We start from the raw sequence: 55940 nt of genomic DNA, 5'->3' as shown, positions 1-55940 counted from the left end.
GGCGCGGGTGTCGTGGTGCTGGAGTCCGCCGAGCACGCCGCCGCGCGCGGTGCCCGGGTGTACTGCGAGGTGCTGGGCCAGGGCCTGTCGGCCGACTCGCACCACATCGCGCAGCCGGAGCCGACGGGCCGCGGTGTCGCGGCTGCGGTGCAGAACCTGCTCGACAACACGGGCCTGAAGCCGGCCGAGGTGGTCCACCTCAACGCGCACGCCACGTCCACCCCGCAGGGCGACATCGCCGAGATCAAGGCGCTGCGCAAGGTGCTGGGGGACGACCTCGACCACGTGGCGATCTCCGCCACCAAGTCGATGACCGGTCACCTGCTGGGCGGCGCGGGCGGTATCGAGACCGTCGCGACCGTGCTGGCGCTGCACCACCGGATCGCCCCGCCGACCATCAACGTGGACGAGCTGGACGAGGACATCGACGCGGACATCGTGGTCGGCGAGCCGCGCAAGCTGCCGGCCGACGGCCAGATCGCCGCGATCAACAACTCCTTCGGCTTCGGCGGCCACAACGTCACCCTGGCGTTCCGTACCGTCTGAACCGTGTGAGACGTACGAGAAGGCCCCCGCCCGGGGAACCGGGCGGGGGCCTTCTGCGTGCTCAGACCACCTGGTGGAGCCAGCGCACGGGGGCGCCCTCGCCCGCGTACCGGAAGGGCTCCAGCTCGTCGTCCCAGGGCTTGCCGAGCAGCTTGGCGATCTCCCCCTCCAGTTCGGTCTCGCCGCGTGCGGACCGGGCGAGGGCGGCACGCAGCCGGTCCTCGGGGATCAGGATGTCGCCGTGCATTCCGGTGACGGCGTGGAAGATCCCCAGCTCCGGGGTGGAGCTGTAGCGTTCGCCCTCGGCGGTGGGGCAGGGTTCGGCGGTGACCTCGAAGCGCAGCAGGTGCCAGCCGCGCAGGGCGGAGGCGAGCTTCGAGGCGGTGCCGGGCTCGGCCTGCCAGGAGAACTCGGCTCTCCAGGTGCCCGGGGAGGCGGGCTGCCTGATCCAGTCGAGGTTCACCCGTACTCCGAGCACGCCCGCGACCGCCCATTCCACATGCGGGCAGAGCGCGCGCGGGGCGGAATGCACGTACAGAACTCCACGTGTCGTCACCGGGACCTCCAGTGTGGGACGAGGTCGGGAAGAAACTCCTGAAAACGGACAGTATGTGACGTGATGTAATTTACCGGAAACGATCAGATATTGCGTTACGGGCCCCGCGGCCGAAACGCCACGGGAAAAAGCTACCGTGCGCTGGGGGTCCCGGTGTGACGTACGGTCGGACCTGGGCCAGGGAAACACGGAGCTTTCACTCGGCGGGGCGTCCAGGGATGCACCGGCGAGGATGAGGGAGGGGAGCACGCGATGCGCACCACCACCGAGCGCCGGCGTGCGCGGAGGGCCTTCGCGGGTGCGGCGGCGGCAGCAGTTGTCCTGGTGGGGGCGGTGACCGGCTGTCAGAGCGGGGGCAGCGCGGCCGGCGGGGAACAGGGCGCGCAGAGCGCCGCGCGCCCCTCCCCCTCCCCCACCCCGCGCTGGAACACCTCGCCGGCGTCCATCGCCGCTGTGGGTGACTCCATCACCCGTGGTTTCGATGCCTGTTCGGTCCTCGCGGACTGCCCGGAGGCCTCCTGGGCCACCGGGGACGACCCGGAGGTGCACTCCCTCGCCAGCCGGCTGCTGGGCACCACCGAGGCCCCGTCGCGCAGCTGGAACCTCGCCGCCACCGGCTCCCGGATGGCGGACCTGCCCGCGCAGCTGTCGGCGGCGGCCGGGCACCGGCCGGACCTGGTCACGGTGATGGTCGGGTCGAACGACGCCTGCCGTCCGACGGCTTCGGCGATGACGCCGGTGGCGGAGTTCCGGGCCGATTTCGAGAAGGGGCTGGCGGAACTGCGCAAGACCGCTCCGAAGGCCCAGGTGTATGTCTCCAGCGTGCCGGATCTGCTGCGGCTGTGGGAGACCGGCAAGGACAGCCCGCTGGGCCGGCAGATCTGGAAGCTGGGGATCTGCCCGTCGATGCTGGCGGACGCGGAGTCGGTGAAGCCGGCCGCGGTGGCCCGACGCGAGCAGGTGCGGGCGCGGGTGGTGGCGTACAACGAGATCCTGCGCGAGGTGTGCGCCAAGGACACGCTGTGCCGTTGGGACGGGGGCGCGGTGTTCCAGTACCCCTTCTCGGTGGAGCAGTTGAGCCGGTGGGACTGGTTCCATCCCGGCAAGAACGGGCAGGCCCGGCTCGCGGAGCTGGCGCACCGGCAGGTGACGGCGGTCGAGCCGCCGATCTAGGAACCGGGGGGGACCGGGAGAGGTTGTCAGGTGCCGCTCCCGGTCCGGTTCACGGGTGATTTCCGGCCATCCCGGGATCACAGCTCGAGGGTGGCCCTCAGCCGGGTGTCGGCGTAGGAGTGGCTCGCCCGGACCTCGTAGCGCCCGCCGATCCGCTGCCAGCCGGCGGCCTCCTCGTCCCAGATCTCGAAGGCCCGGGCGGGCAGCGCGATCTCGGCCTCGACGCTTTCGCCGGGGGCCGCCTGGACGCCCGCGAACGCGGCCAGCCAGGCGGCCGGGCGGCCGTGGGTGTCCCCGTCCGGGGCCAGGTAGACCTGGACCACCTCGCGGCCGGGGCGGCTGCCGGTGTTGGTGAGGCGGACCCGGGCGGTGCTGCCGGTGACCTCCAGGGATTCGTACGCCCAGTCGGTGTAGCCGAGTCCGTGGCCGAAGGCGTAGGCGGGCTCGATGCCGTGGCGCTCGTAGGCCCGGTAGCCGATGAACAGGCCTTCGCGGTACTCCAGCCGGCCCTCCGTCGGGACCACCTCGGTCACCGGCGCGTCGGCGAGCACGGCCGGCCAGGTGGTGGGCAGCCGCCCGCCCGGCTCGGCGGCCCCGAGCAGTACGTCGGCCAGCGCGGCCCCGCCCTCCTGGCCGGGGAACCAGGTCAGCAGCACTGCGGCGACCTCCTCGCGCCAGGGCAGTTCCACCGGGGCGCCGGCGTTCACGACCACCACGGTGTTCGGGTTGACCGCGGCCACGGCCCGGACCAGGTCGTCCTGACGGCCCGGCAGGGCCAGGTCCTTGCGGTCGAAGCCCTCGGACTCCACGCGCTCGGTGGTGGCGACGACCACGACGGCGGTGTCCGCGGCCCGGGCGGCGGCCACGGCCTCGGCGATCAGCTCGTCGGCATCCCGCCGCGGCCCGAGGTGGAGCAGCGAGAACATGATCGCCTTGAGGGGCAGTGCGCTGGTGTCGGGCACCCGGAAGAGCAGGGAGACCTCGGTGGGCTCGGCCGCGGTGAGGTGGACCCGGCCCCGCTCGCTGGGGGCGCCGAAGAAGGCCTCGAAGGGGTCGGCCTCATTGCCCATCTGCTGGACGCCGTCCCACAGCACCGTGCCGCCGACGGAGAGGATGAAGGCGCCCAGTCCGCGGGTGCCGAAGGCGTGCTCGCCGGTCTCGCGCGGGGTGAAGGTGCCGGTGACCTCGATGGTCGCCATGGTCTCGTACGTGGCACCGGCCGGCAGGTCCTCCCCGATCCACTGCACCTGGCCGGAGGGCAGGCTGCCCTCGCCGAGCACGGCGCCGGAGGCGTCCCGGCAGACGGCGCGCAGGACGAAGCCCCGGTCGGCGGGGGTGAGTTCATCGCTGGGGTCGGCACCCACGGCGTAGTCGAGGGTGCCGGGCGGGAGGGCGGCGGTGAGGCCCTCGAGCGGGGAGACCACCCGCTCGGGGAAGACGGTGGCGGATCCGCCACCGAGTACGCGGGCATCGCGGGCGGCGGCGCCGATGAGGGCGACCGTACGGCCCGGCCTGGCGTCCAGCGGCAGGGCGCCGCCCTCGTTGCGGACCAGGACCATGCCGCGGGCGGCGATCTCCCGGGCCAGCGCCTGCCCGTCCACGGCCGGCGGGGTGCCGGTGACCACGGCGGGGGCGCCGTCCAGCAGGCCGACCCGGGCGGCCAGCCGCAGCACATTGCGGACGGCCTCGTCCACGGCGCTCTCCGGGACCGTGCCGGACCGGACGGATTCGGCGAGGGCGGGCCCGTACACGGTCTGCGGGCCGGGCATGGCCACGTCCAGCCCGCCGAGGATGCCGCGGGTGGTGGACCGGGCGGCCATCCAGTCGGAGACGTTGAAGCCGTCGAAGCCCCATGTGCCGCGCAGCACTTCGCCCACCAGGTGGCGGTGCTCGGTCATGGTGGTGCCGTTGACCTGGTTATAGGCCGTCATGATGCCCCAGGGGTGGGCGTTCCTGACGATCGCTTCGAAGGGTGCCAGGTAGAGCTCGTGCAGCGGACGCGGGGCGATGACGCTGTCGACGGTGAACCGCTCGGTCTCGGCGTCGTTGCCGACGAAATGCTTGACGGTGGTGCCCACCCCGCCTTCCTGGACGCCCCGGACATAGCCGGTGCCGGTCTCGCCGGTGAGGTGCGGATCCTCGGAGTAGCACTCGAAGTGGCGGCCACCGAGCGGCGACCGCTGCAGGTTGACGGTGGGGGCGAGCAGGACGTGGACGCCCTTGCGGCGGGCCTCCTGGGCGAGCAGCCGACCGGCCCGGCGGGCCGTCTCGGGGTCCCAGGCGGCGGCGAGCGCGGTCGGGGAGGGCAGGGCGACCGAGGGGTCGTCGGCGGTCCAGCGGACCCCGCGGACCCCGATCGGGCCGTCGGACATCACGAGGGACGCCAGGCCGATCTCGGGGACGGTCGGCAGGGTCCACATGTCCTGGCCGGCCAGCAGCCGGGCCTTGGTGTCGAGGTCGAGCTTGCCGAGCGCGGCTTCCACGGCGTCGTTGCGGATCTGATCGGCATCGGTCACGGCCGAGCCTCCTCATCGGGTGCTGTGCGGGGTGGCCCCATCGTGGACCGATTGCCTGGCGATCGGTAGGCTTTGTCATCCAGTCGTGATATTCGCGGTCTACGGATGCCGTACGGTCCTTCTGACGAGGACGAGAGGACGCGAGGACGCGAATGCCGAGGGCCAGGAGCGAGGAGCGGCGGGGCGAGATCGTGCGCGCCGCCCTCGAAGTGATCGCGGAACGCGGCTACCGGGGTGCCTCCCTGAACACGGTCGCGGAGCGGGTGGGCCTCACCCAGCAGGGCCTGCTGCACTACTTCCCGACCAAGGAGGCCCTGCTCGTCGCGGTGCTGGAGGAACGCGACCGGTGGGACACCGGCGGCGGCTCCCGCACCGCGGCCGGGCAGTGGCGGCTGGACCTGCTGGCCTCGCTGGTCGACTACAACGCGATGCGGCCGGGCATCGTGCAGACCTTCTCGGCCCTGCTGGGCGAGAGCGTGACGGAGGGTCACCCGGCCCGGGAGTTCTTCACAGACCGCTACGCCCAGGTCCGCGCCGAGATGGCGGCGGTGCTGCGCGCCGAGTTCGGCGACCGGCTGCCCTCCGGCCTCACGCCGGAGGCGGCGGCCCCGCTGCTGACGGCGGTCATGGACGGACTCCAGTACCAGTGGCTGCTGGATCCGGCCGCGGTGGACATGCCGGCCGCCTTCCGGGCCTTCGTCACCCTGTTGCAGGGCTCCGCCCCCGCCTGACCAGGTGCATCCGGGCGGGCCGGCCGTGTCGGTCGTGGGCCGGGCGGGGCCCGTGCGGCACGGTGGGCGCGGTGGGCGGCCGTGCGGACCGGGCGGCCCCCGGAGCGCGCGTGAGGGGTTGGCATGACCGACGACGGCACCTCCCGGACGAGCCGCCGGACACTCCTGCTGGCCGCCGGGTCGGCCGGGCTCGCCGGCCTGGCCGGGCTGGCGACGGCCTGTGCCGGCCCGGCCGGATCCGGCGAAGCGGCCCGGCAGCCCGCGGGTCCGGCGGGGCGCGCCTCGGCCGGCGGCACCCCGGGCTGCGTCCTGACCCCGGAGTCGGGCGAGGGACCGTACTACGTCGCCAAGGAGCGGATCCGCTCGGACATCACGGAGGGGCAGGCCGGGATGCCGCTGCGGCTGGAGCTGACGGTGGTCGGGATGGGCTCGGGCTGCCGGCCGATGCCGGGGGTCGAGATCGACGTCTGGCAGGCCGACTCCAGGGGTCTGTACTCCGAGGGCAAGGCCGCCTACCTCCGCGGCACCCAGGTCACCGACAGCGCCGGCCGCTGCGTGTTCCGGACGATCGTCCCGGGCTGGTACGCGGGGCTGGCCCCGCACATCCACTTCAAGGTCCGCCCCGATGCCCGCAGCCACACGACCTCGGTGTTCTACCTCCCCGAGGACATGCTGCTGAAGGTGTACGCGGCCCAGCCGTACGCCCGCCGCAAGGCCCCGGCCCAGCCCAACGGCCGGGACTCCCGCTACCGGGCGAACGGCCGCGCCATGACCCTGTCCCCGGTCACGGACGGCGCCGGCTACCGCGCCGCGTTCACGGTGGGCATCGCCTGAGCGGCGCGTCATCATGGGCCCATGAAGATCGCCGTGGCCCAACTGTCCTGTGTCCCCGCCGACATACCCGCCAACACCGCCCGCGCCGTCGAGCTGGCCCGGCAGGCCGGCGCGGCGGGCGCCGAGCTGGTCGTCTTCCCGGAGCTCACCCTCACCGGCTACGAACTGCCCGCCCTGGCCGCCGATCCAGGGCTGTGGGTGCACCCGGACGATCCCCGGCTCGACCCGGTCCGCGCCACCGGGGTGGCCGTGGTGGTCAACGCCGCGCTGCGCACCGACGGCCCGCGGCCGGCCATCGGCACGCTGGTGTACGACACTTCGGGCGCGCTGGTCACCACGTACGCCAAGCAGCACCTGTTCGGGCAGGAGCAGGAGGTGTTCGCGGCCGGCGACCGGGACGGCCGCTTCGAACTCGGCGGGCTCCGCTTCGGCCTGGCCGTCTGCTACGACAACCACTTCCCGGAGCTGTGCCGCCGGGGCGCGGCGGACGGCTGCCAGGTGCACCTGGCGAGCTCCCTGTACGGCACCGGCGACGGGGTCGGCGAGCGGGCCGCCGTCTACCCGGGCATCGCCCGGGACCACGGCCTGTACGTGGCCCTCGCCAACCACGTCGGCCCGGCCGGCCCCTGGACGGGCTGCGGTCGCTCGGCGGTCTGGGCGCCGGGCGGCGCGCTGCTCGCCGAGGCGGACGACCGTACCGAGTCCGTGGCCGTCGCCGAGATCCCCGGAGGCTAGGCCGTCGCTTCCGGGACGAGGTGCTTGCCGCCCCAGGCTCCGAGGGGGGCCAGCGCCTCGTTCAGTTCTGCGCCGAGCGGGGTGAGCGAGTACTCCACCCGCGGCGGGACCTCGTCGTGGGCCTCGCGGTGGAGGATGCCGTCCGTCTCCAGTTCGCGCAGCTGCGCCGCGAGGACCTTCTCGGTGACCCCCGGGATCATCCGGCGGAGCTCCCCGAAGCGCCGGGGCCGCTCATCCAGCGCCCACAGGATGAGCACCTTCCACTTGCCGCTGATGATCTCCATGGCCGCGTCGATGCCGCAGTGCCTGGCCCCCGGCCGGTGCGCCGTCATCGCCCTACCCCCTTCCGACCTGCACGCTCACCCCAGGGTAAGCACCCACTTCGAAGTGCGTACTTGAGCACCCTGCGGTCCGGATCAAGGCTAAGGGGCATGACCGACACCACGGGGAAGACCCGCATCTCGCTGCTCGGGCTCGGTGCCATGGGCACCGCGCTCGCCCGGACCTGGCTCGCCGCCGGGCACCAGCTGACCGTATGGAACCGCACGGCCGCCAAGGCCGCCGCACTGGCCGGCGAGGGGGCCGCGGTCGCGGCGAGCCCCGCCGAGGCGGTGGCGGCGGGCGACCTCATCGTGCTGTGCCTGCTGGACGACGCCTCGGTCGGACAGGCCCTGGACGGGGTCGACCTGGCCGGCCGGGACCTGGTGAACCTGACCACCGGCACGCCCGCCGAGGGGCGGGCGCGGGCCGCCTGGGCCGAGGCCCGCGGGGCCCGGTTCGTGGACGGCGGCATCATGGCCGTACCGCCGATGATCGGCGTTCCGGAGGCCGGCGGGTACGTGTTCTACAGCGGGTCCCGCGAGGCCTTCGAGGCGCACCGGGCCGCCCTGGAGGTGCCGGCCGGCGCCCGCTTCGTGGGCACCGACCCGGGCTTTGCGGCCCTGTACGACGTGGCCCTGCTGAGCGCGATGAGCGGCCTGTTCGCCGGGATGACACACGCATACGCGCTGGTCCGCGACGAGAAGGTCGACATGGCGGGCTTCTCGGCGCTGCTCACCGAGTGGCTGGCGGCGATGGCGCCCTTCTACGTCGCCTCCGACGGGGCGGCCTCCGAGGACGCCAACCTGGAGATGCAGGCCGCAGGAAACCGGACCCTGCTGCGCACGGCCGCCGAGCAGGGGGTCCCCTCCGAGCTGCTCGACCCCTACTTCCGGCTCATGGAGAGGCAGGTGGCGGCCGGCGAGCCGGATGCCGTGGCGCTGCTGCGCCGCCCGGACGGGGCCTAGTAGCCGGCCGGGGGCGGGCCGAAGCCCGGGGAGGTCTCCGGGCCCTGGGCCGACGGCCAGGTCTGGGCGGGGGCGGTCCCCTGCGCGGGGGCCTCGGGCCAGGCCTGGGCGGGAGTGTGCCCCGCGGCAGCCTCGGGCTCGGCGGCGGGGCCGGTCTCCGGCTCCTCCGGCAGCAGGTCCCGGGCCAGCAGGGTGGCGCCCGCCACCGCGCCCGGCATCAGGAAGACCGCGACCAGCGGGACCAGGAAGGCCAGCACCAGCGGGACCCCGAAGCCGAGGGCCAGCCCGCGGCGGCCACGCAGCAGGGCGAGCCTGCGGTTCAGGTCGACGTCCCGGCGCTGGAGGGCCACGGCGGTGAGTTCGAGGGTGAGGAAGAAGCCGGAGACGCAGAAGCCGACGACCGGGATCACGGTCTGGCCGAGGAGCGGAACGAAGCCGAGGGCGAAGAGCAGGATGCCGTAGAGCACCACCCGGCCGAGCACCCGCAGGCTGTCCCGGAGCGAGATCCACAGCTCCTGGGCCAGGGAGCGGCCGGACTCCGGGACGGTACCGCCCTCGCTGCGCTCGACCTGCCCGGAGAGGGATTCGTAGAAGGGCTCGCCGATCAGCAGGGTCACGGCGGTGAAGGTGATCACCGCGAGGAACAGGCCGAGGCTGAAGAGCAGGGCGGTCAGGAATCCGCGGAAGAGGCCGCCCCACGGGGAGGACCAGTCGTCCGCGAACGGGGTGGCCCAGCCGACCATGTCGTCGGCGCCGAAGCCGAGTCCGGTCAGTGCCGCCGCGTACAGGACGAAGGCCACCAGCCCGGGCAGCAGCCCGAATCCGAACCACCGGCCGTGCCGGAACACCCACTTCTGTCCGGCCAGCAGATAGCCGAACCCCCCACCGAAATCACGCATGGCTGCAGCTTACGGCGAAGGCCGCACCCCCGGTCGGGGGGTGCGGCCTTCGGTCAAGCGGGTCAAGCGGGTCACGCGGGCAGGCGTCAGGCGACGGCGAGCTCGACGGTGATGTTGCCGCGGGTGGCCTTGGAGTACGGGCACACCTGGTGGGCCTTCTCGACGAGGTCCTTCGCGCGCTCCTGGTCCACGGTCGGGATGGAGGCGACGATCTTGACGATGATGCCGAAGCCGTCGTCGTTCTTGCCGATGCCGACCTCGGCGGTCACGGTGGCGCCGGTGATGTCGGCGTTCTCGTTGCGGGCGACGACACCGAGCGCACCCTGGAAGCAGGCGCTGTAGCCGGCGGCGAACAGCTGCTCCGGGTTGGTGCCGGCGCCGCTGCCGCCCATCTCCTTCGGCGGGTTCACGACGACCTCGAGCTGACCGTCGTTGGAGGCGACCCGGCCGTCACGGCCGTTCTCGGCGGTGGCGACAGCGGTGTAGAGCACGTCGGACTGCTGGATGGACATGTAAGGAAATCCTCCTGATGTGCGCCGCGACTCGCGCCCACGGGTCGTGGCGGTGTGGGGAGAGCCTAACCGGTGAAAGAAACGATCATCTTTCCGGTGTTCTCGCCGCGCAGCATTCCGAGGAAGGCGTCGACCCCGTTCTCGATGCCCTCGACGACCGTCTCGTCGTACCGCAGCTCGCCGGAGCGCAGCCAGCCGGCCACGTCCTTGACGAACTGGTCCTTCAGTCCCCAGTGGTCGTTGACCAGGATGCCCTGGAGCCGCAGCCGCTTGCCGATGATCGCCATCATGTTGCGCGGGCCGGGGGCCGGCTCGGTGTCGTTGTACCCGGCGATGGCACCGCAGAGGGTGGCGCGGCCGTGCAGCTTGAGGGAGCCGATGGCCGCCTCCAGGTGGTCGCCGCCGACGTTGTCGAAGTAGACGTCGATGCCGTCCGGCGCCGCTTCCTTCAGCTGCTCGGCCACGGGCGCGGCCTTGTAGTTGAAGGCGGCATCAAAACCGTACTTCTCGGTGAGCAGCTTCACCTTCTCGTCCGAGCCGGCCGAGCCGATGACCCGCGAGGCACCCTTGATCTTCGCGAATTGGCCGACGAGGCTGCCGACCGCGCCCGCCGCGCCGGACACGAACACCGCGTCGCCCTCCTTGAAAGAGGCCGTCTCGAACAGGCCGGCGTAGGCGGTCATGCCCGGCATGCCGAGGACGCCGAGGTACGCCGAGAGCGGCGCGAGGGAGCCGTCCACCTTGGTGGCCTGCCCCGCCTCCACGTCGGCGTACTCGCGCCAGCCCAGGCCGTGCAGCACATGGTCGCCCACCTCGAAGCCCTCGGCGGCGGAGGCGATGACCTCGCCGACCGCGCCGCCGTCCATCGGGCGGTCCAGCCCGAAGGGCGGGATGTACGACTTCACGTCGTTCATCCGGCCGCGCATGTAGGGGTCGACGGACATGTGCAGGTTGCGCACCAGGATGTGGCCGGGCGCGGGGGCGGTGACCGGTACCTCGCGCAGGGCGAAGTCGGCGGCGGTCGGCCAGCCCTGCGGGCGGGCGACCAGGTGCCACTCGCGGCTGACGGCAGGAAGAGCGGAAAGGTCGGACATGCGAGGCTCCCGATCGAAGGAATTACTTCAGGTGGTGAAACAACCATGCTCCTGGATATTTCATGTTGTCAAGTAAATGGGTAGGCTGGTCCCATGCCCCAGAGCCGCATCGACCCCGTCACCCTCGAAGTCGTGGACCTCATCGCCGCCGTCGTCGCCCGGTACCACGAGGAGTACGAGCACGCGGCTGCCCGCTACCAGCTCACCGGCGCCCAGGCCAAGCTCCTCGGCCTGCTGTCCCTGGAGCCGCTGCCGATGCGGCGCCTCGCGGAGAAGCTCAGGTGCGAGCCGTCGAACGTGACCGGCATCGTGGACCGGCTGGAGAGCCGGGGCCTGGTCGAGCGCAGGCCGGACCCGGCCGACCGCCGGGTGAAGCTGGCCGCCCCCACCGAGGAGGGCCTGGCCACCGCCGAGCAGCTGCGCGAGTCGCTCGACTTCGCGCGGGAGCCCCTCGCCGGGCTGTCCACGGCCGAGCGGGCGGTACTGCGGGACCTGCTGCGGCGCATGCTGGGCTGAGCCGGAGCTCAGCCCAGGCTCACCAGCAGACCCAGAGGAAGCAGGTCTCTTCCGGCTCGGGTTCGGGCTCCGGCTCGGGTTCCGGCTGGGGCGGGGGCTTGGGCGTGTTCGTCTTGGTGCCGCCCGGCTTGGGCTTGCCGGGCTTGGTGGAGGTGGTCGGCGAAGCCCCGGTGCTCTTCGATCCGCTCGGCTCGGGCGTCTCGGAGGCGTTCGGCTCGTCGGACGGCTCCGGCAGCTCCGGCCCCGGTACCCCGGACTGGGCCGCACCCGTCGGGCCCGGGTCACCGTCGTCCGCCGCCTTCGCGGACGCCGTACCGGCCTTGGCGGGCTTGGCCGAGGCCTTCGGGGCCTTACCCAGCGAGGGCGCCACGGTAGGCGCCGCCACCGAGCCCTCGGGCGCCGGCTGGTCCGGCTTCTTCATGTCCTCCTGCAGGAGGACCGTGGAGGCCCGGTCCTGACTCTCGCCGTCGGCCGTGATCCGGGTCAGCACCAGCGAGCCGCCGGCGGCGATCGCCATGCCCAGCCCGATGGTGAGCAGGGTCCGGCGGCGACGGCGGTGCACGGCCCGGCGGCGCGCCTGGCCGCGGGCCCGGCCGGTGCCCTGGTAGGGGCCGCCGAGGACGATCTCGAGCTCGCCGGGCGGCGGCTCGTCCGCATCCTGCGGGGCGTGCGGCACCTGCGGGGCGGCCGGCGCTCCCGGGGCGTACGCGTCCTGCGGGGCGTACGGCGCGTGCGGGGCGGCGTACGGACTCGGCGCCGGGCCTGCCGCGTACGGGCCCGCTGCATACGGGTCCGTCGGCGCGGGCATGGGCATGGTCCTGGGCGCGGCGGCGGACGGCGCGGCGGTCAGGTATTCGGCCGGAGTCCCGCAGCCGGCGCACGCCAGTGCGCCGTTGAGGTACCTGCGACAGGCGTGGCAGTAGTCCATGGCGCCCGCAGGCTATGCCGTCTACCGCAACATCCGTATCCCGAGAACGTAAGGATCCTGTGTGAGATTCGACGCCACCGCCTTCCAGCTGGTCCTGCTGCGCCGGATGGCGGACTTCCAGCCGGACCTCGCCGAGCAGGCCCGGCTCCGGCTCGGGGCCACCCTCGCCGAGCAGCGCGCGGCCAACAAGCACTGGCAGGCCATGGTGCGTTCGCCGCGCTCGCGCGGCGCCCTGGCCCGCTACCGCTCGGTCCTCGGTCCGCCCGAGTCCGTCTCCGCCCGCACCGTCGGGGACCTGGAGTGCGAGGCGCTGCTGTGGCCGGTGCCGCTCTGGCCCGACCTGCGCTTCGAGGTGCTGGCGGGGCCGGACGGGGCGGTGTGGAACGAGTGGCTGGTCCGGGCCCCGGGCGCGCCGGGGCCCGAACTGCGGAGCCCGGAGGACCTGCGGCCGTGGTCGGCGACGGTGGACGAGGTGGCGCGGGCCTTCGCCCCGGTCCGCCCGCTGGAGGGGACCGCGCCGACCCGGTGGCGGCTGGCCTTCACCGCGGCCGGGCGGCCCTGCGTGGCCGAGTTCACCCACGGCCTGCTCCAGCGGGTCTCGGTCGGGCCGGCAGTGCCGGACGGAGGCTAGGAGGTCAGGACGCGAGGAAGGCGCGGACTCCGGCCGAGGTCGGCTCGTCCCCGAGCAGGTCGTTGTGGGCCAGGCAGCCGACGCCGGTGTTCAGGGCGCCGGTCAGCGGGACGCTGCCGTCCGGGTTGATGACCTCGTCGCAGTTCGACCAGAAGGTCGCGTACTTCACCGCGCCCGGGGTCTCGTCCCCGGCGGCGAGGTTCTTCTGGACGTAGGAGTTCGGGGTCATGTCCCGGCAGGCCTGGTCCCACAGGGCGCAGGCCCAGGCGGTCGAGGTGCCGTGGTTGGGGCCGGCCAGCGAGACCCAGTGGCCGACGGTCGCGGTGCCGCCGCCGAACTTCACGTACCAGCGGCTGACCAGCGACCCGAAGGAGTGGGCGACCAGGTCGACCCTGGCCGCGCCGGTCTGCCGGCGCACCTCCTCGACGTACGAGGCAAGCCGGCCGGAGAGGACCTCGTTGACCGACTGGTGGGTGTCGTAGCCCCAGGAGAACAGCTCCGCGTCGGTGTAGCCGGCGGCGCGCAGGTCCTCGCGGAGCGCGCCCCAGACGCCGGGGTCCGCGTTGTAACCGTGGACGAAGACCACCGGATTGCGGGCGGGCGCACTGTCGGCCGTATGGACGGCGGCCTGGGCGGCGGGCGGCGCGAGCAGGGCCAGGCAGAGCGTCAGGAGTGCCGGAAGTTTCTGGCGGGCCGTCACCATCGGGTCCCCCTTACCTTGTTACGCGCGAGTAGCGCGGTTGGTGGGGGCATGCTGCTGCCTGTCGGTACAGAAAACCACCCCTGTGCAGCACCCCGACCGGAGCAACCCAACAGGCCGTCCGCCCGTTTTGCCGTGAAAGATGACAGATGTGACCGGCAGTCCGCCGGCCTTCTTGCGTCAGCGCACTCGGGAGGATCTGCCGTGACCGTCAGTCTTGAGCAGCTGCGCCGCTGCCACGTCGGCGTCGACCTGGGGGCAGCCCGCACCCGTGTGTACGTCAAGGGCGCCGGCCTGGTGGTGGACGAGCCCAGCGTCGCCGCGGTCAACACGCGCACCGGCGCACTCATCGCCGTCGGCTCCTTCGCCGAGCGGATGACCGGCCGCACCCCCGACTACATCCGGGTGGTCCGTCCCGTCTCGGGCGGCACCGTTGTCGACATCGAGATGGCCCAGCGGATGCTGCGCCACCTGCTGGGTGAGAAGCTCCGGCGCGCCCTGCGCCGCAAGCCCCGGCTGCGCGCCGCGGCCTGCACCCCGCACGACGCCGATCCGCTGGCCCAGCGTGCCGCCGTGGAGACCCTGGTCGGGCTCGGCGCCCGGCGGGTCGAACTCGTCGACACCCTGATCGCGGCGGCCGTCGGCTGCGGCCTGCCCGTGGAGCAGCCGACCGCAACGATGATCATGGTGTGCGGGGCAGCCGCCACCCAGGTGGCGGTGCTCTCCCTCGGCTCCATCGTGACCGCGGAACGGGTCCCGATCGGCGGCGAGGCCATCGACCACGCGGTGGTCCAGCACCTGCGGCACGCCCACGAGCTGATGCTGCCCAGCCAGGCCGTCCGGCCGCTCCAACTGGCCCTGCACGGCAACGGCATCACCGACGAGGGGCCCGCCTCCACCCTGATCCACGGCCGGGACGTGGCCACCGGCCTGGCCCGCTCGGTGCACGTGGACACGGCGGCGGTCCGCGACGCCATCCACACCCCGCTGACCGCGGTCCTGGACATCATCGGCAAGGTGCTGCGCGACTGCCCGCCGGACCTGGTCGCCGACCTGACGGACCGGGGGATCATGATGGTGGGCGGCAGCGCCCTGCTGCCGGGGCTGGACCAGATGCTGCGCGACGCGACCGGTATGCCGGTGGCCATCGCGGAACGGCCCGATGTGTGCGCCGTCCTGGGTCTCGGCGCCATGATGGAAGGAAAGATCGCGCCGATGGTCCTCAACCCGCTCGCCGAATGACCGGATGACCGAGGAAGGCGCTGCCGCCGGCGGCGGCCAGGAGGAGGCGGCCGTTGCCCGGCCGGCGGGGCCGCCTCGCCTGCCGGCGCTGCTGGAGGCCGTGCTCAGTGTCGGTTCGGAGCTCGAACTGCACAGCACCCTCCAGCACGTCGTCGACTCCGCGGCCGAGCTGTGCGCGGCCCGGTACGGCGCGCTGGGGGTGCTGGACCCCGAGCGCGGCCGGCTGACCGCACTGTTCACGGCCGGCCTGACCGAGGAGGAACGGGCCGGGCTGCCGCACCTGCCGGACGGCCGCTCCGGCCTCGGGGTTCCGATCCGGGTCCACACCGAGGTGTTCGGCAACCTCCACCTGGCCGGCAAGCAGGGCGGCGGGCCGTTCACCGACGAGGACGCGGCGCTGCTGCGGGTCCTCGCCTCCCAGGCCGGCATAGCCATCGGCAACGCCCGGCTGTACGAGACCGCCCGCCGCCGGGAGCGCTGGATCGAGGGCGCGGAGGCCGTCACCACCGCCCTGCTGACCGGGCGTCCGGCTGCGGACGCGCTGATGTGCCTGGCGGAGCGGGCCCGGCTGCTGGCCGACGCGGCGGCCGGGGTGGTGCTCCAGCCGACCCCGGAGGGCGGCATGGAAATCGTGGCCGCCTCCACCCACGGCGACCCCGGGGACCTGGTCGGCACCGCCATCGCCCCCGGAAGCCCGGTGCTGGAACAGCTGCTGGGCGGCGAACCCGTCTTCATCGAGGACTCGGCGACCGACCCCCGGATGACCACACCTGTGCGGAAGCGATTCGGCCCCAGCATGATGCTCCCGCTGCAGAGCGGCGGACAGCTGATCGGCACCCTGGCGCTGCCACGGGCCCGCGGGGGCCGCCCGTACGACGCGGTGGACCGGCTGCTGGCCTCGCAGTTCGCCTCCCAGGCCGCGCTGGCCCTGGTCCTGGCGGACGCCCAGCACGACCGGGAGCAGCTGGCGGTCTACGAGGACCGCGACCGGATCGCCCGGGACCTGCACGACCTGGTGGTACAGCGGCTGTTCGCGACCGAGATGATGCTGGAGAGCACCCGGCGCCGGGCCTCGGCCGCACCGGCCGGGGACACGGACACGGACGCGGTCGGCGATGAGCTGGGCCGTGCGGTGGACGAGCTGGACTCCACGATCCAGGACGTGCGTACGGCCATCTTCGCGCTCCAGCAGCCGCCGGCCGACGCGCCCGCCACGTTCCGGGGGCGGGTTTTGCGGGAGACCGGCGGGGCGGGGGTGCTGCTGGGCTTCCAGCCCTCGGTGCGGTTCGCGGGGGCGGTGGACGCGCTGGTCGCGGACCCGGTGGCCGGGGAGCTGCTGGCGGCCCTGCGGAGCGCGCTGGCCGCGGCGCACCGGCGGGCCGGGGTCACCTCGGTGGAGGTGGAGGTGGACGCGGATTCCTCGGCCGTCCGGCTGACGGTCACGGACGACGGCCGGACCGAGGCGGGCGCCCGGGGCACCACCCTGACCTGGCGTTCCGCGCTCTAGCCTGCGCGGTCGGCTCAGCTCAGGGTCCGGTCGGGGCGGTTGGCAGCCCGCAGGGCGATACGGGTGCTGGACTGGGCAACCCCGGCCTCCGTCTTGAGGCGGCGGAGCAGCACGTCGAGGGCGGCGGGGTCGGCGGCACGGGCGCGGACGAGGTAGTCGTGCGCGCCGGTGACGTGCACCGCCTCGGTGATGCCGGGCAGCCGGGTGATGGCCTGCTCGAACGCGTCGTTGGTGGTGTCGAGCCGCAGCGTGACGTCGATGAAGACCACCAGACCGCCGCGGGTGTCGGCGGCGGGGTCGATCAGGACGGTGAACCCGCGGATCACCCCGTCCCGGCGCATCCGGCGCACCCGGTCGGCGGCGGCGTTGGCGCTGAGCCCGACGCGGACGCCGAGGTCGCGGTACGAGATCCGCGCATCCTGCTGCAGGATGCCGAGGATTTCCCTGTCCAGGCGGTCCATACCGCGATTCTCGCAGCCTGGGCCGATATCCGCCCGCGCGTTTCCGCGCCGCCCGCGCAGGCTGCCGGGCATGACCGAGCTGAGCGTATGGATGGGCCCCTCGCTGGCGGGGGCGGCTGCGGGCCTGGGCGTGGCGGTGCCGATGGGTGCGATGAGCGTGCTGCTGCTCCAGGAGGCGATCCGGTCCCGCCGGGCGGCGGTCGCGGGCGCGACCGGCATCGCGGTGGTGGACTTCGGCTATGCGGCGCTGGCGGTCGCCGTGGGCCCGTGGGTGGCCTCGCACGTGGCCCCGATCGAGGCGTGGGTCCGCCTGGCAGCAGCAACGATCCTCCTGACCATAGCCACCCAAGGCCTCCGCCCCCGCCCCACCCCGCCCGCCCCCGGCCCGGAGCCCGGGTCAACGCCCCCGAACCCACGGCGAGGCCGAGCCAAAGGCGCGAGGGGGAGGGCGGGGCAGGGGGCCCCAGCCCCCACCGCGCCCGGGACGCCCGGCGGCCCCCACGCCCCCGGGCCAGAGCCCCGCCCAGCGGCGGCCGACGGCACAGCCGGGGTGCAGCCCCGCACGGCGGGAACCGGCGCAGCCGGGGCGGGGCCCGCGACAGCGGCCGACGGCGTGGCCGGGGCGGAGCTCCGCATGGCGGGAAGCGGCGACGCCCCGAGCCGGCGCCGAGACCGCGCCGAAGGCGCCGAATCCGGGCGCGCAGCGCCCACCAGCCCCGGCGGGCCCCAAGCCCCCGGGGCGGAGCCCCGCCCGACGGCGGCCGACGGCACAGCCGGGGCACAGCCCCGCACCGCGGGAACCGGCGCAGCCGGGGCGGGGCCCGCGACAGCGGCCGACGGCGTAGCCGGAGCACGCGCTACCCCCGGGGCGGAGCTTCGTGCCGCAGGGGCATGGCGGGTGTTTGGGCGGTATGTGGCGCTGACCGCCGTTAATCCCACCACCGCGCTCTACTTCGCCGCCCTCACCACCGCCCAGGGCAGCGAACTGCACGGCGGCGCAGCCGCCACCGCCTTCGTCGGCGGGGTACTGCTCGCCTCCCTCGCCTGGCAGCAGTTCCTCGCCGCGCTCGGCTCGTTCGCCGGGTCCCGGATCTCCCCCGCCGTACGGAACTGGAGCTTCCGTCTCGGCTACGGCCTGGTCGCCGCCTACGCCCTGAAAGTGGCCCTCCCGCTCCCCTGGTCCGCCTAGGGTGGCCCCGTGACCGTGACCCGCCCGTCCGCCCGCGCAGCCCTCGCCTCCGTCGCCGACCCCGGCAGCTTCACCGAACTCCCCGTCCCCGAGGCCCGGTCCGCCCCCGACGGGCCCATCGGCTGGGCCGGTTACGACGGTTCCCGGGCCCGCGCCGCCGCCCGTACCGGCGAGCAGGAGTCCGTGGTCGTCGGCACCGCCCGCATCGGCGGTCGCGAAACCGTCGTGATCTCCTTCGAGTTCGGCTTCCTCGGCGGGTCCCTGGGCCGTCGCACCGGCGACCGCCTGGAGGCCGCCTACGGCCATGCCCGCGCCCACCGCCTCCCCCTGGTCTCCCTCATCGCCACCGGCGGCTCCCGTATGCAGGAGGGCATGCTCGCCCTCACCCAGCTGCAGCGGGTGGCCCGCCAGTCGGTGCTCACCCGGGCCGCCCGGCTGCCCCAGATCGCCGTGCTGCGCGATCCGACCACCGGCGGCGGCTGGGCCACCCTCGGCGCGGGCGCGGACGTGGTGCTCGCGCTCCCCGGTGCGCAGGTGGGCTTCGCCGGGTCCCGGGTGCGGCCGGCCGATGCCGATCCGGCCGCCTACACCGCCGAGGGCCAGTACGCGGCCGGGCACGTGGACGCCGTCGTCCCCGCGCCGGAGCTCCGCGACACCCTCGCCGGCTGGCTGCGCCTGCTCACCGCCCCGCACCCCGGCCCGGCCGAGCCCCCCGCCGCCCTGGCCCCAGCCGCCCCAGCCGCCGCGGCACCGGACGGGAGCGGCTGGGACGCCGTACTCCGGGCCCGGCACCCCGACCGGCCGCGCGCCCCCGCCTACCTGGACGCGTACTTCGAGTTCCGGCTCCCGGTATCCGGCGACCGGACCGGCGGCACCGACCCCGGCATGCTGTGCGGGTTCGGCCTCCGCGAGGGCCGGGCCATCGGGTACGCCGCCCAGTGCGGCACCGCCACCCGCCCGGCCGGCTACCGGACGGCGGCCCGGCTGATCCGGCTCGCCGACCGGCTCGGCATCCCGGTGCTGACCCTGGTCGACACGCCCGGCGCGGCCAATGACGCCGCCGCCGAGCAGGCCGGCGCGGGTGCGGCCATCGCGGACACCTTCGCGGCGGTGGCCGCGGCGACCGTCCCGGTCACCACCCTGCTCATCGGCGAGGGCGGCTCGGGCGGCGCACTCGCCCTCGCCGCCCCCGGCAGCACCTGGGTCACCCCGGACAGCTACTTCTCCGTCATCGCCCCGGAGTTGGCGGCTGCCATCCTGAAGCGGCCCGCCGACCAGGCCCCGGCCACGGCCGACCAGTTGCGGCTGCGCCCCCGGGACCTGGTGGAACTGGGGGTCGCCCGCGGCATCGTCGGACCGGCCGACTTCCGTTCACACTCGGCCTGATCGGGCGAACCGCGCCGGGGTGGTCCCGACATGCCGCCCGAAGTGCCGGGCGAGATGGGCCTGATCGTGGAATCCCACCGCCACCGCCACCTCCGCCGGCGGCATCCCGGCGAGCAGCAGCCGCCGCGCCGCCGCCACCCGCCGCCCGGTCAGATAGGCGTGCGGCGGCAGCCCGAAGGCCCGGCCGAACGACCGGATCAGGTGGGTGGGGTGGGCCTCCCCCAGCGCCTCGGCCGCCTCCGCCAGGGTGATCCCCTCGACGGTCCGGGCGTCCAGCAGTTCCCGCAGCCGTACGGCGAGCCCGGCGCCCGCGGGCCGCGGCCCGGCCGGGTCCCGCCCGCTCAGCCGGTCGCGCAGCCGTTCCCGTACGAAGGCCAGCCGCGACTCCGCCTCGAACAGCTCCCGCCCGCCCAGCGCCCGGTGCAGTCCGTGGATCCGGTCCCGCAGCGCCGCGTCGTGCAGCAGCGGGGTGTCCACCGCGGCCCCGGTCAGCCCGGCCGGCAGCACCGAGGTGTCCAGGTACAGCACCCGTTTGCGGAACCCCGACTCGGTGACGGTGCGGCCGTCGTGCACCACCCCCGGCGGCAGCAGCACCACGGTCTCCGGCACCCCGGTGCCGTGCCGCTCGCGGTCGAGCGCGAAATCGACCCGGCCGCTGTCCAGGATCATCAGCGCCCAGGTGTCGTGCACATGGGCCGGATAGGCGTGAGCGGTGAACCGGGCGTGGAACACCTCGGTGATTCCCGGCACTTCGGGCTGCCACGCCGAGACGGTCATGTCAGCAACGTACAAGACGGCCGCCGGCGGCCCGGGCAGGCTGTGGCCATGACAACGAACGGCAAGATCGACATCGCGGAGAAGCTGGCCGGTTTCCACGAGCACTGGGCACCGCGCCGCATCGCCCGGGTCAACGACTACGAGGTCAAGGCCGCCAAACTGCAGGGCGAGTTCGTGTGGCACACGCACGAGGACACCGACGAGCTGTTCCTGGTGGTCAGCGGGGAGCTGACGATCCGGCTGCGGGACGGGGACGTGGTGCTCGGGCCCGGCGAGCTGTACGTCGTACCGCGCGGGGTCGAGCACTGCCCGGCGGCCTCGGCGGAGGTGTCGATCCTGCTGTTCGAGCCGGCCGGCACCGTCAACACCGGATCGGCGGGCGGCGACCGCACCCAGGAACCGGTCGACGCCTGACCCGGCCCCGGACCGGCCCCACCACAGACAGGGCCTACGCCACCGGCGACCGCGCGTCGTAGCGGGCGAAGCCGCGCCAGCGGGCCGCCAGCAGGGCCACGACCACCACACAGGCCAGCCCGCCCCCGGTGATCGCGAGCGCCGGCGAGGTGAGGTCGGCGACCGTGCCGGCCAGGAAGTCCCCGAGCCGGGGCCCGCCCGCGACCACCACGATGAAGACGCCCTGCAGCCGCCCCCGCATGTCGTCGGGGGTGGCGGCCTGCAGCATGGTGGTGCGGAACACCATCGAGATGGAGTCCATCCAGCCCGCCACGGCCAGGAAGAACAGCCCGAGCCACAGGTTCCGGGTGATCCCGAACACCGCGACGGCCAGCCCCCAGGCCGCCACCGTCAGCAGGATCGCCAGCCCGTGCCGGCGGATCCGGCCCTGCCATCCCGAGAACACGCTGCCGAGCAGCGCGCCGACCGCGGTGGCGGCGCCCAGCAGGCCGACGGTCATGGCATCGCCGCCGTACCAGACCAGCGCGATGGCCGGGAACAGCGCCTTCGGCTGCGCCAGCACCATGGCGGCCATGTCGGTGAAGAAGGTCATCCGGATGTTCGGCCGGGTGGCGAGGAAGCGCAGCCCGTCCAGCACCGAGGCCCGGCCCCGCTTGCCGTCCGTCCGCTCCGGCAGCATCGAGGGCAGCCGCCACATCGCGTAGAAGGCCCCGGTGAACGCGACGGCGTCGATCAGATACGCGGCCTGGTAGCCCCAGAGGCCGACGACCAGCCCGCCCGCCATCGGGCCGAGCATGAAGCCGGAGGTGGTGGTCACCGAGTTCAGCGCGTTGGCGGCGGGCAGCTGCTCGGGCGGCAGCAGCCGGGGGATCATGGCGGACCGGGCGGGCGAGTTCAGCGCACCGCACACCGACTGCAGGGCGACCACGGTGTAGAGCAGCCACACCCGGTGGTAGTCGAGCAGCGCGGCACCGGCCAGCACCACCGAGAGCGCGCCCAGCCCGCCGGAGCTGGCGAGGCCCAGCTTGCGCCGGTCGACGGAGTCGGCGATGGCTCCGCCGTACAGGCCGAAGACGATCAGCGGGACCAGTGAGCACAGTCCGACGAGGCCGACCGAGAGGCTGGACCGGGTGATGTCGTACACCTGGAGCTGGACCGCGAAGACGGTCATCGCCGCGCCCATCCAGGAGATGGTGTTGCCGATCCACAGCCGCCGGTAGTCGGGCGAGGTACGCAGCGGGGTGAGGTCGGCGAAGATCCGCCGCCGGGCGGGCGCCGGGTCCCCAGTGCCGGTGCCGGTGCCGGGACCGTCCGGGTCGTGGTCCCGTGGGGCCTGGTCTTCCGGCTGGGTCGAGGAGGGCGTCTGCGTCACACGGGATGCTAACCAGGCACCGGATCCGGAGGCCGGGCATTTTTTTGCGCCGCCCGCCCGCCCCGGCCCGGCACCGCCCACCCCGGACCCACGCCGCCCGGCCGGCCCCGCACCCAGCGGCACCAGTCACCCCACCGGACTCCTGGGTCGCGGAGCCCGCCCCTCCGGGCCGCTAACCCGCCATAGTCCCTGGAGATTTGACTGAATCGGCGTGCGCTCCCTGCCTGGCGTTCAGCTCATGATGAAAAGACTCGTATGTCCAGGGAGGCGCAGTGATCGAACCTGGCAAAGGAACCGCGAGCAACACTCTTCGCACCATCGGGCGGGTCGGCGGCCGGGCCGGCGCCGTTCCGCTCACGGTCGGGGTGGAGGAGGAGTTCCTCCTCGTCGATGCCCGGACCTTCAAGGTGGTCCCGGCCGCCCCGCTCGTCCTCGCCACCGCCGGCGGGGAACCGCACGAGCTGCACGCCGAGGGCACCCGGTACCAGGTGGAGATCTCCTCCCCCATCGCCGACTCGGCCGCCACCCTCCGCGAGGAGCTCGGCGCCCTGCGACGCTCCCTCGCCAAGGCGGCCCGGATGCACGGCTGCCGGCTGCTCGCCAGCCCCTCTCCGGTAGTGGCCCTGGACGGGCCCCTGCACCTGACCGACGACGAACCGCGCCAGCGGGAACAGCACCGCCGCTTCGGCGCCCTCACCGACACCCTGGTCGGCTGCGGTCGGCACATCCACATCGGCACCCTCGACGTGGACACCGCCGTGGCCGTGGCCAACCGGGTCCGCCCCTGGCTGCCGACGCTGATCGCGCTGGCCGCCAACTCCCCGTACTGGCAGGGCCGCGACACCGGCCACGCCAGCTGGCGGGCGATGGCCTGGTCCGCCTGGCCCTCGGCGGGTCTGCCCCCGCACTTCACCTCCACCGCCCACTACCGGCGCTCGGTGCAGACCCTGCTCGGCTCCGGGGCGGCCCTCGACACCAAAATGGTCTACTGGGACCTCCGCCCGTCCGGGAACTGGCCCACGCTCGAAATCCGGGCGCCCGACATGTCCCCGGACCTCGAGACCGCGGTGCTCCAGGCCGAACTGGCCCGCGCCCTGGTCGCCACCGCACTGCGCGAGATCGCCGGGCACCACCCCGCCCCGGAGGTCCGTGACGACGTACTACGACTGGCCCGCTGGCGGGCCGCCCACGACGGCCTGGAGGGCTTCGGCCTGGACCCCTACACGGGCGCCGAACTCCCCGCCGCGGACCTCGCGGAGGCCCTGCTCGACCACATCGCCCCGGAACTGGCAGCGGCGGGCGACCTGGACCACGCCGCCACCACCCTGACCGCCCTGCTGCGCGACGGCTCCGGCGCCCACCGCCAGCGCGCGGCCTTCGCCCGCAGAGGAGACCTGACGGACGTCCTCCGTCACCTGGCGGACACCACCGAGGCCTTCTGAGCCCACCCCGCCGCAGAAGCCCCAGAAGCCCGAAAACGCCAAAGCCGCAGGTGAGATCACCTCTTCACCTGCGGCTCGCAGGGGGGCGGAGGGCCGGTCAGCCCGTCAAGGACCGCCACATCGTCAGCGGCCGGTCCTCGACCGTGACCTGGTCCTGGTGGCCGTGGCCGTCGCGGATCACGATGATCCGGTACTTGTCCTGGTGGAACACCCAGAACAGACTCATGCCGTTGATCCGCTGCATGTCCGGTACCGCGAGGAATTCATCGACCCGCGTGATCCCGGCCAGCGATCGCCACAGGTCGAGGCCGCGGTCGCCGCGTTCGAGGGTGTCCCGGTGCATCCTGCCGTCGGCGACCGAGACGAGGCGGTAGACCTGACGGTCCATCAAGGTGTGGAACACCCAGTACCAGCTCTTGCCGTCGACCCGCTGCAGGTCGGGGACCGGCAGGAAGGCGTCCACCCTCTCGATGCCGTTGAACGAGACCCAGGCGGAGAGCGAGCGGTCCGGGATGTCGATCGCGGCGGTCTGCTCGGAAGGACGTCCGGACTCGGCGCCGTCGGCGATCGAGATCTTCCGGTAGACCTGCCGGCCTTCGACGGTGTGGAACAGCCAGAACCGGCTGCGGCCGTTGACCAGCTGCTCGTCCGGGACGGGCAGGATCGCGTCGACCTTCTTCACCCCGGCGAAGCACGGCCAGGTGCTCAGCGGCCGGTCGGGGCGTTCGCGGACGTCCGTGTGCTCGTCCCCGTCGGCGATCGAGACGGTCCGGCAGACGGCCTCACCGTCGCCGCCCGTCCCGTACGCCCAGTACCAGCTCTTGCCGTTGATCCGCTGCATGTCGGGGATGGGCAGGAAGGCGTCGGTCGGCCGGACGTCGACGGGCGGCTTGTCCGTGAGCCGGCCGTCACCGAGCAGCCGCAGCAGGGTCAGCGAGGGGACGAAGGCGTAGACGGACCCCTCGGTCACGACGAACTGGCTCATGCTCAGCTGAGTGGTCTTGCCGGGGCTCTCGAAGCTGAGCTTTCCGGCGGCGCCGACCATTCCGTCGGGGCCGGGCTTGTTGGGCCGGTTGGGCGGAAAGTCCGGGCTGTCGATCCACGCCTTCTGGATGAACTCGAACTGCTGTACGAGATCCGACTGGTAGCAGACGAAGAGCAGGCCGCGCTTCTCGTCGGGTCCGCCGGGCCCCTCCGAGGCGGGGTCGAAGGGCGCGCCGTACGGGGCGCCGCGGCGGATGATCCGGCGGCGGTCCATCACCGGATACTCGTCGAACGGCGGATCGCCGGGCTTCTCCTGCAGACCGTCCCGGGGGTTGGTGTTGCGCAGGTGCGAGAAGAGCGGGGTGATGAAGCCCTCGGGGTCGTTGCGGTAGCCGAAGTCGTTGTCGTCGCCGGCCAGAGCGTTGGAGGGCCGGTCGGCGTTGGGGCACGTGGCGACGGGGGTGCCGGAGCGCCACCGGCCGACGAGGCGGGCCGCCAGCCACTCCGAGGTGGCCTCGGGCGGCACCACCTTGGCCTCCTTGAGCACCTTCAGCTGCCCGGCGACCTGGGCCCAGAAGCCGGGTACGTCCTGGCCGAGCCGCCGCACCACCTGGAAGGTGCCGTTGTCGGCCCATTCGGGCGTCTCGTGCGGCACGCCGCCGACCCGGTCGTGGCCGACGACGAACTCGCCGGGCGGGATCAGCCGGGTGCCGTGGTGGCCCTTGACGTACTCGGGCTTGGCGGGGTCCGGCTCGTCGAAGCCGATCACGCCGGGCTCGCTGACGCCGTCCTTGAAGCCGAAGTGCTCCTTGCCTCTCCGGCTTCCGGGCAGTGTGGCGGCGTCCTGCTGGAAGACGATCACGATCTTGGCCGCGGCGCAGGCCTCACGCTGCTGTCGGACCGTCGCCTGGAGGTCCTGGACGGTGTCGGAGGCGACGGTGAGCACGGCGTGGACGACCTGCCCCTTGCCGTTTCCGAAGAGCCACATCTCCGGCGAGCTGTCACCGGTGTCCCCGAGCGCCCGCTTGTCCGAACCCTGCTTGAAGGCCTCCAGGCCGCTGCCGGGCTTGACGGAGGGCAGCGGATCCTTCCCGGTCAGCTCCCGCAGGCCCGCCCAGGTGAAACCGACGTTGATCCAGGTGGCCTTCAGCGTCTTCGGGTCGTCGCCGGCCGAGGCCTTCCTCGCCTTGCTGAAGGCGGCGTTGAAGGTCGCCACCTGCCTCGTCGTGGAGATCTGCGGTTCCAGGCCCTTGACCCAGGTGCGCGCCCGCGCCGCGTCCTCGAACTTGAGGAACAGCAGGGTCATCTGGTCCTTCTTGAAGCCGGCGATCACATCGCCCTGGATGTCGTCGCTGTCACGCAGCTTGAGGTCGTCCACCATGCCTACTCCAGAAGATCGACACCTCCACGAACATTGTTGCGCGGAGTAATCAGCAACGTACGCGGCACTCGTGTGGACCTTCGATGGCCGACCGGCCGACGAAGCTGTCCGTCACCCGTTTGTTGTCCGCAAACGCGCTGGTCGGGGGGCGCACGAGGTGCGGTGGGGCGCCTTCGGGGCTCGCGATCACCCGCCTGCATGTCTCGGGATGACAGCCGAGCACCCCGCCGGAAAGCTGAGGTCTGTCACTTTGCGTGAACGGGTGGCAGTCCTGACGCAGCCCGCCCCGACACGTCCCCTGGTCGGGGCCGGTGCGCGTACACCTCTCCGGCAAGGAGTCCGATGTCCCGCAGTAATCCGCCCCTGCCCGTCCGCCGACGGCTCGCCACGGCGATCTCCGTCTGCGCCGCCACCGCGATGGCCGCATCCATGGCCCTGGCGTCGGCAGGCCCCGTACTCGCCCACACCGGTCACGACGAGGGGGGCGATGCCTTTCCCTACGGCCCGGCCTCCCGGGCGGCGACCGCACCGGTCACCGTGGACCCGGACGAGGCGGCGACGCTCGGCAAGGAGCACGCCGAGGAGCACGCCCGTACCCGGAAGGCACTGGCCGACGTCGGCGAGTACCCGCAGACCACCCGTACAGAGCGGCTCAAGGCACTGACCGCCTCCCAGGAGAAGGCCAACGCGGCCTTCGACGCCGCCGAGTTCGGCCGGTTCCGGGAGTACTTCCAGTCCCCCGACTTCGCGGCCCATATCGCACTGCTGCCCACCGGCAAGGTCCTGCTGTTCTCCTTCGAGCGGATCGAGACCAACCCGCAGAACGAGCCGGCCCCCACCCAAACGATCGGCAAGGAGAACGCCGGCCGCGCCTGGATCTGGGACCCCGCCAAGGGAACAGGCCCCGGCGCGTTCTCCGAGAAGAAGCCGCCGGTCATCAACATGCCCGACGGCAAGAACGAGCCCCGCCCGGCCCCGTTCTTCTGCGCCGGCCACTCCTACCTGCCCAACGGCATGCTCGGCGTCTTCGGCGGCAACCTCGGCGGCAACGGAGGCTCCGGCGCCAAGCTGTCCCTGGTCTTCGACCCCTGGGCAGAGGAGTGGTACCTGAACAAGGACATGGCCGTAGGCCGCTGGTACCCGAGCGTGGTCACCGGCGCGGACGGACGCCAGGTCATCATGTCCGGCCAGTCGGAGCTCGGCTGGGGCACCCCCACCCCGGTCGTGGAGCGCTTCCCCGCCGCGGCCCACCCCGTGCCCTTCGACAAGACGGTCAAGCCGGTCGGCTGGGGGGTGGACAAGCTCACGACCGAAGCTCCGTTCAAGTGGGACTACCCGCACCTGTTCTCGCTGCGCGACGGGAAGATCTACGGACTCGGCCGCTCCGTGGACCAGCAGTGGCTCTTCGACACCGCCGCCGACACCAAGACCGACCTGCCGAACCGCCCGGACATCAACAAGGACAAGCCCGGCCCGGACGGCGGCGAGTGGAGGCGCAACTACGGCTCCGCCGTCCCCCTGCCGGCCGGCTTCAGGGGCCCCGACTCGGTCCTGGTCCTCGGCGGCGACCGCAACGACCCGAACACCTACCGCCTGGCCGGCGGCAAGTGGAACACCGAGAAGCCCCGCGCCTTCGGCCGCACCCAGGACGACACCCTGCTCCTGCCGAACGGCAACCTGCTCACCGTCAACGGCGCCTTCGACATCCGCGACTACGGCAACGGACCGTACAACCCCAACGCCGACCTGAAGTACCGCCAGGTCGAACTGCGCGACGAGAACGGCGACTGGAAGCTCGGCCCCGTCCAGCGGCTGCCGCGCGGCTATCACTCCAACGGCGTGGTCCTCCCGGACGGCCGCGTCATGATCACGGGCGACGAGCTGCAGCAGCTCGCCAACGACCCCGACATCAACGACAACAACAACGGCAGCATCGAGATCTACGAGCCGGCCTACCTCCACCAGGGCAGCCGCCCCGCGCTCGGCCTGATCTTCAACCCCAGCGTCGGCTACAACGAGAAGATCACGGTCAGCACCAGCACGCCCGGCGAGGTCACCCGCGCCGTGCTGCTGGCCCCGACCACCGCGACCCACTCGATCAACACCAGCCAGCGTCACCTCGAACTGCGTATCAAGAGTCGCGGCGGCAACTTCCTGGAGCTCCAGGCCCCGCCGACCGCCGCCGCGGCCCCGCCCGGCCACTACATGCTCTTCCTCCTCAACGAAGAGGGCGCACCGAGCAAGGCCGGCTGGGTCCAGCTCAAGCCCCAGGCTGCAGCTCAGACCACGGGTGCCGCCGCCCCCAAGGCGGGCGCCGACGACTGACACCCACTGTCTTCACCCGCTGTCTTCTACGGGGCGAGCCCCCAGCCTGGTCACGGGACACGGCTGGGGGCTCGCTTCAGCGCAAGCCCCAGGAGCATGGCCGTGTACGCGCACAGCACAGCGATCCCGGCCCACCACGGAAGCGGGAAGTATCCGGCCGAGGGGGCGTAGTGGGCGACGACCTGCGGATATTCGACGAGGGTCTGCTGGACGGCGAAGCCGGCGGCCGGAGTGACGCGCAGCAGCCACTTTGACAGGCCGTCGGCCGGCAGCGGAAGGGAGGTCACGACGTACGGAACCGCGATCGTCAGGACGGCGACGAGGATCGCGAGCCAGGAGCGCCGCAGCAGGGAGCCGAGCGCGAGGGCCAGCGGCGGCGAGGGCGAGGGCGCCGGCCGTGCCGACGACGACCCGTGTTCCGGTGAGCGCGGACACCCCGATGACGGGGATCCCGTTGCCCTTCAGGATCGTCATGCCCGCCGGGATCACGATGCCGATGGCGAGGAGAGCGGTCGCGAACGTGACGGCTGCAATGACGATCGCCTTCGCCGCGAGCCGGGAGCGGGTGACCGGCGTACCGTCCGCGGGCCCGGCTCGGTGCCCGGTGGCGGCGAACCGCACCGAGACCGCAAGCACGATGAGCAACGCCAGGGCCAGGCCCCCCAGGGTGCGTTCCACCGGGCGGGCGCCGTCCTCGGCGCCCGCCGGGCCGATGTCGCCGGCGCCGGTGACCGTGATCGTGCCGTTCTTCTCCACCGCCCCGGACGCCAGATGGTCCTTCTCCCAGTCCGTCCGGTTCCGCTCGCCGACAGCGTCATCACTCCAGCCCCCGGCGGTTGCGCCCCGGAGGGCGATGCTGTCGAAGGTGCCGCCGGCCTGCGTCCAGCGCACCTGCTCCGTGGCGCCGCCCAGGCCGGTCCGCCGCAGCGTCAGGTCTCCGGGGGAGGTGGCGAACAGTCCGACCTGCACGGTCTCGGGCAGCCCGGGCAGTCGCACGGCACCGACCTCCGTCCACCTCCTGCCGTCGGCGGACTCGTGGCCGGTGACGGTGTCGCCCGACCGGGTCAGCCGCAGCCAGCGTGGCGCCCCGTCCGTGACTCCCCTGCCGCTGCCGGCGATGTCGTGGCGGTAGCCGTACTGCATCCGTACGCCGTGGCTGCCGGTGGCCATCAGTGCCGCGTAGGAGGAGCCGGGGCGGACGCCGTCCCCGGGTTCCTGGTCCTCGCACGGGCGCAGCACGGCGCCCCGGCCGACCGGACTCCCGTATCGCTCGGCGAGCTGGCGCGGCAGGCACTGACCGCCCGGGCCGCCGACATCGCCGCGAAGGCGCTGATCGTCGACGACGAGGTGCGGGCGGACGCCTGGACGGAGGGGAGCGCGGCGCTGCTGTCCCGGATGGTGGAGAACCTGGCCGACAACGCGATCACGCACAACCGGGGAAGCGGCTGGATCCGGATCTCCACCGAGCGCACCGCTACGGAGGCGCTTCTGGTCGTGGAGACCGGAGGGCGCGTCCTCGACCAGAACGAGGTGGACCGGCTGACAGAGCCGTTCGAGCGGCTCGGCGCCGACCGGACGGGACCGGAGGGGAACTCCGGTCTGGGGCTGTCGATCGTCGCCGCGCACGGCGGAGGTCTCGCCCTGCTGGCCCGGCCGGAGGGCGGTCTGCGCGTCGCGGCGGCGCTGCCGTCGGCGGCCGGTTCGGAAGGATGACGCGATGAAGGTTCTGGTCGTGGGAGGGCGCGCGAACGCTGGCCGAGGTCGTCGCCGAGGGACTGCGGGACCATGGGATGGCGGTCGACATCGGAATTCGCCGTCCTGGAGGCACTGTTGCGTGCCAGTCCGGGCATCCTGAGCGCCGAGGACCTCCTGGAACGGGTGTGGGACGAGAACGCCGACCCCTTCACCAACACGGTGACCGTCACCATCGGCCGGCTGCGCCGCAAGCTGGGCGGCCCACCGGTCATGCGTCGCAAACATGCAGGTCAAAACGATCCTGCATGCCTGCGAAGCAGTGGGGCGGGTGGGACTCGAACCCACGGCCGACGGATTATGAGTCCGCTGCTCTAACCGGCTGAGCTACCGCCCCTCCACGGCGTGGCGCGTACATGTGTGCGCGCCGTCTGCCGCAGCATAGCCGCTCATACGATCTCCTGCTCCGGATGCCCCGCATGATCGGCTTCGTCCGCCCAGAGAGACCGCGCTGAGGGCTGCCCGGTTCCATGCCGGGCGTAAAAAATGAGCGGAAACGAGAAGAGGACCCACTCGGGGTCCTCTTCTTCATCGCTCCCCCGGCTGGACTCGAACCAGCAACCCTCCGGTTAACAGCCGAATGCTCTGCCAATTGAGCTACAGGGGATCGCGCTCCCCCGACTGGACTCGAACCAGTAACCTGCCGGTTAACAGCCGGCTGCTCTGCCAATTGAGCTACAGGGGATTGCTGCGTTGCACCGAACAGCCCTCCTCCGGCCTTGCCGGGGGGCGGTCGCTCGCTGCGAGACATAGATTAGCGCAAGCAGGGGGGTGCTCCGCCAATCGGTATCGACAGCAGGCCGGGCACCGATCTCGACGAAGGGTGGCAGGCATGCGGTACAAGGTCACGTTCGCCGTCGGACTGGCCCTCGGGTACGTCCTCGGCACACGGGCGGGGCGGGAGCGGTACGAGCAGATGAAGAAGTCCGCGCGGGAGCTGGCGCAGAACCCGGCGGTCCGCAATGCGGCCGAGCAGGCCGGGCAGACCTCGCGGCAGTACGCCGGGAAGGCCTTCGCCACGGTGAGCGAGAAGGTCGGGGACCACATGCCGGCCTCCGTGACCCAGCGGGTCCGGTCGCTGCGCGGGCGGGGGCCGGAGTTCGAGGACGAGTGGGGAACCAGCAACACCTGAGTCACCTGCGGGTGCGCCGGGTGCGGCAGAATCCTCCACATGGGGATAGTCGCCGGGCTGGACAGCTCTTCCGCCTTCACTCGCATCGTCGTCTGCGACACGGACACGGGTGCGGTGCTCCGCCAGGGGTACGCACCCCATCCGCTGCCGGCCGATGACCCCCACGGCACGGGTCCGTACGAGATCGATCCACAGGCCTGGCTGCTCTCGCTCGGCGAGGCGGCCGGCGGCGGGCTGCTCGAAGGGGTCCAGGCCATCGGGGTCTCCGCCCAGGGCCACGCGCTGCTGCCGCTGGACGCGCAGGGCGCGCTGGTCCGGCCGGCCCTGGTCGGCAACGACAAGCGGGCCCAGGTGGCCGCGGCGGATCTGGTGGAGCGGTTCGGCGGCCGGGCCGGCTGGGTGGAGGCGGTCGGATCCGTCCCGCAGCATGCGCAGCCCATCGCGAAGCTGGCCTGGCTGGCCCGCAACGAACCCGATGCGGCCCGCCGGGTCGCCGTGCTGATGCAGCCGCACGACTGGCTGGTCTGGCAGCTGCTGGGCCGGCCGGCCCGGCGCACCACCGACCGGGGCGGGGCCTCCGGCACCGGCTACTGGTCGGCGGCCACCGGCTCCTACCGGCCCGACCTGGTCGAGCTGGCCCTCGGGCACCGGGCGATGCTGCCGGAGGTGCTCGGTCCGGCCGATGCCGCCGGCACCACCCCGGAGGGGCTGCTGATCTCCGCCGGAACCGGCGAGACCATGGCCGCCGCGCTGGGCCTGGGCCTCGGCCCGGGCGACGCGGTGGTCTCGCTGGGCGCCTCCGGGTCGGTGATGGCCGTGCACCACGAGGCGCTGTCGGAGCCGGGCGGTCTGATCACCTCGCTGGCCGACGCGGCCGGCCTGCACCTGCCGGTGGTGAACACCTCCAATGCGGTACGGGCCCTGCGCGGCACCGCCGAGCTGCTGGGCACGGATCTGGAGGGGCTGAGCGAGCTCGCGCTGAAGTCCACCCCGGGCGCCCACGGCCTCGTACTGCTGCCCTACCTGGAGGGCGAGCGGACCCCGAACCTGCCGCACACCGCCGGGACGCTCGCCGGGCTGCGCCGGGACTCGATGAAGCCGGAGCACCTGGCGCAGGCGGCCTTCGAGGGCATGCTGTGCGGGCTGGTGGACGCGCTGGATGTGCTGCGCACCCGCGGGGTGGAGATCCGGCGGGTGTTCCTGCTGGGCGCGGCGGCCGAGCTGCCCGCCGTACAGGCCGCGGCGCCGGGGCTGTTCGGCACCCAGATCGTGGTGCCGGAGCCGGCCGACTACGCGGCGCTGGGCGCGGCCCGGCAGGCGGCCTGGGCGCTGGGAGTGGCGCAGGGCACCCTGGCCCCGCACACCCCGCCGGTCTGGCCGCCGGCCGCGGCCCGGGTCCTGGAGGTGGACGAGGAGCTGCTGTCGGCCTGGCAGGCGGTGCGGCAGCATTACGCGGCCACCCGCGAGTCGGTGCATCCGGGGGCCTTCACGGCCTGAGCCTTCACGGCTTAGGTCAACAGCGCGGGCCCGGTCGGGCTTTTGGACCGGCTTTGCGAAAAACGGTGGGTCTCCGGACACCCGGTGGTCGAAGATGGGGTGGACCCCCGATCTTGCCGACCCGGAGCCTGCGCGTGCTCATACGACTTCTGCGGACGCACCTCGGTCCGTACCGGAAACCCATCGGCCTGCTGGTGCTGCTCCAGCTGCTCCAGACCAGTGCAAGCCTGTACCTGCCCACGCTGAACGCCGACATCATCGACAACGGTGTCGTCCACGGCGACACCGGCTACATCCTGGGCTTCGGTGCCCTGATGCTCGCGGTGTCGCTGGTGCAGCTGGTGTGCAACATCTGTGCCGTCTACTACGGCGCCCGGACCGCGGCGGCGCTCGGCCGGGACGTCCGGGCGGCCGTCTTCGACCGGGTGCAGAGCTTCTCCGCCCGGGAGCTGGGGCAGTTCGGGGCCCCCTCGCTGATCACCCGCACCACCAATGACGTCCAGCAGGTCCAGATGCTGGTGCTGATGGCGTTCACCCTGATGGTGTCGGCGCCGATCATGTGCGTCGGCGGCATCGTGATGGCGCTCTCGCTCGATGTGCAGCTGTCGAGCGTGCTGATCGCGGTGGTGCCGGTGCTCGGCATCTCGGTCGGTGCGATCGTGATGAAGACCCGCCCGCTGTTCCGGCAGATGCAGGAGCGGCTCGACACCGTGAACCGGGTGCTGCGCGAGCAGATCACCGGCAACCGGGTGATCCGCGCCTTCGTCCGCGACGACTACGAGAAGGAACGCTTCCGCCGGGCCAACGCGGACCTCACCGCCGTCTCGCTGGATGCCGGCCGCTGGCTGGCGCTGATGTTCCCCACGGTGATCGTGGTGGTCAACGTCGCCGGTGTGGCCGTGGTCTGGTTCGGGGCCATGCGGATCGACAGCGGCGGGATGGAGATCGGCCAGCTGACGGCCTTCCTGGCCTATCTGCTCCAGATCGTCATGTCCGTGATGATGGCCACCTTCATGTTCATGATGGTGCCGCGCGCCGAGGTGTGCGCGGAGCGCATCCAGGAGGTGCTCGACACCTCCTCCAGCGTGGTCCCGCCCGCCGACCCGGTGCGTACCCTCGCCCGGCGCGGGCAGCTGGAGCTGCGCGGCACCGACTTCCGCTACCCGGGGGCCGAGGCCCCGGTGCTGCGCGGAGTCGACCTGGTGGCCCGGCCCGGTGAGACCACCGCGGTGATCGGGTCCACCGGCAGCGGCAAGTCCACCCTGCTGGGGCTGGTGCCCCGGCTGTTCGACGCGACCGGCGGCGAGGTGCTGGTCGACGGGGAGGACGTACGGCGCATCGATCCGGAGCTGCTGGCCCGGACGGTGGGCATGGTTCCGCAGAAGCCGTACCTGTTCTCCGGAACCGTCGCCTCCAACCTCCGGTACGGGCGTCCGGACGCCTCCGACGAGGAGCTGTGGCAGGCCCTGGAGGTGGCGCAGGCCAGGGAGTTCGTCGAGCGGCTGGAGGGCGGCCTGGACGCGCCCGTCAGCCAGGGCGGAACCAATGTCTCCGGGGGTCAGCGGCAGCGCCTGGCGATCGCCCGCACCCTGGTGCAGCGGCCGGAGATCTACCTGTTCGACGACTCCTTCTCGGCCCTGGACTACGCGACGGACGCGGCGCTGCGGGCGGCGCTGGCCCGCGAGACCGAGGACGCGACCGTGGTGATCGTCGCGCAGCGGGTGTCGACCATCCGCGACGCCGACCGGATCGTCGTCCTGGACGAGGGCCAGGTCGTGGGCGTCGGCCGGCATCACGAGCTGATGGCCGGCAACGAGACCTACCGGGAGATCGTGCTCTCCCAGCTGACGGAGGCGGAAGCCGCATGAGCGGGCCCGGCGGACGGATGATGATGGGGTCCACGGGCCAGGGGGCCCTCGACTTCAAGAACTCGGGCAGGCGGCTGCTGCGGCAGATCGCCAGGGACCGGGCGAAGCTGTGGGGCATGGTGCTGGCCGTGATCGGCAGCGTCGCCATGACGGTGATCGGCCCGAAGATCCTCGGCGAGGCCACCGACCTGGTCTTCGCGGGGATCGTGGGCCGGGAGATGCCGGCCGGGCTCACCAAGGAGCAGGCCCTGGAGGAGATGCGCGCCCGGGGCGACGGCGGTACCGCCGACATGCTGTCGGGGACCGATTTCACTCCTGGCCAGGGCATCGACTTCGGTGCGGTCGGCACGGTGGCGGTCTGGGCGCTGGTGGTGTTCGCGCTGGCAGCGCTGTTCATGCTGGTGGCGACCCGGCTGTCGAACCACGTGATGAACGGCACCGTGTACCGGATGCGCGAGGAGCTCCAGGCGAAGCTGTCGCGGCTGCCGCTGTCGTACTTCGACCAGCAGAAGCGCGGCGAGGTGCTGAGCCGGGCGACCAACGACATCGACAACATCGGGCAGACGCTGCAGCAGACGATGGGGCAGTTGCTGAACTCGCTGCTCACCATCGTCGGTGTGCTGGCGATGATGTTCTGGATCTCGCCGCTGCTGGCGCTGGTGGCGCTGGTGACCGTGCCGGTGTCGGTGGTCGTCGCCGCGAAGATCGGCAAGCGGTCGCAGCCGGAGTTCGTGGCGCAGTGGAAGTCCACGGGCACGCTGAACGCCCATATCGAGGAGATGTACTCGGGGCACACCCTGGTGAAGGTGTTCGGCCGGCAGCGGGAGTCCGCGGCGGCCTTCGCCGAGCAGAACGAGGCGCTGTACCGGGCGAGTTTCAAGGCGCAGTTCGTCAGCGGGCTCATGCAGCCGGTGATGCTGTTCGTGTCGAACATCAACTACGTGCTGGTGGCGGTCGTCGGCGGGCTCAAGGTGGCCTCGGGCACCCTGTCGATCGGTGATGTGCAGGCCTTCATCCAGTACTCGCGGCAGTTCTCGATGCCGCTGACGCAGGTGGCGTCGATGGCGAACCTGGTGCAGTCCGGTGTGGCCTCGGCGGAGCGGGTGTACGAGCTGCTGGACGCGCCGGAACAGGAACCGGACGCGGTGGTCCCGGAGCGCCCGGAGAAGATCCGCGGCCAGGTGACCCTGGACAAGGTGGCCTTCCGCTACGAGCCGGACCGGCCGCTGATCGAGGACCTGACGCTGGCGGTGGAGCCGGGTCAGACGGTCGCGATCGTCGGCCCGACCGGGGCGGGCAAAACCACCCTGGTCAACCTGCTGATGCGGTTCTACGAGGTGACCGGCGGGCGGATCGCGCTGGACGGGGTGGACATCGCGAAGATGACCCGTGAGGAGCTGCGCGGCGCGATCGGCATGGTGCTGCAGGACACCTGGCTGTTCGGCGGCACCATCGCGGAGAACATCGCGTACGGCTCCTCGCGCGAGGTGACCCGGGCGGAGATCGAGGCGGCGGCGCGGGCGGCGCACGCGGACCGGTTCGTGCGCACCCTGCCGGACGGCTATGACACGGTGCTGGACGACGAGGGTGCGGGGGTCAGCGCGGGCGAGAAGCAGCTGATCACCATTGCGCGGGCGTTCCTGTCGGATCCGGTGATCCTGGTGCTGGACGAGGCGACGAGCTCGGTGGACACCCGTACCGAGGTGCTCATACAGAAGGCGATGGCGCGGCTGTCGCACGGCCGGACCTCGTTCGTGATCGCCCACCGGCTGTCCACGATCCGCGACGCGGACGTGATCCTGGTGATGGAGAACGGCTCGATCGTGGAGCAGGGCAGCCACGAGGAACTGCTGGCGTCCGAGGGTGCGTATGCGCGGCTGTATGCGGCGCAGTTCGCGCAGGCGGTGGCCGAGGTCGACTAGGTCCCGTCGCCCGGACAGGGCCGGTCGGGGGCGCCTTTCGGGGCGCCCCCTGCCGTACTCAGTCCAGGTAGCCGCGGAGTTGGTCGGCGAAGGCGTGGTCGCGCAGCTTGTTCAGGGTCTTGGACTCGATCTGGCGGATCCGTTCGCGGGTGACCCCGAAGATCCGGCCGATCTCCTCCAGGGTGCGGGGCCGCCCGTCGGCCAGTCCGTACCGGAGCTGGACGACCTTCCGCTCCCGCTCGCCGAGGGTGGAGAGCACCGCCTCCAGGTGTTCCCGCAGCAGGAAGAAGGCGGCGGATTCCACCGGCGAGGCGGCGTCCCCGTCCTCGATCAGGTCGCCGAGGGCGACGTCGTCCTCCTCCCCCACGGGGGCGTGCAGGGAGACCGGTTCCTGGGCGAGCCGGAGCACCTCGCTGACCCGTTCGGGGGTCAGCTCCAGGTGCCGGGCGACCTCTTCGGCGGTGGGCTCGTATCCGCGCTCCTGCAGCATGCGGCGCTGGACCCGGACCACCCGGTTGATGAGCTCGACCACATGGACGGGGACTCTGATGGTCCGGGCCTGGTCCGCGAGGGCGCGGGACATGGCCTGCCGGATCCACCAGGTGGCGTAGGTCGAGAACTTGTAGCCGCGGGCGTAGTCGAACTTCTCGACGGCCCGGATGAGCCCGAGGTTGCCCTCCTGCACCAGGTCGAGCATGGTGAGCCCGCGCCCGACGTACCGCTTCGCCACGGACACCACGAGCCGCAGGTTGGCCTCGATGAGCCGGCGTTTGGCCATCCGGCCCATGACGACCAGCTTGTCGAGGTCCACGGCGAGCTGCGAATCGAGATCGGGGGTGAGCCGGAGCTTCTCCTCGGCGAACAGTCCGGCTTCGACCCGCCGGGCCAGCTCCACCTCCTCCGCCGCGGTCAGCAGCGGAATCCTGCCTATCTCCCGCAGGTACTGCCGGAACAGATCGGCGGACGGTCCCCCACCCCCGCTGCTGCCGCTGCCGCTGTCGGCGCGCCGACGTGGCTCGGGCACCCGCTCGATCAGTTCCAGCGGCTCCAGCGGCTCCAGGGGCTGCGGCTCGTCGTCGTCCACGGCCTCGACCTCGGGCTCGTCTGCGGCAGGTGCGGCAGGTGCGGCATCTTTGTGCTCTGCGGTTGCGGTCAGGATCTGGGTCTGCACGGGGGCGACCTCCAGGGCTCCGAGGACTCAAGCACCGCAACTCAGTGTGGGGTACGGCACATCGCCGCCACGAGGGGCGTGCGAGTACTTTCTGAGTCCGGTGCGTGACCGGATGGTTACCCGCCGACCGGAACTCCGATGCCTTTCGCACGCACGTCCGGCAACATCCGTCCGATACGGCCCCCTCGGCTCCCTCGGCCCCCTACGTCGCGGCAGCGGGGTCCGCCGGCTCCACGCGGACCGCGCAGGTCTTGAACTCCGGCATCCGGGAGACCGGGTCCAGGGCCGGGTTGGTGAGGGTGTTGGCGCGGCCCTCGCCCGGCCAGTGGAACGGCATGAAGACCGTGTCGGGGCGGATGGTGTCCGTGATGCGGGCCGGGGCCACCGCCCGGCCACGGCGGGAGGTGACGGCCAGCGGGGCGCCCTCGACCGCGCCGATCCGGTCGGCCAGGCGGGGGTGGAGTTCCACGAAGGCTCCGGGGGCGGCGGCGTTGAGTTCCGCCACCCGGCGGGTCTGGGCCCCGGACTGGTACTGGGAGACCACCCGGCCGGTGGTGAGGAGGATCGGGTAGTCCGCGTCGGGGAGTTCGGCGGACGCGCGGTGGGCGACCGGGATGAACCGGGCGCGGCCGTCGTCGGTGGCGAAGCGGTCCAGGAAGAGGCGGCGGGTGCCCGGGCCCGGGGTGTCCTCGGGGCAGGGCCAGAACACGCCCTGGTGTTCCTCGATGGCGCGGTAGGAGATGCCGGAATAGTCCGCCGGGCCGCCGGCGGAGGCCCGGCGGAGCTCCCCGAAGACTTCTTCGGGGTCCTCGGGGAAGCCCTTGTCGATGCCCAGGCGGGCGGCCAGGCCGTGCAGGACGTGCAGGTCGCTGCGGACGCCGGGGGGCGGGGTGAGGGCCTGCCTGCGGAGCAGGACGCGGCCTTCGAGGTTGGTGGTGGTGCCGGTTTCCTCGGCCCACTGGGTGACCGGCAGGACCACGTCGGCGAGGGCCGCGGTCTCGGAGAGGACCACGTCGGCGACGGCCAGGAAGTCGAGGGAGCGGATGCGGTCCTCGATGCGGGAGGCGTGCGGGGCCGAGACCACCGGGTTGGAGCCCATGAGGAGGAGCGCGCGGACGTCCTGGCCGAGGGCGTCGAGGAGTTCGTACGCGCTGCGGCCGGGGCCGGGGAGGGAGTCGGGGTCGACGCCCCAGACGGCGGCCACGTGGGCGCGGGCGGCCGGGTCGGTGAGCTTGCGGTAGCCGGGCAGCTGGTCGGCCTTCTGGCCGTGTTCCCGGCCGCCCTGGCCGTTGCCCTGGCCGGTGAGGCAGCCGTAGCCGGAGTGCGGGCGGCCGGCCCGGCCGGTGGCCAGGCAGAGGTTGATCCAGGCGGAGACGGTGTCGGTGCCCTTGGCCTGCTGCTCCGGGCCGCGGGCGGTGAGGACCATGCCGGTGGACGGGGTGCAGAACATCGAGACGGCTTTGCGGAGTTTGGGGACGGGCACCCCGGTGATCCGTTCGACCAGCTCCGGCCAGTGGGCCATGGCGGCGGCCCGCGCCTCCGGCCAGCCGGTGGTGCGCTCGGCGATGAAGGCCTCGTCGGTGCGGCCTTCGGCGACGACCAGGTGGAGCAGGCCGAGGGCGAGGGCCAGATCGGTGCCGGGGCGGGGGGCGAGGTGCAGATCGGCCTGGGCGGCGGTGCGGGTGCGGCGCGGGTCGATGACGATCAGCGTGCCGCCGTTCTCCCTCAGTTCGGTGAGGTAGCGCAGCGCGGGCGGCATGGTCTCGGCCAGGTTGGAGCCGACCAGGATGACGCAGCCGGTGCGCGGGATGTCCTCCAGCGGGAAGGGCAGGCCGCGGTCCAGGCCGAAGGCCCGCTGGTGGGCGGCGGCGGCCGAGGACATGCAGAAGCGGCCGTTGTAGTCGATCTGCGAGGTGCCGAGGGCGACCCGGGCGAACTTGCCCAGGGCGTAGGCCTTCTCGTTGGTGAGGCCGCCGCCGCCGAACACGCCGACGGCGTCCGCCCCGTGGGTGCGGCGGGTGCGGCCGAGACCCTCGGCGATGGCGTCGAGGGCCTCCTCCCAGGTGGCCGGCTCGAGCGTGCCGGTGGCGTGGGTGCGGATCAGCGGCTCGGTCAGGCGCACCCGGGAGGAGAGCAGGGCGGGAGCGGTGCGGCCCTTGCCGCACAGCGCTCCCCGGTTGACGGGGAAGTCCTCGCGCTCCACCACGTCGACCGCCGTTTCCCCGGCGGCGGGGCGCAGGTTCATCCCGCACTGGAGTGCGCAGTACGGGCAGTGGGTCGCGGTGGTGTGCATGCGCCCAGCGTGTGGCGCGGGTGTTACGCCCGCCCTCGGCTTGCGTTAAGAGCCGGGGTGTTCCGCCTCAGCGGGCGGGCTGGCCGCCGGTGAGGTGGCGGACCGTGGGGCCGGCCGTCCAGCCGCCGTCGACGGCGAGTTCCGCGCCGGTCATATAGCCGGCCGCATCGGACAGCAGGAAGGCAACGGCCCCGGCGATCTCCTTGGGGATGCCGACCCGGCCCATCGGGGCGCCGGGGAAGTTGCCCTCGCCGGCCTGGATGCCGACCGGGGCGGTCATCGGGGTCAGGGTCATGCCGGGGTGGACCGAGTTCACGCGGATCTTCGCCTCGGCGAGCTCCACCGCCCCGATCTTCGACAGGCCGCGGACGCCCCACTTGGAGGCTCCGTACCCCGCGGTCAGGGCAAGGCCGGTGAGGCCTGCCGCGGAGGAGATGTTGACGATCGAGCCGCCACCGCCCGCCCGGAGCAGCGGGACGGCGGTCTTGATGCCGATGAACACGCCGACCAGGTTGATCTCCAGGCAGCGGCGGAAGTGCTCGACGCTCTCGTGCTCCAGGAACTGGCCGGCGGCTATGCCGGCATTGTTGACCAGGCCGTCGAGCCGGCCGAATTCGGCCACCGCGTGGTCGAGGGCGGTCTGCCAGTCGGTCTCGCTGGTGACGTCGTGCCTCAGGAAGCGGGCGGCGTCGCCGAGCGTGGCGGCGAGGACGGCGCCCTCCTCCTCCAGCACATCGGTGACGAGCACCATGCCGCCGCCGTCCACGACGGCCTGCGCGGCTGCCGCGCCGAGCCCGCGGGCCCCACCGGTGATGACGACGACCTTGCCGCTCAGATCCACAACAGCCACGGGTTGCCCACCTCTGACGCTCGACGCGACCGGACAGTCATATGACTATTCGGAATAGGGCGGTCAGTCTGCCAGAGTGCCCAGGGCCCGCGACACCCCCTGCTCCTTCGGCCCCAGGAAGGTCGGCTCCGGGGTGAACACCGCGTCCAGCGCGGCCTTGCCCGCCGCCAGGACCTCCCGGGCGCCGCCGTAGTACCAGGTCGCGTCGTGCACGTCGGAGACGCCGACCCCGTACGGTTCGACGCCCGCCGCCCGGCACAGCGCGACCGCCCGGCGTATATGGAAGCCCTGGCTGATCAGCACCGCCCGGTCGACGCCGAATATCTCCTTGGCGCGCACGCACGAGTCCCAGGTGTCGAAGCCCGCGTAATCGCTGACGATCCGCGCGTCCGGCACTCCGCGGGAGACGAGATAGGCCCGCATCGCGTCGGGCTCGTCATACTCCTCGCGGCTGTTGTCCCCGGTGACCAGGACCACCTTGACCCGGCCCGTCCGGTAGAGCTCGGCCGCCGCGTCCAGCCTCCGGGCCAGGTACGGGGTGGGCCGCTCGCCCAGCAGGCCCGCCCCGAACACCATCGCGACCTCGGTGGCGGGCACGTCCGCCGTGGTGTGCAGCCGGTCCTCGGCCACCGCGTGGGTCCACGCCGAGGGCAGCAGCGCCAGCACGCAGCCCAGCATCACCGCCTGCACGGCCCGCCGCCGCCTGGCCACGGTCCCGAGCCGGACCGCCCCCATGGCCCTGCCGAAAGCCCTACCGAAAACCCTGCCGAGCACCCTGCCCATGGCCTGCCCCCCACCCGTACTCCCCTGACCTTGCACAAGTCCGGACGAGCGGGCCCGGCCCCCAGTTCCGCCCCCGCCCCCTTTCACTCGTACGAATGACCGAGTGAGCGTCCGGTAAACACCCGTCACCCCCGTGCAACGGCCCGGCAACCTGCGCCCGTCAGGATCGGTTCATGACGGAGCCGGTGCACCCTCCCGAGTCCCCTGCCTTTCCCGCCTTCCTCCACCCCCAGTCCCTCCCCTTCGGCAGTGCGGCCGAGCTGCTGAGCCGGATCACCGCCCAACTCGGGACCCAGCTCAGCGGTCTGCGCCCGCCCGGAGCCCGGCGTAACGGAGCCCCTGCATGCCCACCCTCGTCGCCGTCGCCCACGGCAGCCGTGATCCGCGCGCCCTCGACACCGTCACCGCCCTCCTCGAACGCACCCGCGAGCTCCGCCCCCGCCTCGATATCCGCCTCGGCCACATCGAGCTGAACGTCCCGCTGCTCGACGACACCCTGCGTGAGCTGCGCGGCGCGGCGGTGCTCGTCCCGCTGCTGCTGAGCCGCGGCCACCACACCAAGCGCGACCTGCCCGAGGCCGCGCGCCGCGCCCCGCACCTGCGGGAGGTCCGGATCGCCGCTCCGCTCGGCCCGCACCCGCTCCTCGTCGAAGCCCTCCACGACCGGCTGCTGGAGGCCGGCTGGACTCCCGGCACCGCCGTCGTCCTGGCCGCCGCCGGCTCCCGCGACCCCGAGGCCGCCACCGACACCCGGCGCACCGCCGCCCAGCTCTCCGAACGCCTCGGCGGGGTCCCGGTCGTCCCCGGCTACGCCTCCGCCGCCGCGCCGGCCGTCCCCGACGCCGTCCGGGCCCTGACCGCCCGCGGCCACCGGGTGGCCGTCGCCTCCTACTTCGCCGCCCCCGGCCGGTTCGCCACGCAGAGCGCCGCCGCGACCGCCGGGCCGGCCGCCGAACCGCTCGGCGACCACCCCGCACTCGCCCGGCTGCTGCTGCACCGCTACGACCGGGCCCTGGCCACCCCGTGCCCGCAGACCGCCCCCGCCGGCCTGGATCTCGTCACGGCCTGATCCCGGTTTGTCGGTCCTTCCGGTTAACGTCAATGCATGGAAGGCACCCTGCACGACCCGTACGATCCGTCCGCCACCGAGCGCTGGGCCGCAGAACCCGACAAACGCCCGGGCCGGACCGCCTTCCAGCGCGACCGGGCGCGGGTGCTGCACTCCGCCGCCCTGCGCCGGCTCGCCGGGAAGACCCAGGTCGTCACCCCGGGCACGCACGCCCACGACTGGGACGCCAGCCCCCGCACCCGGCTGACCCACTCCCTCGAATGCGCCCAGGTCGGCCGGGAGCTCGGCGCCGCCCTCGGCTGCGACCCCGACCTCGTCGAGGCCGCCTGCCTCTCCCACGACATGGGCCACCCGCCGTTCGGCCACAACGGCGAGGAGGTGCTCAACGACTTCGCCAAGGACTGCGGCGGCTTCGAGGGCAACGCCCAGTCCCTGCGGCTGCTCACCCGCCTCGAACCCAAGCGGTTCGTGCCCGACCCCCGCACCGGCGAGCTGGTGAGCGTCGGCCTCAACCTCACCCGCGCCAGCCTCGATGCCGCCACCAAGTACCCGTGGGCGCGCGGCGGCCACCCCACCGACCCAGCCTCGGTCAAGTTCGGTGCGTACGACGACGACCTGCCGGTCTTCGAGTGGCTGCGGCAGGGCGCGCCCGCGGACCGCAAGTGCTTCGAGGCCCAGGTGATGGACTGGGCGGACGACGTGGCGTACTCCGTCCACGACTTCGAGGACGGGCTGCACGCCGGGCACCTCGACCCCAATCTGCTGTTCGCCGAGCCGGAGCGGCGCGCCATCTGGCAGGTGGCGATCGGCCGGTACGTGCCGGCCGGCACCGACCCGGAGGAACTGCGCGAGGCCCTCGACCGGCTGATGGAGGAGGACTGGTGGCCGCACGGGTACGACGGCTCGGCCGTCGCCCAGGCCCGCCTGAAGGACGCCACCAGCCAGCTGATCGGCCGGTTCTGCCTGGGCGCCGAGGGCGCGACCCGGGAGGCGTACGGCACCGGCCGGCTGACCCGGTACGCCGCCGAGCTGGTGGTTCCGCGGGAGACCCGCAACGAGTGCGCCGTCCTGAAGGCCGTCGCCGACCTGTACGTGATGCAGCGCGAGGAACAGGAGCGGGTCCGGGCCGATCAGCGCATCGTCCTGGCCGAACTCGCCGAGGCACTGCTGGCCCGGGCCCCCGAGGGACTCGACCCGCAGTTCCGGGCCCTGTTCGATGCCGCGGCGGACGACCGGGCGAGGAAACGCACGGTCATCGACCAGATCGCCTCGCTCACCGACGCAGCCGCCCGCTCGCTGCACACCCGCCTCACCGCCCGGTCGCGGGGCGCCTCACGGTGAGCCGATCGGGCCACGGCCTCTTCACGCGGCAGGCTCAGTGCGGGACGCTCGCATGTGGTCGCATGTGACGCAGAGGTTATGAGGAGGCATCAGGTGGTCGACGCACACCGGACATTCGTCATCGTCGGCGGGGGTCTGGCCGGGGCAAAGGCGGCGGAAACACTGAGGTCGGAGGGGTTCACCGGCCGGGTGATCCTGATCGGCGACGAGCGCGACCACCCGTATGAACGGCCGCCGCTGTCGAAGGGGTACCTCCAGGGGAAAGAGGAGCGCGAAAGCGTCTTCGTCCACGAACCCGGCTGGTACGCGCGCGCCGACATCGAGCTGCACCTGGGCCAGCCCGCCGTACAGCTGGACCGCGAGGCCAAGAAGGTGGTGCTGGGCGACGGCACCGCGATGCACTACGACAAGCTGCTGCTGGCCACCGGCGCCGAACCGCGCCGGCTGGACATCCCCGGCACCGGCCTGGCCGGGGTGCACCACCTGCGCCGGCTCGCGCACGCGGAGCGGCTGCGCGGGGTGCTGGCCACCCTCGGCCGGGACAACGGGCACCTGCTGATCGCGGGCGCCGGCTGGATCGGCCTGGAGGTGGCGGCGGCGGCCCGCGGCTACGGCGCCGAGGTGACCGTGATCGAACCGGAGCCCACCCCGCTGCACGCGGTGCTCGGCCCGGAGCTCGGCCGGCTCTTCGCCGATCTGCACACCGAGCACGGGGTCCGCTTCCACTTCGGTGCGCGGCTGACGGAGATCACCGGGCAGGACGGCATGGTGCTGGCCGCCCGCACCGACGACGGCGAGGAGCACCCGGCGCACGCGGTGCTCGCCGCGATCGGCGCGGCCCCGCGGACCGCCCTGGCCGAGACCTCCGGGCTCGCCCTGGTGGACCGGTCCCACGGCGGCGGCATCGCGGTGGACGCCTCGTTGCGCACCTCCGACCCGGACATCTACGCGGTGGGCGACGTGGCGGCGGCCCACCACCCGCTGCTCGGCACCCGGCTGCGGGTCGAGCACTGGGCGAACGCGCTCAACGGCGGCCCGGCCGCGGCCCGCGCGATGCTGGGCCAGGCGGTCAGCTACGACCGGGTGCCGTACTTCTTCTCCGACCAGTACGACGTGGGCCTGGAGTACTCGGGGTACGCCCCGCCCGGCGCGTACGACCAGGTGGTGATCCGCGGTGACGCGGCCAAGCGGGAGTTCATCGCCTTCTGGCTGTCGGAGGGCCGGGTGCTGGCGGGCCTGAACATGAACGTGTGGGATGTCACGGAGCCCATCCAGGCGCTGGTCCGGTCGGCGGTGGTGGTGGACCGGGAGGCGCTGGCCGATCCCTCCGTCCCGCTGACCTCCCTGGTCCCGGCCGCGGCGGCGGAGGGCGCCTGACGAGGGCGCCTGACGGATCTGTCGTACCCCGGCCGTAGAATTCACGCGTGGCAGGCAGGATCAATGACGACGACGTGAAGGCGGTCCGGGACGCGGTCCCGATCGACGCCGTCGTGTCCGAGTACCTCCAACTGCGCAACGCGGGCGGCGGCAACCTCAAGGGCCTCTGCCCGTTCCATGACGAGAAGTCCCCGTCCTTCCAGGTCAGCCCCAGCAAGGGGCTGTACCACTGCTTCGGCTGCCAGGCGGGCGGGGACACCCTCGATTTCATCATGAAGATCGACCACCTCTCCTTCTCGGAGGCGGTGGAGCGGCTGGCCGGACAGGCCGGCATCACCCTCCGGTACGAGGAGGGCGGGTACACCGCCGGGACCAGCGGGCGCGGCGAGCGGATCCGGCTGGTCGAGGCACACAAGGCGGCGGCGCAGTTCTACGTGGAGCAGCTGGAGTCCCCCGAGGCGGAGATCGGCCGGAAGTTCCTGGCGGGGCGCGGCTTCGACCAGGCGGCAGCCGCGCATTTCGGGGTGGGCTACAGCCCGGCGGGCTGGGACCACCTGACCCGGTTCCTGCGCGGGCGGGGCTTCAGCGACAAGGAGCTGATCCTGTCCGGGCTGGCCCAGGACAGCCGCAGCGGGAAGCCGATCGACCGGTTCCGCGGCCGGCTGATGTGGCCGATCCGCGACATCACCGGCGAGGTGGTGGGCTTCGGCGCGCGCAAGCTGCGGGACGACGACAACGGCCCGAAGTACCTGAACACCCCCGAGACGGCGATCTACAAGAAGTCCCAGGTGCTGTACGGCATCGACCTGGCGAAGAAGGAGATCGCGAAGACCTCACGGGCGGTGGTGGTCGAGGGCTACACCGATGTGATGGCCTGCCATCTGGCCGGGGTGACCACGGCGATCGCGACCTGTGGCACGGCCTTCGGCGGGGACCACATCAAGATCCTGCGGCGGCTGCTGATGGACAACGCCACCGCCGAGGTGATCTTCACCTTCGACGGTGACGCGGCGGGCCAGAAGGCGGCGCTGCGGGCCTTCGAGGACGACCAGAAGTTCGCGGCGGAGACCTCCATCGCGATCACCCCGGGCGGGATGGACCCCTGCGAGCTGCGGCTCGCGGAGGGCGACGCGGCGGTGGCCGCCCTGGTGGACTCGCGCACCCCGCTGTTCGAGTTCGCGCTGCGGCACATCGTGGCCCGGCACAACCTGGAGAACCCGGCCGGCCGGGCGGCGGCGCTGGACGAGGCGGCCCCGGTGGTCGCAAACATCAAGAACATCGCCATCCAGCACGAGTCGGCGGTGCAGCTGGCCGGGATGCTGGGCGTGCGGGACGAGCAGTTCGTGGTCAAGCGGGTGGCGCAGCTGGCCCGTTGGGCGCGGGACCGGGGCGGGGCCGGCGGCCCGGGCGGCGGCCCCGGCGGCCCCGGTGGCCGCGCGCAGCAGTCGCAGCGCGGGCAGGGGCGCGGGCAGGGGTACGAGGCGGCGCCCGGGCCCGCCCCGGCCGGCGCGCCGGGCCCGGCGCTGAACCTGCGCAGCCCGGCCCACCGGACCGAGCGCGAGCTGCTGAAGCTGGCGCTGCAGCGGCCCGAGCTGGTCTCCCCGGCCTTCGATGCGTACGGGGCGGACGAGTTCACCGCCCCGCCGTACGCGGCGGTCCGGCAGGCCGTCCAGGACGCGGGCGGGGCTGCGCAGGGCGGCGAGGGCTATCTGGCGCGGGTCCGCGAGGCGGCGCCGAACGACACGGTCCGCGCGATGGTCACCGAGCTGGCGGTGGAGGCGGTCCACACGAAGTCGGTGGACGAGATCTACGCCGGCGAGCAGCTGGTCGCGGTCCGGCTGCGGGCCGTCGAGCGGCGGGTCAACGAGCTCAACAGCTCGATCGCGCGGCTGAATCCGCAGACCCAGGCGGAGCAGCACCAGGCGGTCAACCAGGAGCTGTGGGTGCTCCGCCAGTACGGGCTCCGGCTGCGCGCCCAGGGCGCGGCGGGGCTGTAGGCCCGCGCACGCGTCAGGTCGCGCACGCGTCAGGTGCGGTGCCGCCAGTCGCCGCCGGGGATCGCCAGGCCCGTCTCGGCCAGGCGGCGGGCCACCGGCCCAGCCGCCAGGTAGACCCAGGCGCGGACCGTGCTGCCGTCCGCCCGGTGGGCCTCCGCGGCCACCCGGTCGTACACATTCCGCGGCCGGCCGGGCCCGTGGTACTCCTCCAGCCGGTCCAGATCGGCGAGCAGCTCCTCGTACACGCCCGGCGCCGCGGTGATCAGGTCGCCGATGACCGAGGTGCCGGGGTGGTGCACGGCGTACGGGTAGCCGGGGCCCTGGTAGAGCAGGGCGTCCGGGAGCCGGGCGGGCTCCTCGGCGGCCGTGCGGCCCCGCAGGAAGAGGTCGTGGTTGTACTCCCCGGGGCGCAGGGTGCCGTACACGAAGAAGGGCAGCTCGGGCTGCCCCGTCGGCTCGGGCAGCTCCGTCACGGTGCGACCTCCGCCGCGACCCAGTCGAGGTAGTCCGCGCTGCCGTGCACCACGGGCGTGGCGATGATCTCCGGTGTGTCGTACGGGTGGCCCGCCGCCAGCCGGGCCTCGAGGGCGGGGTAGCTCGCGGCGGTGGTCTTGAACAGGACCTGCCACTCCTGGGCGGTCTCTACCTCGCCCTTCCACCGGTACACGGAGGTGACCGGGCCCGTGACCTGGGCGCAGGCGGCCGTCCGCGACTCCACGGCGTCCCGCGCCAGGGCGGTGGCGGCCTCCGCCGAATCCACGGTGGTCAGCACGGTGACGACCGCCACCGCCGCCGGTTCGGGTACGGGCCGGTCGACCGATGCCATGGGAGTCCTCCTCGGATGGAAACGTCATGGAGATTCTCGCTCCCGGACGCCGTGGCCGGCCTCGGGGGGCTCTCGCCAACCCCCCTCACCCGGACGGCGGGTGGCGGCCGGGCGGCCGGGACCCCGCGGCTGACCTGGGCGGACGGCAGCTCGCGGCGGAGGACCGGGCCGGATGTGACGGCGTATCAGCAGGCGCGTCGGCGACTGCCGGGGTGAGATCGGCGCACGGCCCCGCGTCACCAGGAGCGGGGAGCAGGAGCAAGGAGCCCCCATGCGCCGACACACCGCCCAGCTGCTGACCGCCACCACGCTGACCGCCACCGCGATCACCGGGCCGGTCACGGGTGCGGTCGCGCTGTCCGGACCACTCGCCCCGGGGGACTTCGCTCCGCTGGAGGTCTGGCCGAGGTCCGCCGCCCCCGGCACCACCGTCACCGTGAACACCACCGCCTGCGGGCCGGACGGGCACGCCGACGGCGATGGCACCACGGTCGGCGGGGGCAGGTTCCGGCTGCTGCCAGGCACCCACAAGGAGGTGGTCGTGGGGCAGTTCCAGGTCGCCCACGACGCCCGCCCCGGCAGCTACGCAATCGGCGCGACCTGCGCCAACGGCAAGTTCGCCACCGGCGATCTGGTCGTCACCGAGGGCCGTGGCCCGCAGGGCCACGTCCGGACCGGAGTCGGCGGCGGTACGACCACCACCGTCGACCCCGCCAAGATCACGGCGGGAGCGGCAGTGCTGGCCGCGGTCGCCGTCGGCGGTACCTGGCTCCTGCGTCGCCGGGCGAGCGGCACGCGGAGCTGACGGGCGCCCACCGCGGCCCCGGCCGCGGTCCGACCGGTACCGCCCCCCCGTCGCCCGCCCCGTGTGGTCCCCCCGTTCGCGGGGCCGGGCGACGGCCCGTCACCGTCACACCGAGGGGCAGTCCATGGGAGGCGACACCCGCACGGCCGGTCGCGCCGGCCTCCTCGCCCTCGCCGCCTGTCTCGGCGTCTGGCTGGTCACCAGCGGTTCGGCCGAGCAGGTCCGGCCGCCCCAGCCCTCCCCCGCGGAGGCGATGGGTCCACCACTCCCCAGTCCACCCGGTCCGCCCGGCCCAGCCGGCCCGGCCGGCCCGGCAGGCCGCTCCGGGGCGGCGTTCGCGCCCTTGCCCGGTTCCCCGCCCACCCGGATCCGGATCCCGTCCATCCAGGTGGATGCGCCGCTGACCGGGCTCGGCCTGGAATCCGACGGCCGCCTCCAGGTCCCGCCGCCGGCCCGCCGCGACCTGGCCGGCTGGTACCGCGACGGGACCACCCCCGGCGCGGCCGGCACCGCCGTCATTGCGGGCCATGTCGACCACGCCACCGGCCCGGCGGTCTTCTACCGCCTGGGCGCGCTGCGCCGCGGCGCCACGATCGAGGTGCCGCGCGCGGACCGCCGTACCGCCGTGTTCACCGTGTACGCCGTCGAGGTGTACGACGCCCGGGCCTTCCCGGATGAACGGGTGTACGGTCCGGCGCCCCGGGCCGAGCTCCGGGTGATCACCTGCGGCGGCGGCTTCTCACCGCGCACCGGCTACCGCGGCAACGTGGTGGTCTACGCCCACCTCAGCGGGTCCCGACAAGAGCGGCCGGGCCGGTCAGGCCCACTGCTCCCAGCCGAGCTTGAGCACCAGCGCGCACACCACGGTCAGCAACACCACCCGGACGAACCCGCTGCCCTTCTTGAGGGCCAGCCGGGCTCCGGCCTGCCCCCCGGCCAGGTTGAAGACCGCCATCAGGGCGGCCAGCTGCCACATCACCACGCCCTGGAAGGCGAAGACGATGAGGGCACCGGCGTTGGTCCCGGCGTTCACGATCTTGGCGGTGGCGGAGGCGGTCAGCAGGTCGAGGCGGAGCAGTCCGGTGAGGATCAGCACCAGGAAGGTGCCGGTGCCGGGGCCGAGCAAACCGTCGTAGAGGCCGATGCCGACGCCCGCGAGGAGGATCGCGGCGACCATCCGCTGCCGGGTGACGGGTCCGCTGACCGGCACCGCCCCGAACGAGGGCCGGAAGATCACGAAGGCGGCGACCAGCAACAGCACCACCATGATGACCGGCATCATGGCCTCTTTTTGGATGGACCCGGCGAGCAGGGCACCGGCGGCAGCCCCCGCCATCGCCGCCAGACAGATCCGGAGCGCCACCTTCACATCGACGGGCGCCTTGCGCGCGAAGGTGATGGCCGCCCCGGTGGTGCCGACGATCGACACCGCCTTGTTGGTGCCGAGCGCATGCGTGTACGGCACGTTGGAGGGCAGTCCGAGCAGCAGGGCGGGCAGCAGCACTAGCCCGCCGCCGCCCACCACCGCGTCGATCCAGCCCGCGGCGGCGGCCACCAGGCACAGCACGATGATCATCGTCAGGGATATGTCAGGCACGGGCACGACCCTATGAAGGAGATGGGTGCAACACCCATCAACCTCCGTTTTCTTGCGCAAGGCTTGAGCTTTCCCGGGGCGGGACCCGGTCCGGGGCCACCGGAGCGGCCGGGTCCACGGCCGCCGTCAGCACGCTCGCGGCGAGCACACTGGCCAGCCCGAGCCCGGCCGCCAGCCGCCGCGCGGGCGGTACGGCGGCCAGGACGCCGGACAGCAGGCCGGACCGCGCGGAGGGCCTGCGGTGCCGGGCCCGCACGGACGCCGCCCCGCCGGACGTGCCCCAGCCGGAATCCGGCGGGGGCACGGCCAAGGCCACGTGCAGGGGGTGCCGCTGATCGGGCATGAAACAGGTGCCTCTCGGATGGATCGGATCGGAACGGATCAAAACTCGGGGGTCAGAAGCTGAAGCACTCGGAGTGGATGCGTTCGGCCGGGACCCCGGCCCGGCGCAGTGCCGCCCAGGTCGCCTCGGCCATCCCCGGCGGCCCGCACAGGTAGACGTCGTGCTCGGCCAGGTCCGGCACCAGCGCGCGCAGCGCCTGCGGGGCGAGCGGGTCGTACGCCCCGTCGGACGGGCCGAGCAGATAGTGCAGCCCCGCCTGCCGCCCGGCCGCGATGGCCTCCAGCTCGGCCCGCAGCACCAGGTGCTCCTCGGCTCCGGCCCGGTAGAGCAGGGTGAGCTCGCCCGGCCCGCCCGGCAGCGTCTCGAACAGCGCCCGCATCGGGGTGATCCCGACCCCGCCGGCGATGAGCAGCACCTTGGTGCGGGTGCGGCGGGCCGCGGTGAGCGCCCCGAACGGGCCGGTGGCGATCACCCGGGTGCCGGGCCGCAGCCGGCGGATCCGGCGGCTGTGCCCGCCGAGGGCCTTCACGGTGATGCGGAGGGTGTTGTCGCGGACCGGCGCGGAGAGGGAGAACGGCAGGGCCGTGTGCCAGAGCCGGCGGTGCAGGAACCGCCAGCGCAGGAACTGGCCGGGCTCCGCACGCAGTTCGGCCAGGTGCGCCCCGTATACGACCACCGACACCACCCCGGGCCCCTCGTCGCGGACCTCGGCGACCCGCAGCGTGTGCCGCAGGGCCTGCCGTACCGGGACCACCGCCCGGTACCAGACCAGCAGTACGGCGACGGTGGCGTGGGCGAGGGCCCAGAACCAGCCGAGCAGGTCCAGATCGGGTCCGGCGAGCTGGTGGACGAAGCCGAGGGCGGCTGCGAGGTACACGGCCAGGTGGACGCCCCGCCAGGTTTCGTGGGAGAGGCGGCGGCGTACGGCGCGGGCGGAGGTGACGCCCACGGCGGCCAGCAGCACGGTGCCGGCGGCAGCGGCGGCAAGCGCGGGATAGCCGAGCAGCTCCCGGGCTGCGGTGAGTACGTCGATCCCTTCGTGCACGGCGTACCCGAGGAGGGCGAAGAGGCCGTGGCCGCAGCAGAGCAGCAGGACGTGCTTGCCGCCCGCGGCGTGCCAGCGGGCCAGCCGGTCGGCGCCGACGCCGTGCTCGACGGCGGGCACCCGGGCCATCAGGAAGAGCAGGACCAGCACCCCGTACCCGGCGAGCAGGCCGGTGAGGTGGGCGGCGGTGGCGAACAGGGCGTCGAGCCTCGCAGAGGGCCGCACCTGGGCTGCCCACAGCAGGACGACCGCCCCCGCCCCGCCGGCCACTGAGGCCCTCATCCGTCCCGCCGCATCGTGCATACGAGGCACGCTAGACGCCGCCGCGGGCTACCAGAAGATCCTTAAGCCGGGCTTGAGGAAGGCCTCACGGGCACTTAACCCGGGGTGGGAGGCCAGCGTTCCGTCCGGGTAACAGGAGCGATGCGGCAGGGAAACAGCAGGCGCGCACGCTCGTCCCATGACCTCGCAACAGCGTGTGGTGGTGATCGGGGGCGGCCTGGCCGGCCTCCGTCTCGCCCAGCGCCTCGCCCCCGCCTCGGTGACCGTGACCGTACTCGGCGAGGAGAGCCACGCCCCCTACAACCGGGTGCTGCTCGCCGAGGTCCTGGCGGGCCGGTACGCCCCCGAGGTCGCCGCCCTGCCGGCGGCCGGGCCGGGGCTCCGGCGCGGGGTGCGGGCGGTCCGGATCGACCGGGCCGAGCGGCGGGTGCACGGCGACGACGGCTCGGTCGAGCCGTACGACACCCTGGTGCTGGCCACCGGCTCCAACCCGGTGCTGCCGCCGCTGCGCGGCCTGTTCGAACCGGAGGGGCGGGACCTGCCGGACGGGGTGCACCCCTTCCGCACCATGGACGACTGCCTGGCCCTGGACGAGGCGATGCGGCCGGGGCTGCGGGTGGTGGTCATCGGCGGCGGGCTGCTCGGCGTCTCGGCCGCCCGGGCGCTGGCCGCGCGGGGTGCGCAGGTGGTCCTGACCCAGCAGGGCGAACGCCTGATGGAACGCCAGCTCGACGCGGAGGCGTCGGCGCTGCTGCACGCTCACCTGGGCACCCTGGGGGTGGAGATCCACACCGAGTGCCGGGTCCGCGGCCTGACCTCGGACCCGTCCGCCGGGGCCGCCGGCCGCCGCCGGGTCACCGGGGCCGAGCTCGCCGACGGGTACCGGCTGGACGCCGATCTGGTGGTGCTGGCCTGCGGGGTGCGGCCCCGGGTGGGGCTGGCGCAGGCCGCCGGGCTCGACGTACGCCGCGGCATCCTGGTCGACGACGAGCTGCGCACCAGCAATCCGCACATTCACGCCATCGGCGACTGCGCGGAGCACGCCGGGCAGGTGTACGGCCTGGCCGGCCCCGCCCTGGAGCAGGCCGAGGTGCTGGCCACCATCCTGAGCGACCGCGCCGACGACCGCGCCCACCAAGGCACCGGCGGCGCCGGCGGTGGCGTGACCGACAACGCCCCCCGCACCTACACCGGCACCCGCGCCCTCACCCGCCTCACCCTCCCCACCGGCATCGACCTGGCCGCCTTCGGCCAGACCACCCCCGGCCCCGGCGACGACGTGATCCGCCTCGCCGACGCCACCCGCCGGACCTACCGCAAGGTCGTCGTCCGCGGCGACCGGCTCGTCGGCGGAGTGCTCCTCGGTGAGCTCTCCGCCGTCGGAACCCTCGCCCGCACCTGGGAGGGCGACGAACCCCTGCACGCCACGCACCAGCTGATCCACCTGCTCACCGACGACGGAGGCTCCTGACAATGACCAAGCCCACGATCCTGCTCATCGGGCACGGCATGGTCGGCCAGCGCTACCTCGAAGCGCTCGCCGAGCGCGGGGTGACCGCCACGCACCGGATCACCGTGCTGTGCGAGGAGCCCCGGCCGGCCTACGACCGCGTCCACCTCACCTCGTACTTCTCCGGCAGCACGCCCGAGGACCTCTCGCTCACCCCGGCCGGGTTCATGGCCGAACACGGCATCGAGCTGCACCTGGACGACCCCGCCGTGGCCGTCGACCGGGCCGCCCGCACCGTCACCGCCCGCTCCGGCCGGGAATTCCGGTACGACGTGCTGGTACTGGCGACCGGCTCGTACCCCTTCGTGCCGCCGGTGCCCGGCAAGGACGCCCCCGGCTGCTTCGTCTACCGGACCATCGAGGACCTGCTCGCCATCGAGGAGTACGCCAAGGGCCGGACCCGCGGCGCGGTCGTCGGCGGCGGACTGCTCGGGCTGGAGGCGGCCGGCGCGCTCCAGGGGCTGGGCCTGGCCACCCGGATCGTGGAGTTCGCCCCCCGGCTGATGCCCGCGCAGGTCGACGAGGGCGGTGGCGCGGCCCTGCTGCGGACCATCGAGTCCATGGGGCTGACCGTGCACACCGGGGTCGGCACCCAGGAGGTGGTCACCGGACCCGACGGCTCGGTCGGCGGCATGCTGCTCTCCGACGGATCCACCGTCGAGACCGAGCTCGTCGTGTTCTCGGCCGGGGTCCGGCCCCGCGACCAGCTGGCCCGGGACTGCGGGCTTGCGGTCGGCGAGCGCGGCGGCATCACCGTGGACTCCCGCTGCCGGACCTCCGACCCGCACGTCTACGCCATCGGCGAGTGCGCCCTCGCCTCCGACGGCCGGGTCTACGGCCTGGTCGCCCCCGGCTACGAGATGGCCGAGACGGCGGCGGAGGACCTGCTGGGCGGCCGGGACAAGGAGTTCACCGGCGCCGACCTGTCCACCAAGCTGAAGCTGCTCGGTGTGGACGTGGCCTCCTTCGGCGATGCGCACGGCGCCACCCCCGACAGCCTGGACGTGGTCTACTCGGACTCCCGGTCCGGGGTGTACAAGAAGCTGGTGGTCGCCCCCGACGGGGTGCTGCTCGGCGGTGTGCTGGTCGGCGAGGCCGATGCGTACGGCCTGCTGCGCCCGCTGACCGGCAGTGTCCCGCCGGTCTCCCCCGAGCAGCTGGTGCTGCCGGCCGGGGTGGGCGCCCCGGCCGCGTTCGGCCCGTCGGCACTGCCCGACGATGCGGTGATCTGCTCCTGCCACAACGTAACCAAGAAGGCGATCGCCGCCTGCGACACCCTCGCCGAGGTCAAGAAGTGCACCAAGGCGGGCACCGGCTGCGGCAGTTGCGTCAAGGTGATCGGCCAGCTGCTGCCGGCGAGCACCGACAAAGGACTCTGCGACTGCTTCGGCTACACCCGCGCCGAGCTCTACGAGATCGTCCGTACCCTGCGGCTGAGCTCGTACCAGGCGCTCCTCGACAGCCACGGCCGGGAGGGCGCGCGGGGCGGGGACGGCTGCGAGGTCTGCAAGCCGACCGTGGGCTCGATCATCGCCTCGCTGGCCCCGACCATCGGGGCAAGCGGCTACGTCCTGGCCGGCGAGCAGGCGGCACTGCAGGACACCAACGACCACTTCCTGGCGAACCTGCAGCGCAACGGCTCCTACTCGGTGGTCCCGCGGATCCCCGGCGGTGAGATCACCCCGGAGAAGCTGATCGTGATCGGCGAGGTGGCCCGGGACTTCGGCCTCTACACGAAGATCACCGGCGGTCAGCGGATCGACCTCTTCGGCGCCCGCGTCGACCAGCTCCCGCAGATCTGGTCCCGGCTGGTCGAGGCCGGCTTCGAATCCGGACACGCGTACGGAAAGGCCCTGCGGACGGTCAAGTCCTGTGTGGGGCAGACCTGGTGCCGGTACGGGGTGCAGGACAGCGTACGCATGGCCATCGACCTGGAGCTGCGCTACCGGGGCCTGCGCGCCCCGCACAAGCTGAAGTCGGCGGTGTCCGGCTGCGCCCGCGAGTGCGCGGAGGCACAGAGCAAGGACTTCGGGGTGATCGCCACCGCGAATGGCTGGAATCTGTATGTCGGGGGGAACGGCGGGGCCACCCCGCGCCACGCGGACCTGCTCGCCCAGGACCTGTCCGATGCCGAGCTGGTCCGGCTGATCGACCGGTTCCTGATGTTCTACATCCGCACCGCGGACCGGCTGGAGCGGACCTCCACCTGGCTGGAGCGGCTGGAGGGCGGCCTGGACCACCTGCGGGACGTGATCGTGCGCGATTCGCTGGGGCTGTGCGCGGAACTGGAGGCCCTGATGGCCGAGCACGTCGCGCACTACCGCGACGAATGGGCCGAGACCC

At 73.1% G+C, this 55940-nt stretch carries 48 protein-coding genes, 3 tRNA genes and 3 pseudogenes (2 of these 54 running past the window's edge); 29 read left to right on the top strand and 25 right to left on the bottom strand.

Annotated elements, in window-relative coordinates; translation table 11 throughout:
- Positions 1-546, top strand: partial view of a beta-ketoacyl-ACP synthase II gene (gene fabF / locus ABT123_RS11105; RefSeq protein WP_351312012.1) — the end only. Its footprint begins 720 nt before the window's first position; the window shows 546 of its 1266 coding nt (coding positions 721-1266); its start codon lies off the left edge, out of view; its stop codon occupies positions 544-546.
- Positions 547-607: 61 nt separating this feature from the next.
- Here the strand turns inward: fabF and ABT123_RS11100 are convergent, their stop codons facing one another.
- On the bottom strand, positions 608-1102 hold the full coding sequence (locus ABT123_RS11100; protein WP_351312011.1) for a DUF3145 domain-containing protein: 495 nt from the start codon (positions 1100-1102) through the stop codon (positions 608-610).
- Between the two features lie 252 nt (positions 1103-1354).
- Here ABT123_RS11100 and ABT123_RS11095 point away from each other — a divergent pair, with 252 nt between their 5' ends.
- Positions 1355-2275 (top strand): SGNH/GDSL hydrolase family protein, encoded by a 921-nt coding sequence (locus ABT123_RS11095; protein ID WP_351312010.1) that lies wholly within the window; start codon positions 1355-1357, stop codon positions 2273-2275.
- A 77-nt stretch (positions 2276-2352) separates the two neighbouring features.
- Here the strand turns inward: ABT123_RS11095 and ABT123_RS11090 are convergent, their stop codons facing one another.
- Positions 2353-4791 carry a beta-glucosidase family protein gene (locus ABT123_RS11090; RefSeq protein WP_351312008.1) on the bottom strand — a complete coding sequence of 813 codons (2439 nt, stop codon included), beginning with the start codon at positions 4789-4791 and terminating at the stop codon, positions 2353-2355.
- 152 nt (positions 4792-4943) lie between these two features.
- Here ABT123_RS11090 and ABT123_RS11085 point away from each other — a divergent pair, with 152 nt between their 5' ends.
- The 3 genes from ABT123_RS11085 to ABT123_RS11075 all read left to right on the top strand — a co-directional run bounded on the left by ABT123_RS11085 (position 4944) and on the right by ABT123_RS11075 (position 7091).
- Positions 4944-5522: a TetR/AcrR family transcriptional regulator gene (locus ABT123_RS11085; protein ID WP_351312006.1), complete on the top strand. Its 579-nt coding sequence runs from the start codon at positions 4944-4946 to the stop codon at positions 5520-5522.
- A 123-nt stretch (positions 5523-5645) separates the two neighbouring features.
- Complete coding sequence (locus ABT123_RS11080; protein WP_351312004.1) at positions 5646-6356, top strand: dioxygenase family protein; 711 nt, start codon at positions 5646-5648, stop codon at positions 6354-6356.
- Between the two features lie 21 nt (positions 6357-6377).
- The gene (locus ABT123_RS11075; protein ID WP_351312002.1) at positions 6378-7091 is read left to right on the top strand and encodes a carbon-nitrogen hydrolase family protein; all 714 of its coding nucleotides are present in this window, start codon (positions 6378-6380) and stop codon (positions 7089-7091) included.
- Here the strand turns inward: ABT123_RS11075 and ABT123_RS11070 are convergent.
- On the bottom strand, positions 7088-7423 hold the full coding sequence (locus ABT123_RS11070; RefSeq protein ID WP_351312000.1) for a winged helix-turn-helix transcriptional regulator: 336 nt from the start codon (positions 7421-7423) through the stop codon (positions 7088-7090). The genes ABT123_RS11075 and ABT123_RS11070 overlap by 4 nt on opposite strands.
- Before the next feature lie 99 nt (positions 7424-7522).
- Here ABT123_RS11070 and ABT123_RS11065 point away from each other — a divergent pair, with 99 nt between their 5' ends.
- The gene (locus ABT123_RS11065) at positions 7523-8377 is read left to right on the top strand and encodes an NAD(P)-binding domain-containing protein (RefSeq protein WP_351311999.1); all 855 of its coding nucleotides are present in this window, start codon (positions 7523-7525) and stop codon (positions 8375-8377) included.
- Here ABT123_RS11065 and ABT123_RS11060 read toward each other — a convergent pair.
- From ABT123_RS11060 to ABT123_RS11050, 3 genes are all read right to left on the bottom strand, one after another.
- Positions 8374-9276 carry an EI24 domain-containing protein gene (locus ABT123_RS11060; protein ID WP_351311997.1) on the bottom strand — a complete coding sequence of 301 codons (903 nt, stop codon included), beginning with the start codon at positions 9274-9276 and terminating at the stop codon, positions 8374-8376. The genes ABT123_RS11065 and ABT123_RS11060 overlap by 4 nt on opposite strands.
- A gap of 86 nt (positions 9277-9362) precedes the next feature.
- The gene (locus ABT123_RS11055) at positions 9363-9788 is read right to left on the bottom strand and encodes an organic hydroperoxide resistance protein (protein ID WP_150209978.1); all 426 of its coding nucleotides are present in this window, start codon (positions 9786-9788) and stop codon (positions 9363-9365) included.
- 65 nt (positions 9789-9853) lie between these two features.
- Positions 9854-10882, bottom strand: a complete 1029-nt coding sequence (locus ABT123_RS11050) for an NADP-dependent oxidoreductase (protein ID WP_351311995.1) — start codon at positions 10880-10882, stop codon at positions 9854-9856.
- Between the two features lie 93 nt (positions 10883-10975).
- Here ABT123_RS11050 and ABT123_RS11045 point away from each other — a divergent pair, with 93 nt between their 5' ends.
- Positions 10976-11398: a MarR family winged helix-turn-helix transcriptional regulator gene (locus ABT123_RS11045; protein ID WP_351311994.1), complete on the top strand. Its 423-nt coding sequence runs from the start codon at positions 10976-10978 to the stop codon at positions 11396-11398.
- A gap of 19 nt (positions 11399-11417) precedes the next feature.
- On the opposite strand, the gene ABT123_RS11040 is transcribed toward ABT123_RS11045, so the two are convergent.
- Positions 11418-12326 carry an SCO2400 family protein gene (locus ABT123_RS11040; protein WP_351311992.1) on the bottom strand — a complete coding sequence of 303 codons (909 nt, stop codon included), beginning with the start codon at positions 12324-12326 and terminating at the stop codon, positions 11418-11420.
- 106 nt (positions 12327-12432) lie between these two features.
- Between ABT123_RS11040 and ABT123_RS11035 the strand changes: the two genes are divergently transcribed.
- Positions 12433-12957, top strand: coding sequence for a hypothetical protein (locus tag ABT123_RS11035; protein WP_351312116.1), 525 nt, complete (start codon positions 12433-12435; stop codon positions 12955-12957).
- Positions 12958-12961: 4 nt separating this feature from the next.
- On the opposite strand, the gene ABT123_RS11030 is transcribed toward ABT123_RS11035, so the two are convergent.
- Positions 12962-13660, bottom strand: a complete 699-nt coding sequence (locus ABT123_RS11030; RefSeq protein ID WP_351311990.1) for an esterase/lipase family protein — start codon at positions 13658-13660, stop codon at positions 12962-12964.
- A 201-nt stretch (positions 13661-13861) separates the two neighbouring features.
- Here ABT123_RS11030 and ABT123_RS11025 point away from each other — a divergent pair, with 201 nt between their 5' ends.
- Together ABT123_RS11025 and ABT123_RS11020 are read left to right on the top strand one after the other, a co-directional pair.
- The gene (locus ABT123_RS11025; RefSeq protein ID WP_351311989.1) at positions 13862-14899 is read left to right on the top strand and encodes a rod shape-determining protein; all 1038 of its coding nucleotides are present in this window, start codon (positions 13862-13864) and stop codon (positions 14897-14899) included.
- A 4-nt stretch (positions 14900-14903) separates the two neighbouring features.
- Positions 14904-16406, top strand: a complete 1503-nt coding sequence (locus ABT123_RS11020; protein WP_351311987.1) for a sensor histidine kinase — start codon at positions 14904-14906, stop codon at positions 16404-16406.
- Between the two features lie 14 nt (positions 16407-16420).
- Here ABT123_RS11020 and ABT123_RS11015 read toward each other — a convergent pair whose 3' ends face one another.
- Positions 16421-16867 (bottom strand): Lrp/AsnC family transcriptional regulator, encoded by a 447-nt coding sequence (locus ABT123_RS11015; RefSeq protein ID WP_351311985.1) that lies wholly within the window; start codon positions 16865-16867, stop codon positions 16421-16423.
- Between the two features lie 70 nt (positions 16868-16937).
- Here ABT123_RS11015 and ABT123_RS11010 point away from each other — a divergent pair, with 70 nt between their 5' ends.
- Both ABT123_RS11010 and ABT123_RS11005 read left to right on the top strand, forming a co-directional pair.
- Entirely contained in the window at positions 16938-18056 is a 1119-nt protein-coding gene (locus ABT123_RS11010; protein WP_351311983.1) for a LysE family transporter, read from the top strand.
- 9 nt (positions 18057-18065) lie between these two features.
- Positions 18066-19442 carry a carboxyl transferase domain-containing protein gene (locus tag ABT123_RS11005; RefSeq protein ID WP_351311981.1) on the top strand — a complete coding sequence of 459 codons (1377 nt, stop codon included), beginning with the start codon at positions 18066-18068 and terminating at the stop codon, positions 19440-19442.
- On the opposite strand, the gene ABT123_RS11000 is transcribed toward ABT123_RS11005, so the two are convergent.
- Positions 19428-20219 (bottom strand): AraC family transcriptional regulator, encoded by a 792-nt coding sequence (locus ABT123_RS11000; RefSeq protein WP_351311980.1) that lies wholly within the window; start codon positions 20217-20219, stop codon positions 19428-19430. The genes ABT123_RS11005 and ABT123_RS11000 overlap by 15 nt on opposite strands.
- A 48-nt stretch (positions 20220-20267) precedes the next feature.
- Between ABT123_RS11000 and ABT123_RS10995 the strand changes: the two genes are divergently transcribed.
- Positions 20268-20633: a cupin domain-containing protein gene (locus tag ABT123_RS10995; RefSeq protein ID WP_351311978.1), complete on the top strand. Its 366-nt coding sequence runs from the start codon at positions 20268-20270 to the stop codon at positions 20631-20633.
- A 34-nt stretch (positions 20634-20667) separates the two neighbouring features.
- On the opposite strand, the gene ABT123_RS10990 is transcribed toward ABT123_RS10995, so the two are convergent.
- Entirely contained in the window at positions 20668-21891 is a 1224-nt protein-coding gene (locus tag ABT123_RS10990; protein WP_351312114.1) for an MFS transporter, read from the bottom strand.
- Between the two features lie 386 nt (positions 21892-22277).
- On the opposite strand from ABT123_RS10990, the gene ABT123_RS10985 reads away from it, so the two are divergent.
- Positions 22278-23447 carry a carboxylate-amine ligase gene (locus tag ABT123_RS10985; RefSeq protein ID WP_351311976.1) on the top strand — a complete coding sequence of 390 codons (1170 nt, stop codon included), beginning with the start codon at positions 22278-22280 and terminating at the stop codon, positions 23445-23447.
- Positions 23448-23544: 97 nt separating this feature from the next.
- On the opposite strand, the gene ABT123_RS10980 is transcribed toward ABT123_RS10985, so the two are convergent.
- Positions 23545-25812, bottom strand: a complete 2268-nt coding sequence (locus ABT123_RS10980) for a Dyp-type peroxidase (RefSeq protein ID WP_351311974.1) — start codon at positions 25810-25812, stop codon at positions 23545-23547.
- Positions 25813-26154: 342 nt separating this feature from the next.
- Between ABT123_RS10980 and ABT123_RS10975 the strand changes: the two genes are divergently transcribed.
- Positions 26155-28137, top strand: a complete 1983-nt coding sequence (locus ABT123_RS10975) for a galactose oxidase early set domain-containing protein (RefSeq protein ID WP_351311972.1) — start codon at positions 26155-26157, stop codon at positions 28135-28137.
- A 12-nt stretch (positions 28138-28149) separates the two neighbouring features.
- On the opposite strand, the gene ABT123_RS10970 is transcribed toward ABT123_RS10975, so the two are convergent.
- Positions 28150-29307 (bottom strand): DUF1349 domain-containing protein, encoded by a 1158-nt coding sequence (locus ABT123_RS10970; RefSeq protein WP_351311970.1) that lies wholly within the window; start codon positions 29305-29307, stop codon positions 28150-28152.
- On the opposite strand from ABT123_RS10970, the gene ABT123_RS10965 reads away from it, so the two are divergent.
- Together ABT123_RS10965 and ABT123_RS10960 are read left to right on the top strand one after the other, a co-directional pair.
- A complete protein-coding gene (locus tag ABT123_RS10965; RefSeq protein WP_351311968.1) occupies positions 29290-29850 on the top strand; it encodes a sensor histidine kinase in 561 nt (186 codons plus the stop codon). The two genes, ABT123_RS10970 and ABT123_RS10965, sit on opposite strands and share 18 nt — an antisense overlap.
- Before the next feature lie 93 nt (positions 29851-29943).
- Positions 29944-30105, top strand: a pseudogene (locus ABT123_RS10960) (winged helix-turn-helix domain-containing protein); the annotation flags it as partial.
- 47 nt (positions 30106-30152) lie between these two features.
- On the opposite strand, the gene ABT123_RS10955 reads toward ABT123_RS10960, so the two are convergent.
- The 3 genes from ABT123_RS10955 to ABT123_RS10945 form a co-directional block, all read right to left on the bottom strand.
- Positions 30153-30226 (bottom strand) — tRNA-Ile (locus ABT123_RS10955).
- 197 nt (positions 30227-30423) lie between these two features.
- Positions 30424-30496 (bottom strand) — tRNA-Asn (locus ABT123_RS10950).
- 5 nt (positions 30497-30501) lie between these two features.
- Positions 30502-30574 (bottom strand) — tRNA-Asn (locus ABT123_RS10945).
- A 147-nt stretch (positions 30575-30721) separates the two neighbouring features.
- Here ABT123_RS10945 and ABT123_RS10940 point away from each other — a divergent pair.
- From ABT123_RS10940 to ABT123_RS10925, 4 genes are all read left to right on the top strand, one after another.
- Positions 30722-31021, top strand: coding sequence for a YtxH domain-containing protein (locus ABT123_RS10940; RefSeq protein WP_351311966.1), 300 nt, complete (start codon positions 30722-30724; stop codon positions 31019-31021).
- A 39-nt stretch (positions 31022-31060) separates the two neighbouring features.
- Positions 31061-32518 carry an FGGY family carbohydrate kinase gene (locus ABT123_RS10935; RefSeq protein WP_351311965.1) on the top strand — a complete coding sequence of 486 codons (1458 nt, stop codon included), beginning with the start codon at positions 31061-31063 and terminating at the stop codon, positions 32516-32518.
- A gap of 134 nt (positions 32519-32652) precedes the next feature.
- The gene (locus ABT123_RS10930) at positions 32653-34386 is read left to right on the top strand and encodes an ABC transporter ATP-binding protein (RefSeq protein WP_351311963.1); all 1734 of its coding nucleotides are present in this window, start codon (positions 32653-32655) and stop codon (positions 34384-34386) included.
- On the top strand, positions 34383-36308 hold the full coding sequence (locus tag ABT123_RS10925) for an ABC transporter ATP-binding protein (protein WP_351311961.1): 1926 nt from the start codon (positions 34383-34385) through the stop codon (positions 36306-36308). Before ABT123_RS10930 ends, ABT123_RS10925 begins: the two co-directional genes overlap by 4 nt.
- Before the next feature lie 58 nt (positions 36309-36366).
- Here the strand turns inward: ABT123_RS10925 and ABT123_RS10920 are convergent, their stop codons facing one another.
- From ABT123_RS10920 to ABT123_RS10905, 4 genes are all read right to left on the bottom strand, one after another.
- Positions 36367-37479: an RNA polymerase sigma factor gene (locus tag ABT123_RS10920; RefSeq protein ID WP_502970928.1), complete on the bottom strand. Its 1113-nt coding sequence runs from the start codon at positions 37477-37479 to the stop codon at positions 36367-36369.
- Positions 37480-37681: 202 nt separating this feature from the next.
- Complete coding sequence (locus ABT123_RS10915; protein WP_351311959.1) at positions 37682-39772, bottom strand: molybdopterin oxidoreductase family protein; 2091 nt, start codon at positions 39770-39772, stop codon at positions 37682-37684.
- Between the two features lie 67 nt (positions 39773-39839).
- The gene (locus ABT123_RS10910) at positions 39840-40622 is read right to left on the bottom strand and encodes an SDR family oxidoreductase (protein ID WP_351311957.1); all 783 of its coding nucleotides are present in this window, start codon (positions 40620-40622) and stop codon (positions 39840-39842) included.
- A 63-nt stretch (positions 40623-40685) separates the two neighbouring features.
- Complete coding sequence (locus ABT123_RS10905) at positions 40686-41357, bottom strand: SanA/YdcF family protein (RefSeq protein WP_351311956.1); 672 nt, start codon at positions 41355-41357, stop codon at positions 40686-40688.
- A 221-nt stretch (positions 41358-41578) separates the two neighbouring features.
- Between ABT123_RS10905 and ABT123_RS10900 the strand changes: the two are divergent.
- From ABT123_RS10900 to dnaG, 4 genes and pseudogenes are all read left to right on the top strand, one after another.
- Positions 41579-42474: pseudogene (locus ABT123_RS10900) on the top strand (sirohydrochlorin chelatase).
- A gap of 36 nt (positions 42475-42510) precedes the next feature.
- Complete coding sequence (locus ABT123_RS10895; RefSeq protein ID WP_351311952.1) at positions 42511-43815, top strand: deoxyguanosinetriphosphate triphosphohydrolase; 1305 nt, start codon at positions 42511-42513, stop codon at positions 43813-43815.
- A gap of 93 nt (positions 43816-43908) precedes the next feature.
- Positions 43909-45192 carry an NAD(P)/FAD-dependent oxidoreductase gene (locus ABT123_RS10890; protein ID WP_351311950.1) on the top strand — a complete coding sequence of 428 codons (1284 nt, stop codon included), beginning with the start codon at positions 43909-43911 and terminating at the stop codon, positions 45190-45192.
- A 47-nt stretch (positions 45193-45239) separates the two neighbouring features.
- Complete coding sequence (dnaG, locus tag ABT123_RS10885) at positions 45240-47189, top strand: DNA primase (RefSeq protein WP_351311948.1); 1950 nt, start codon at positions 45240-45242, stop codon at positions 47187-47189.
- Between the two features lie 29 nt (positions 47190-47218).
- Here dnaG and ABT123_RS10880 read toward each other — a convergent pair whose 3' ends face one another.
- Both ABT123_RS10880 and cutA read right to left on the bottom strand, forming a co-directional pair.
- The gene (locus tag ABT123_RS10880; protein WP_351311946.1) at positions 47219-47662 is read right to left on the bottom strand and encodes a gamma-glutamylcyclotransferase family protein; all 444 of its coding nucleotides are present in this window, start codon (positions 47660-47662) and stop codon (positions 47219-47221) included.
- Entirely contained in the window at positions 47659-48015 is a 357-nt protein-coding gene (cutA, locus tag ABT123_RS10875; RefSeq protein ID WP_351311944.1) for a divalent-cation tolerance protein CutA, read from the bottom strand. The genes ABT123_RS10880 and cutA overlap by 4 nt, the downstream gene beginning before the upstream one ends.
- A gap of 271 nt (positions 48016-48286) precedes the next feature.
- On the opposite strand from cutA, the gene ABT123_RS10870 reads away from it, so the two are divergent.
- Both ABT123_RS10870 and ABT123_RS10865 read left to right on the top strand, forming a co-directional pair.
- Positions 48287-48820 carry a GVDTG sorting domain-containing protein gene (locus tag ABT123_RS10870; RefSeq protein ID WP_351311942.1) on the top strand — a complete coding sequence of 178 codons (534 nt, stop codon included), beginning with the start codon at positions 48287-48289 and terminating at the stop codon, positions 48818-48820.
- A gap of 124 nt (positions 48821-48944) precedes the next feature.
- Positions 48945-49619: pseudogene (locus ABT123_RS10865) on the top strand (class F sortase); the annotation flags it as partial.
- 18 nt (positions 49620-49637) lie between these two features.
- On the opposite strand, the gene ABT123_RS10860 reads toward ABT123_RS10865, so the two are convergent.
- The 3 genes from ABT123_RS10860 to ABT123_RS10850 are packed head-to-tail and all read right to left on the bottom strand — an operon-like array spanning position 49638 to position 52108.
- On the bottom strand, positions 49638-50417 hold the full coding sequence (locus ABT123_RS10860) for a sulfite exporter TauE/SafE family protein (protein WP_351311940.1): 780 nt from the start codon (positions 50415-50417) through the stop codon (positions 49638-49640).
- 37 nt (positions 50418-50454) lie between these two features.
- The gene (locus ABT123_RS10855; protein ID WP_351311938.1) at positions 50455-50760 is read right to left on the bottom strand and encodes a hypothetical protein; all 306 of its coding nucleotides are present in this window, start codon (positions 50758-50760) and stop codon (positions 50455-50457) included.
- 52 nt (positions 50761-50812) lie between these two features.
- Positions 50813-52108, bottom strand: coding sequence for a ferredoxin reductase family protein (locus ABT123_RS10850; RefSeq protein ID WP_351311936.1), 1296 nt, complete (start codon positions 52106-52108; stop codon positions 50813-50815).
- 157 nt (positions 52109-52265) lie between these two features.
- Between ABT123_RS10850 and ABT123_RS10845 the strand changes: the two genes are divergently transcribed.
- Both ABT123_RS10845 and nirB read left to right on the top strand, forming a co-directional pair.
- The gene (locus ABT123_RS10845; protein WP_351311934.1) at positions 52266-53558 is read left to right on the top strand and encodes an NAD(P)/FAD-dependent oxidoreductase; all 1293 of its coding nucleotides are present in this window, start codon (positions 52266-52268) and stop codon (positions 53556-53558) included.
- A gap of 2 nt (positions 53559-53560) precedes the next feature.
- On the top strand, positions 53561-55940 hold the 5' portion of the coding sequence (gene nirB / locus ABT123_RS10840) for a nitrite reductase large subunit NirB (RefSeq protein WP_351311932.1). 140 nt of this gene lie beyond the right edge of the window; only the first 2380 of its 2520 coding nucleotides appear in the window; it begins with the start codon at positions 53561-53563; its stop codon lies beyond the right edge, outside the window.

Origin of the sequence: Streptomyces sp. NPDC002054, from assembly GCF_040296685.1 — a bacterium.
Classification (GTDB): domain Bacteria; phylum Actinomycetota; class Actinomycetes; order Streptomycetales; family Streptomycetaceae; genus Streptomyces.
The sequence above is the reverse complement of the archived record's forward strand: the minus strand, read 5'-3'. Positions and strand labels throughout refer to the sequence as shown.

What these genes read in the sequence shown, in the direction of transcription:
- cutA (WP_351311944.1), bottom strand. Translation starts at nt 48,015, where the DNA reads ATGGCATCGGTCGACCGGCCCGTACCCGAACCGGCGGCGGTGGCGGTC.
- ABT123_RS11080 (WP_351312004.1), top strand. Translation starts at nt 5,646, where the DNA reads ATGACCGACGACGGCACCTCCCGGACGAGCCGCCGGACACTCCTGCTG.
- ABT123_RS11095 (WP_351312010.1), top strand. Translation starts at nt 1,355, where the DNA reads ATGCGCACCACCACCGAGCGCCGGCGTGCGCGGAGGGCCTTCGCGGGT.
- ABT123_RS11085 (WP_351312006.1), top strand. Translation starts at nt 4,944, where the DNA reads ATGCCGAGGGCCAGGAGCGAGGAGCGGCGGGGCGAGATCGTGCGCGCC.
- ABT123_RS11010 (WP_351311983.1), top strand. Translation starts at nt 16,938, where the DNA reads ATGACCGAGCTGAGCGTATGGATGGGCCCCTCGCTGGCGGGGGCGGCT.
- ABT123_RS11065 (WP_351311999.1), top strand. Translation starts at nt 7,523, where the DNA reads ATGACCGACACCACGGGGAAGACCCGCATCTCGCTGCTCGGGCTCGGT.
- ABT123_RS11055 (WP_150209978.1), bottom strand. Translation starts at nt 9,788, where the DNA reads ATGTCCATCCAGCAGTCCGACGTGCTCTACACCGCTGTCGCCACCGCC.
- ABT123_RS11020 (WP_351311987.1), top strand. Translation starts at nt 14,904, where the DNA reads ATGACCGAGGAAGGCGCTGCCGCCGGCGGCGGCCAGGAGGAGGCGGCC.
- ABT123_RS10925 (WP_351311961.1), top strand. Translation starts at nt 34,383, where the DNA reads ATGAGCGGGCCCGGCGGACGGATGATGATGGGGTCCACGGGCCAGGGG.
- ABT123_RS11060 (WP_351311997.1), bottom strand. Translation starts at nt 9,276, where the DNA reads ATGCGTGATTTCGGTGGGGGGTTCGGCTATCTGCTGGCCGGACAGAAG.
- ABT123_RS10870 (WP_351311942.1), top strand. Translation starts at nt 48,287, where the DNA reads ATGCGCCGACACACCGCCCAGCTGCTGACCGCCACCACGCTGACCGCC.
- ABT123_RS10905 (WP_351311956.1), bottom strand. Translation starts at nt 41,357, where the DNA reads ATGGGGGCGGTCCGGCTCGGGACCGTGGCCAGGCGGCGGCGGGCCGTG.
- ABT123_RS10935 (WP_351311965.1), top strand. Translation starts at nt 31,061, where the DNA reads ATGGGGATAGTCGCCGGGCTGGACAGCTCTTCCGCCTTCACTCGCATC.
- ABT123_RS10980 (WP_351311974.1), bottom strand. Translation starts at nt 25,812, where the DNA reads ATGGTGGACGACCTCAAGCTGCGTGACAGCGACGACATCCAGGGCGAT.
- ABT123_RS11035 (WP_351312116.1), top strand. Translation starts at nt 12,433, where the DNA reads ATGGCGGACTTCCAGCCGGACCTCGCCGAGCAGGCCCGGCTCCGGCTC.
- ABT123_RS10975 (WP_351311972.1), top strand. Translation starts at nt 26,155, where the DNA reads ATGTCCCGCAGTAATCCGCCCCTGCCCGTCCGCCGACGGCTCGCCACG.
- ABT123_RS11075 (WP_351312002.1), top strand. Translation starts at nt 6,378, where the DNA reads ATGAAGATCGCCGTGGCCCAACTGTCCTGTGTCCCCGCCGACATACCC.
- ABT123_RS11000 (WP_351311980.1), bottom strand. Translation starts at nt 20,219, where the DNA reads ATGACCGTCTCGGCGTGGCAGCCCGAAGTGCCGGGAATCACCGAGGTG.
- ABT123_RS11045 (WP_351311994.1), top strand. Translation starts at nt 10,976, where the DNA reads ATGCCCCAGAGCCGCATCGACCCCGTCACCCTCGAAGTCGTGGACCTC.
- ABT123_RS11070 (WP_351312000.1), bottom strand. Translation starts at nt 7,423, where the DNA reads ATGACGGCGCACCGGCCGGGGGCCAGGCACTGCGGCATCGACGCGGCC.
- ABT123_RS10850 (WP_351311936.1), bottom strand. Translation starts at nt 52,108, where the DNA reads ATGCACGATGCGGCGGGACGGATGAGGGCCTCAGTGGCCGGCGGGGCG.
- ABT123_RS10970 (WP_351311970.1), bottom strand. Translation starts at nt 29,307, where the DNA reads ATGGCCACCGGCAGCCACGGCGTACGGATGCAGTACGGCTACCGCCAC.
- ABT123_RS11040 (WP_351311992.1), bottom strand. Translation starts at nt 12,326, where the DNA reads ATGGACTACTGCCACGCCTGTCGCAGGTACCTCAACGGCGCACTGGCG.
- ABT123_RS11030 (WP_351311990.1), bottom strand. Translation starts at nt 13,660, where the DNA reads ATGGTGACGGCCCGCCAGAAACTTCCGGCACTCCTGACGCTCTGCCTG.
- ABT123_RS10845 (WP_351311934.1), top strand. Translation starts at nt 52,266, where the DNA reads ATGACCTCGCAACAGCGTGTGGTGGTGATCGGGGGCGGCCTGGCCGGC.
- ABT123_RS10895 (WP_351311952.1), top strand. Translation starts at nt 42,511, where the DNA reads ATGGAAGGCACCCTGCACGACCCGTACGATCCGTCCGCCACCGAGCGC.
- ABT123_RS10855 (WP_351311938.1), bottom strand. Translation starts at nt 50,760, where the DNA reads ATGCCCGATCAGCGGCACCCCCTGCACGTGGCCTTGGCCGTGCCCCCG.
- ABT123_RS11050 (WP_351311995.1), bottom strand. Translation starts at nt 10,882, where the DNA reads ATGTCCGACCTTTCCGCTCTTCCTGCCGTCAGCCGCGAGTGGCACCTG.
- ABT123_RS10940 (WP_351311966.1), top strand. Translation starts at nt 30,722, where the DNA reads ATGCGGTACAAGGTCACGTTCGCCGTCGGACTGGCCCTCGGGTACGTC.
- ABT123_RS10995 (WP_351311978.1), top strand. Translation starts at nt 20,268, where the DNA reads ATGACAACGAACGGCAAGATCGACATCGCGGAGAAGCTGGCCGGTTTC.
- ABT123_RS11015 (WP_351311985.1), bottom strand. Translation starts at nt 16,867, where the DNA reads ATGGACCGCCTGGACAGGGAAATCCTCGGCATCCTGCAGCAGGATGCG.
- ABT123_RS10915 (WP_351311959.1), bottom strand. Translation starts at nt 39,772, where the DNA reads ATGCACACCACCGCGACCCACTGCCCGTACTGCGCACTCCAGTGCGGG.